Here is a 57,671-nt window from a genome sequence, read left to right on the forward strand (position 1 = left end):
ATTCCGCGCAGCAGGACCAGGCGCAGGCGCCCCTCCAGGACCTTCTTGTCCACGGCCATCAGATCGAGGAGACGCTCGGCGGAGAGTTCGGGCGGGGGGGCGGTCGGCAGACCTGCGCGCGCGATCAGGTCGCGGGTGCGCCGCAGGTCAGCGGGATCGAGCCAGCCCAGGCGCGCCGACAGGTCCGCGGCCATGCACATGCCGACCCCGACCGCCTCGCCGTGGAGCCAGTTGCCGTAGCCGGCGCCGGTTTCGATGGCGTGGCCGAAGGTGTGGCCCAGGTTGAGCAGGGCGCGCTCGCCGGATTCCAGTTCATCCGCGGCCACGACCTCTGACTTGTTCTCGCAGGAGCGGCGGATCGCCTCGGCCAGGGCCGCCGGGTCGCGGGCGCGCAGTGCGTCGAGATGGGTGTCGAGCCAGTCGAAGAAGGCGGGATCGCGGATCAGGCCGTACTTGATGACCTCCGCGAGCCCGGCGCAGAGCTCCCGGTCCGGCAGGGTATTGAGGGTGGCGGTGTCGGCGATCACGGCGCGGGGCTGATGAAAGGCCCCGATCATGTTTTTGCCCAGCGGATGGTTGATCCCGGTCTTGCCGCCGACCGACGAATCCACCTGGGCGAGCAGGGTGGTCGGGACCTGGATGAAGGCGACGCCGCGCTGGTAGCAGGCGGCGGCGAACCCGGCCATGTCCCCGATGACCCCGCCGCCCAAGGCGACGAGGGTGCAGTCGCGGCTGAAGCGGGCGCCGAGCAGGGCCTCGTAGATACGCTCGAGCACCGCCTGGGTCTTGTAGACCTCACCGTCCGGCAGGACCAGCGTCTCGACCCGCAGCCCGTCCAGGGCCCCCGCCACGGCCCCCAGGTACAGCGGGGCCACGGTCTCGTTGGTGACGATCATCACCTGGCGGCCGGCGACATAGGGTCGGTAGCAGGCGGGGTCGGCGAGGAGGCCGGTGCCGATGAAGATCGGGTAGCTGCGCGCGCCGAGCGAGACGTTCAGGGTCGTGGTCATGGACTACGACTCTTCCGACTCGAGCCGACGGCGGATCTCTTTGACCACGGACGCGGTGCCGCGCTTTTCGGTGGAAACCACCAAGTCCGCGACCTGCCGATAGAGCGGGTCGCGCTCCTCCATCAGGTCACGCAGGCTCTGCAGCGGGTCGTCGGTCTGGAGCAGGGGTCGGCCGCGGTCCCGGGAGGTGCGGCTGAACTGCTGCTCCGGGGTGCAGTGCAGGTAGACCACCACGCCGCGGGACGCCAGGTTCTGACGGTTCTCGGCGTCGAGGACTACACCGCCGCCGGTGGCGAGCACGATGCGCTCCTCGGCCACCAAGTCCTCAATGACCTGTCGCTCGCGGGCGCGAAAGCCCGCCTCGCCCTCGAACTCGAAGATGGTGGCGATGTCGACGCCGGTGCGTCGCTGGATTTCGTGGTCGCTGTCTTTAAAGGTAAAAGACAGAGATTCCGCAAGTTGCCGGCCAACGGTACTCTTGCCGGCCCCCATGGGCCCCACGAGGAAAATGTTCTGCGCGCGTATCATCTCTACAGGTATGCCAGATTTTGACCGGATGGGCAAGGCTTATGCGCCAAATTTCGGTCGATGTGGGGTCATTCGGCGGCGCTTTCGGCCGCTCCCGGGTGCCGCGCGTCGAGCCCGTGGGCCTGGCGGTCGGCGTGGTAGGACGAGCGGACCATGGCCCCGCTCGCCACGTTGGAGAATCCCAGTGACTCCCCGGCCAGGCGCAGGGCGTCGAACTGCGCCGGTGTCCAGTAGCGGCGCACCGGCAGGTGGGCGCGGGTCGGTTGCAGGTACTGGCCCAGGGTCAGCATGTCGCAACCGTGGGCGCGCAGCGCGGCCATGACCGCCAGGACCTCCTCGGCCTCCTCCCCGAGCCCGAGCATGAGCCCGGACTTGGTCGGCACCCCCGGGTGACGCGCCTTGAACTGCGCCAGCAGGTCCAGCGATCCATGATAGTCCGCGCCGGGGCGCGCCTGGGCATAGAGCCTGGGCACCGTCTCCAGGTTGTGATTGAAGACATCCGGCACCGCCGCGCCCGCGAACTGGTCCAGGGCGAGTGCCGCCCGGCCGCGGAAGTCCGGCACCAGGATCTCGAGTCGGGTGCGCGGACAGCGTACCCGCACCGCTTCCAGACAGGCGGCGAAGTGCCCGGCGCCGCCGTCGCGCAGGTCGTCGCGGTCCACCGAGGTGATGACCACATAGTTGAGCCCCATGGCGGCGATGGACTGGGCCAGGTGCTCGGGTTCCGTCGGGTCGATGGGTTTTGGTCGACCATGGGCCACGTCGCAGAAGGGGCAGCGGCGGGTGCAGACATCGCCCAGGATCATGAAGGTCGCGGTACCCTCGCTGAAGCACTCCCCAAGATTCGGGCAGTTCGCCTCTTCGCAGACGCTGATTAATTGCGCCTCCCGCAGGAGCCGCTTGATCCGCGCGACCTCCGCCCCGACCGGCGCCTTCGCGCGGATCCAGTCCGGCTTGCGCAACACCGCGGTCATCGGCTCCACCTTGATCGGGATGCGGGCAACCTTATCCGCGCCCCGCTGGTGGGTCTGCGGGGTGGCGCGCGAGGGGGCGGTGAGCGGGGTCGGATCGGTCATGGGGCGAGGTCCGGCTGGTATGACGGCTTACGCGCCCTGATATAGGGCCAAGCGGTGCAGTTTAACACCAGGAACCGGCCCGACCCAGGGTTTCCCTGGGAGAATTCGCGGGTCCTTGACGCGCTGCCGCGAAGCGCAGATCCAGATAAAGTATTTGATTTATATGGCTGATGTTGATGCTTGACGATTCTTTCCCGAATAAACCCTACTCAGAGGCGTGCGAGGAGAACAAGGCACCCATCCTCGCCGTGATCGGACCCCTGTTCAGCAAGGCCCGGCGGGTGTTGGAGATCGGCAGCGGGACCGGGCAGCACGCGGTCTGGTTCGGCACCCACCTGCCGCATCTGGTCTGGCAGACCAGCGATGTCCCGGCCAGCCTGCCCGGCATCCGGCAATGGCTGGCGCAGGCGTGTCTGCCCAATCTGCCGCCGCCGCTGAGCCTGGACGTGGCCGGCGACTGGCCCGTGGGCCCGGTCGATGGCGTCTTCAGCGCCAACACCGCGCATATTTTAGGAAAATCCGACGTCGCCCTGCTGTTTCGCGGGGTGGGCCGGGTCCTGGCCCCCGGGGCGCCCTTCGCCCTCTACGGCCCGTTCCGCTACGACCGGCGCCATACCAGCGAGAGCAACGCCCGTTTCGACGCCTGGCTCAAGGCGCGGCACCCGCGCATGGGGGTCCGCGACCTGGACGACCTGCGGCAACTGGCGGACGCCGCGGGTCTGGACCTGGTCGCCGACCACCCGATGCCGGTCAACAACCGGACGCTCGTGTGGCAGAAACGCGCAGCGTCGGCGCCGTGACGGCATCTTCTTGATTGATGTCGGCATGGACTTCGATGCCGGGTTTATGGCCTGCAGTTCGTCGGTCTGAACACAAGCCTCGGTAACTCTGCTCGCCCCGACGCTGGTCAGTATGGCGGTCTGAGGCGACAATCTCACCGTCCACCCAGTCCCCACGCCACCGAAGGAGGTCTGCATGAAGGTCCCGGTCTGCGTCATCGTCGGTGCCGGACCCGGCAACGGCGCCGCTTTTGCCCGCCAGTTCAGCCGCGCCGGCTACCATGTCGCCCTGCTCGCCCGGGGGCGCGAAACCCTCGACGCCCTGGTGTCGGAGATCGCCGGCACCCGTGCCTACACCTACGACGCCACGGACCCGGCGCACGCGCAGCACGTCTTCGCCGCGATCCGCGAGGACCTGGGCGAGCCCCAGACCCTGATCTATAACGCCTCCACCCGGGAGTTCGGCGATCTGGATGCCACGCGCCCGGACGCCTTCGAGCGCGCCTGGCGGGTCAATGCCTACGGCTGCCTGCTCGCCGCCCAACAGGTAGTGCCGGCCATGCGCGCCGCGGGGCAGGGGAACATCATCGTCATCGGCGCCACCGCCTCGCTGAAGGGCAGCGCGGGCTTCGTCGCCTTCGGCGCGGCCAAAGCCGCCCAGCGCAGCCTGGCCCAATCGCTCGCCCGCCAGTTGGGACCCGAGGGTATCCACGTCTCCTATGTAGTCATCGACGCGATGGTCGACCTGCCCGGCACCCGCGCCCTGATGCCGGCGGCCCCCGACAGTTTCTTTGCAAAACCAGATGACATCGCCGAGTCGGTCTTCTTCCTCGCCCGCCAACCCAAATCCGCCTGGACCTTTGAGCTGGACCTGCGGCCGTTCCGGGAGCCTTGGTAGGCCGGGCCCCGCTGCGGCGCAGCCGCGCTAAAAGGTGCCGCCGTTCCACCCGAACAGGTGCCGGGGCGGGGCGGCAAATTCGATGTAGACCCGCTCGGCGGGGATCTCCAGGGTCTCGGCGAGCAGGTCGCAGAGGGCGCGCGAGTAGTGGGCCGTCTTGAGTTCGGGTAGGCCGATGCTCTTGAATTCCACATAGGCGGCGGGATCCGAGGTGCCGGCGAAGAACAGGTCGCGCCCGTCCTCCAGGATGACCATGACGTAAGACTCCGGCTTGCCGAGCAGTTCCGCGACGGTGCCCGACGCGCGGGCGAACAGGTCGGCGCGGTCCTCGGCCGGGACCTCGACGTTGGTCAGGATGCGCAGTGTGGGCATGTGGGTGGTACCAAGGCGATAGTCGATCAGGCCCCCATGATAAGGGGCGGGCGGGGGCTTGTCGCTGGCGAGACACCGTTCCGCGACCGGGTGGGACAAGCCGCGCCGGTTCTGCTATGGTGACACCAGTACCGTACGCACTGACCACTGTCCAAGAGCCAGGAGACCTTGCCCCAGGCCCAGACCCACAGAGCGAACGGGGAGTGGACCCGGCCGACACCGCGGCGCCGGCCCCGGTTCCCGCCCCCGGATCGTCCCGCCCCCTTACTGCCCCGGTCGCCGGGGTGCCGCCTGCCCGGTGGCGCCTCACCATGATCGGCGTCTTGGGCGGCACCTTCGACCCCGTCCATCTCGGGCACCTGCGCCCGGCCTTGGATTGCCTCCAGTCCCTGGGGCTCGCCGAACTGCGCTTCATCCCGCTCAACGTGGCGGTCCACCGCCCCCAGCCGGAGGCCGCGGCGTCCTGGCGACTGGCCATGCTGGAGGCGGCCATCGCCGGTGAGCCCGGATTTCGGGTGGACGCCCGGGAATTGGAGCGGCCCGGCGGCTCTTTTTCCTATGACACGCTGCAATCCCTGCGGGCCGAGTTGGGTGAGGCCCGGCCCCTCTGCCTGCTGTTGGGCGGCGACGCCTTTCGGGGCTTTGCGGACTGGCACCGGCCGCGCGAAATCCTGGATCTGGCCCATCTGGTGGTGATGCAGCGGCCCGGGGTCTGCGGCCCGCTGGCCCCGGGGCTGGAAGTCCTGTGCGCGGGGCGGACCTGTGAGGACCCGCGCGCGTTGCGGGAGGCGCCGGGCGGACGCATCCTGTTCCAGGCCGTGACCCAGATGGAGATCGCCTCGACCCGGGTGCGCGCCTTGCTGCGGGCCGGGCGCGGCGCCCGCTATCTGGTGCCGGAGGCGGTCCTTGCGCTCATCGCGCAGGCCGGCCTTTATCGATGAACCCTTACACAAACCCTTAGCAGAGGAGACCGCATGCAGCTCGCTAAACTCAGGCAACTGGTGGTGGATACCCTGGACGACATGAAGGCCCGGGATGTTGCGGTAATGGACGTGCGCGGCAAGACCGCCGTCACGGACTATATGATCGTCGCCTCCGGGACCTCGGACCGGCACGTCAAGGCAATCGCCGAGACGGTGGCCTTCCGCTCCAAGGAGGCCGGTGAGGCGCCCTTAGGCACTGAAGGGCTCAACGAGGGCGAATGGGCCCTGGTGGATCTCAACGGGGTCGTGGTCCATGTAATGCTCCCCAAGGTGCGCGACTTCTACAACCTGGAACGTCTGTGGTCGGCCCCCGAACCGGTCGCCCAGTCCGCCGCCGCCAGCGCCTGAGCCCGGCGTCCGCGGCCCCCGGGCTTGCCCGCCGCACCGCGGCGGCGCTCATCACGCCGATCGCGCGGCGGCGGCGCGCCGCGCCGTGACGGGGTTGTCCGAGCCGGCGCGCCGGCCCCTGCTGTGCCTGGTGGCCGCGGTCGCCGACAACGGGGTCATCGGCCGGGGCAATGCCCTGCCCTGGCACCTGCCCGCGGACCTGGCGCACTTCCGGCGCCTGACGCTGGACAAGAGCATCCTCATGGGTCGGCGCACCTGGGAATCGCTGCCGGGCCCGCTGCCGCGCCGCCGCCATCTGGTCCTGACCCGGGACCCGGCCTTCCAGGCCGCCGGTGCGACCCCGGTGGGCTCCCTGGCAGAGGCCATCGCCGCGGCAATGGGGGAGGCGCAATTGATGATCGTCGGCGGCGCCAGTGTCTATGCGCAGGCCCTGCCGCAGGCGGACCGGCTCTATCTCACGCGGGTCCATGCGCGGCCGGCGGGCGACACATGGTTCCCGGCCTGGGCGCCCGCCGCCTGGGAGGAGGTCGCCCGCCGGTCCCATGCGGCCGATGAGCGCAACTCCATCCCAATGACCTTCCTGGAATTGCATCGCATCCCGCTGGTCGGGGCCGCTCACCAGGACGCCGCGATCGATGCCAAGAGCAACGACGGCGTGACTGGGTTGATTTTCGCCGCGGCGTGGCGAGCCTGACGAGCAAAACTGCGTGAATTTCCTATCTGCGTGCCGGCGTTGACCGCTCGGCCGAATCGCCGATCCACAGGAACAGCCCTTGCCCGTTCATCGCCCGTTGCCAGGCCACCTTTAAGAAAAAGCCCATGGCCCTCAAGAAGTCCGCACTCTATTCCTCCCTCTGGCGCTCCTGCGACGAGCTGCGCGGCGGCATGGACGCCAGCCAATACAAGGACTACGTCCTGGTCCTGCTGTTCGTCAAATATGTCTCCGACAAGTACGCCAACGACCCCGATGCGCTGATCGAGGTCCCCTACGGCGGCGGCTTCGCCGACATGGTGATCGCAAAGGGCGACAAGGAGATCGGCGACAAGATCAACAAGATCATCGGGCGCCTCGCGGATGCCAATGACAGCTTGAAGGGCGCGATCAACGTCGCGGACTTCAACGACGAGGACAAGCTCGGCAAGGGCAAAGAGATGGTGGACCGGCTCACCAAGCTGGTGGCCATCTTCGAGGGGCTCGACTTCGGCAGCAACCGCGCCGAGGGCGACGACCTGCTGGGCGACGCCTACGAATACCTGATGCGCCACTTCGCCACCGAGTCCGGCAAGAGCAAGGGCCAGTTCTACACCCCGGCCGAGGTCTCGCGCGTCATGTCGATGGTGATCGACCTGGGCCGCGCCACCAGCGGCGCCCAGACCATCTATGACCCCACCTGTGGCTCCGGCTCGCTGCTGCTCAAGGCCTACGACGAGGCCAGGAACCGCACCGGCCTGGATCTGACCCTCTACGGCCAGGAGATGGACAACGCCACCTCCGCGCTCGCCCGCATGAACATGGTGCTGCACGACGCACCCGAGGCCGAGATCTGGCAGGCCAATTCGCTGTCCAGCCCGCACTTCAAGAACGCCGACGGCGACCTCAAGACCTTCGACTTCGTGGTCGCCAACTTCCCCTTCTCCAACAAGAACTGGACGAGCGGTCTCGACCCCGCCAACGACCCCTACGGGCGCTTCCGCTTCGGTATCCCGCCCGCCAAGAACGGCGACTATGCCTTCCTGCTGCACATCCTGGCGAGCCTCAAGGGAAGCGGCCAGGGCGCCGTCATCCACCCCCACGGCGTGCTCTTCCGCGGCGGTGCGGAGGCCGCCATCCGCCAACGCCTCGTCCGCCAGGGCTATATCAAGGGCATCATCGGCTTGCCGACCAACCTCTTCTACGGCACCTCCATCCCCGCCTGCATCCTGGTGGTGGACAAGGGCGGCGCGGCCGGGCGCCGCGGTATCTTCATGGTCGACGCCAGCCGCGGCTTCATCAAGGACGGCAACAAGAACCGCCTGCGCGCCCAGGACATCCACCGGATCGTCGACACCTTCACCCGCCAGGTCGAGTGCCCAGGCTATTCGCGCATGGCGCCGCTCGCCGAGATCGAGTCCAACGACTTCAACCTGAACCTGCCGCGCTATATCGACGGCAGCGACCCGGAGGACTTGCGCGACATCGAGGCCCATCTCAAGGGCGGCATCCCGAACCGCGACATCGACGGACTGGCTGCGTACTGGCAGGTCTTCCCCGGCGTCCGCCGCGAGTTGTTCGAGGAGACCGACCGCCCCGGCTATAGTCAGCCCAAGGTCGAGGCCGGCCAGGTCAAAGCAGCCATCTTCGGCCACCCCGAGTTCAGCGCCTTCAACGCGCAGGTCACGGCACTCTTCGCCCAGTGGAAGACCGCCAACCTGCCCAGCCTCAACGGCATCCGCATCGGCGACGCACCCAAGCGGCTGATCGACGGGCTTTCGGAAAGCCTGCTGGAGACCTTCCGCGCCGCACCGCTCATTGACCCCTACGACTGCTATCAGCACCTGCTCGACTATTGGGTCGAGACCATGCAGGACGACGCCTGGATGCTGGTCGGCGACGGCTGGCAGGCGCTCGCCGACGGCAAGCCCAACACCGACCTGATCCCGCCCGACCTGATCATCACCCGCTATTTCGCCGCCGATGCCGCCGCCATCGCGCGGCTCGAAGCCGAGCGCGACGCGGTCGGCCGCGAGCTGGAGGAGATGGACGAGGAGCACGGCGGCGAGGATGGACTGTTGGCGGAGGCCAAGAACGACAAGGGCAAGCTCACCCGCGCGAGCGTCAAGGCGCGGCTGGCCGAGATCAGGCCCGACCGCGACGCCGCCCCCGAGCGCCGGATGCTGGCCGCCTATAATGCGCTGATCGAGAAGGAAGCCGCCGCCGGCAAGAAGGTCAAGGAGGCCCAGAAGGCGCTCGACGCCAAGGTGGTCGCCCGTTATCGTCAACTCACGCAGGACGAGATCAAGACCCTGGTGGTCGAAGACAAATGGCTCGCCGCCCTGGCCCTGGCCGTCCAGGGCGAGTTGGACCGCGTCAGCCAGGCCCTGACCTGGCGCATCCGGCAACTGGCCGAGCGTTATGCCGCACCGCTGTCGAGGTTGATCGAAGAGGTGGACACACTCGCTGCCCGGGTGGACGAGCATCTGAAGACGATGGGGTTCGCTTGGACGTGACTAGTTGTCGGTGCCTTATTAAAGTATCCTGAGCTTTTTTTAACAGCGCCGAGCCTTATTAAAGGATTCTGTGCCATGCACCGTGACAGCAACGGGCACTATGCCGCCAGTCTCGCCGGGGGCGAGGCCGTGCGCGCCTTCGTTCCCGCTCCTCTACCCCCGGTGCCGCCGCTCGACCTGAGCGGCAGTCGCCAAGCGGACCTGGAGCGGGCCACCCTGGCATTGGGTCGCCTCGACAGCATCGGCCTGCTGCTGCCCGACCCACACCGTTTCCTATACGCCTATGTACGCAGGGAGGCGGTGCTGTCCTCCCAGATCGAGGGAACCCAGTCATCACTGTCCGATCTGCTGCTCTTTGAACTCGAGGAACAACCCGGGGTCCCCTTCGACGACGTGGTGGAGGTCTCCAACTATGTTGCCGCTTTGGAACACGGCATGGCGCGCCTGCGCGAGGGCCTCCCGCTCTGCAATCGGCTCCTGCGCGAGATGCATGCCCGCCTCATGGCGCGGGGACGGGGCAGTGACCAGGCCCCCGGCGAGTTTCGCCGCACCCAGAACTGGATCGGCGGCACCAGACCAGGTAACGCCCGCTTCGTCCCACCGCCGACCCAAGAGGTGGAGCCCTGTATGGGCGCGCTGGAGGCGTTCATCCACGACGCGTCCGCTGCGCTTCCCGTGATCCTCAAGGCGGCCCTGGCGCATGTCCAGTTCGAGACCATCCACCCCTTTCTCGACGGCAACGGCCGCCTCGGGCGACTGCTGATCGCCATGGTGCTGCATGAGGGCGGGGCACTCACCCAGCCTTTGCTTTATCTTAGCCTCTATTTCAAGCAGCACCGTCAGGTCTATTACGACCTGCTGGACCGCGTGCGGACCGACGGCGACTGGGAGGCCTGGATCGACTTCTTTCTGGAGGGCGTGGAGCAAACCGCCAACAGCGCCGTGCAGACCGCCCGCCGGCTGGTTGATCTGTTCCAGCAGGACACCCGGCGCGTCCAGGCCGGCGGGCGCGGTGCGGCCAATACCCTGCGCGTGCTCGACGCACTGCGGCAGCGGCCACTGTGCAACCTGGCCCACGTCAGCTCAAGCGCCGGGATCAGCTTCCCGACCGCATCCAGGGCCATGCTGGCACTGGTCGAGTTGGGTATCGCCCGCGAACTGACCGGCCAACGGCGCAACCGGGTGTTCGTCTACGATGCCTATCTGGGGATACTCAACGAAGGGGGGGAGGCACTGTGACACGGGACCAAAACCGAACAACCGTCCATGGCTATCGCGCCCTGCTGGACCAGATCTCGCAGACCTACACCCAGGGCCGCGTCCACGCGATGCAGGCCGTCTCTCGTTCCCACGCTCCGCGTGGGAATGCAGCCTTGGCCGCTCCTGCGGCCCGAATCCGTATGCGACGCTGGCGCGTCGCCACTTGCTCCCACGCTGGAGCGTGGGAGCCAGAGAACGGCTACCGCGAACTGCTGGGGCAGCAAGCACGGACCTGCACCCCAATAGGTGCGACGCTGTCGCACCTATTGGGGTGTCCGGCACTGCCGCAGCTGTTGCGGGAGTCGCGGCAATGAGCGCAGAACTGAGTTAGGGGTATAAACAGACTGAGGGTGGACTGATTCCAGATGACAGTTGGCAGGAATTAGCTCTCGGTACCTTTCTGACTTTGCAGCGCGGATTTGATCTTCCGCAGCGCCTGCGAAAACCAGGCAATATTCCAATCATTACATCATCGGGGATTGGTGGGACTCACTCTGAACCGATGGTTACGGTCCCGGGGGTGATCACCGGTCGATATGGAACGATTGGCGATGTCTCCTTTGTCAACGAAGACTTCTGGCCCCTAAATACAACTCTTTACGTCAGAGACTTTCATGGAAATGACCCTGTCTACGCTTCATATTTGCTCAAGACTATTGACTTCAACTCTCATAGTGGCAAAAGCGGGGTTCCCGGCGTCAATCGCAATGATCTCCATCAGCTTTTGGTCAGGCGCCCCCCTCTAAACGAACAACGGCTATTGCCGCCGCGCTCTCGGACGTGGATGCCCTGCTCGCCAAGCTCGATGCGCTCATCGCCAAGAAGCGCGACATCAAACAGGCCGCCATGCAGCAACTCCTTACCGGCCGGACCCGCCTGCCGGGGTTTAGCGAAGCATGGGAGGCAAAGCGGTTGGGTGACATGCTGAAGGTGCGTCACGGCAAGAGCCAGCACGGTGTTGCTGTCGTTGATGGCGCCTACCCAATTCTTGCAAGTGGCGGCGAAATTGGCCGGACTAATATATACCTCTACGATAGGCCGTCGGTCCTGATTGGTCGAAAAGGAACTATCGACAAACCTCAATACCAGGACAAACCTTTCTGGACAGTGGATACACTGTTCTACACTGAGCTATCGAATAGCACAGATCCAAAGTTTATCTACTTCAAGTTCGTGATGATCGACTGGCGTTCCTATAACGAGGCATCTGGCGTGCCGAGCTTGAATGCGTCGACGATCGAGAGCATTGAAATCTTCGCTCCGAGTCACGCCGAACAAACCGCCATCGCCACCATCCTCTCCGACATGGACGCCGAGATCGCCGCACTCGAAGCCCGCCGCGACAAGACCCGCGACCTCAAGCAGGGCATGATGCAGGAACTGCTGACCGGGAGGATTCGCCTCGTCGGCACCGTCATCAACTAACCGACTACCTCCCAGGAGCCTCCCCGATGAGCCTGCTGCGCCGTAATCTCCGTCAGGTCTGGGACCAATTGCGCGCGAAGAAGCTGCAGATGCCGCAGTTCCTGGAGTCGGTACAGATCCGTAAGCTACGCGGGATCGAGAGCCTGCAGATCACCTTCGGATATCCCGTTACCGTCATCGCCGGCCCCAATGGCTGCGGGAAATCGACCGTGCTCTTCGCCTGCGCCTGCGCCTATGACGTATCGGACAGTCGTGATTACACCCCGGCCGTGCTCTTTCCCAACCTCAAGGCCCCGGCGATTTCGGATCATCTCGGCGACGCATCGTTCGAGTATTTTTTGTCGCTGACGGCAGCCGGGTAGGCATGACCTGGCGGCGGGGTAAGTCGTGGACCAAGAATTTCATGGGGCGCAAGGCCGCGCACCAGCCAAAACGGGCGTTATATTTGCGCACCCTAGCCAACCTGACCAGCCCCTCGGAAGTCCGTAGCATCCTGCAGATCGGATCCAAACAATTCGAGCAGTCGGACCTGGATGCCGATCTGATCGCCTTTGCCCACCGCGTCTTGCCTTTCAAGTATCGGGGCCTGAAGCTGTTGCAACTGAAGGGCAAGGATCTGCTGTTCGCGGACCGCGAAGACGCGACCGCGACCTATTCGGAATTTCATATGTCCGCCGGAGAGCGGGCCTTGTTGCGTATCTCCAAGGACATCTCCCGTCTGAAGGACGCGTTTATCCTGATCGATGAGATCGAGGCCGGTCTGCACCCCTACATCCAGCAACAAGTCATGCTCGAGTTGCAGCGGTTGGCCCTGCGCAACAACCTGCAAATCATCGTCACTTCCCACAGCCCGGTAGTGCTGGAGAGCGTCCCGGTCGAGGGCCGCATCTTTTTGGAGCGTACCCCGACGGATGTCACCGTCCAACCGCCATATCGGGATATCTTTCAGCGCGCCTTCTACGGGCAATCGCAAGACAAGCTGTCGATCCTGTGTGAGGACTCCATTGCCGAGGGACTCATTCTCGGCGTGCTGGATACCTTGAACGTCAAGCTGAACCTCAATCCTGACGATGTTGTAGTCGGGCGCGACACGGGCAAGGACCAATTCCCCCAGCACGTCGAAAAGCTCGGCAAGTTCCAGATGCTCGATGCCTTTGTCCTGGTGCTCGACGGCGATGCCCGGCAGATCGAGCCCGCCATCCAGCAAGCCGCCGAGCGATTCAACCAGTCTGCCGCACCCCTGTTTCTACCGGGTATCCAGCCTCCCGAAGAGTGGATCTATGCGGCACTGGAGAAGCAGCCAGCCCTTTATTCATCCCTGCTTGCCGCCCCGAGCCTTGAGCAGCAGTTGAAGAACCCGCCAGCACCATTGCCGATGACGCGGGGGGCTACTCGGTCGAAACCGAGGCCACCAGGCTTATCGAACTGGCGAAGCACCAGAGTGACTACTGAGACGCAGCACCTGCGGATCTCCGGCGTTGAGGTCGAAGTGGTGCGCAAGGACATCAAGAACCTCCACCTGGGCGTCTATCCGCCGCTCGGGCGGGTGCGCGTGGCCGTGCCGCTGGTGCTCGGGGACGAGGCGGTACGGCTCGCGGTGATCGACAAGTTGGGATGGATCAAACGGCAGCGGGCAAAGTTCGCCGAACAGCCCCGGCAGTCCCGACGTGAGATGGTAAGCGGCGAGAGCCATTGGTTCCTGGGCCGGCGCTATCGACTGCGGGTCCGGGAACAAGAGGGGCCGCCCAGGGTGGCGGTGTGCGGGATTGGCGCCATCGATCTCGTCGTGCGCCCCGGCACCGATGCCGCGCAGCGCGAGGCCATCCTGTCGCGCTGGCACCGCGAGCAACTCAAGGGGCTGATCCCGCCGCTGCTCGCAAAGTGGCAAGCGGCGCTGGGGGTGCAGGTGGCCGACTGGGGCATCAAGCGGATGAAGACCCGCTGGGGGAGTTGCAACCCGGCTGCGCGTCGCGTCTGGTTCAATCTGGAGCTGGCCAAGAAGCCGGTCCAGTGCCTGGAGTACATCGTCGCCCATGAGCTGACGCACCTGCTGGAGCGACATCACGACGAACGGTTCACGGCACTGCTGGACGCCCACATGCCGCAATGGCCGCAGTATCGGGACATGCTCAACAGCCTGCCGCTGGCGCATGAGGAATGGGGGTATTGATGCTGACTCCGATCCCGTCGGCGCAGTGGCGGACTTGCCCGGCGGACCTGCCGACGGCAACGAAGAACCCCGCGGACCGGTCACTGGGCTACTGATGATCGACCCGACGAAAGCAATATGCCTCGCACACAGATTGTTCGGTCGCAATTCCGCCCCAGATCAGAAAGGACACGGAACGGTAACCGTCAGAAATTACGTAACCGATTGAAGTATTGGAGCCGATGGGCGGATTCGAACCGCCGACCTACTGATTACGAATCAGTTGCTCTACCAGCTGAGCTACATCGGCGCACCGGACGCGACAGTATAGGGGATGCGGCCCTCTGCCTCAACGGCCGGACCTCAGGCTCGATGCCCCGGCGCCGCCGTCGGATAGCCGCGGGGCATCCAGGGCGTAGGGGGCGGGATCGGTGACGGGGTCGCGGCCGAGCAGGAGGTCGGCGACCAGGCGGGCGGAGGCGGGGCCGGTGACGATGCCGTTCCTGTAGTGTCCGGCGTTGACATAGAGCCCGGCGGTGCCCGGGACCGGGGCGATGTACGGGATGCCGCCCGGCGCGCCGGGGCGCAGCCCCGCCCAGTGGGCCTCGATCGGTGTGTGCGCGAGGTGGGGATAGAGTTCGACGGCGGCGCGCTGAAGCGACTCCCGGCCCTGTGCGGTGGCCTCCTTGACGAAGCCGGTCTGCTCCAGGGTGCTGCCGACCAGGACGCGGCCGTCCCGGCGCGGGATGACGTAGTGCTCCCGCCACAGGGTGGTGTAGTTGATCTGGCCGGGGCGGCCCTTGAACAGGAGCATCTGCCCGCGCACCGGCGCGATGTCCGGCCGCTGACCGAGTGGGTCCAGGAGGCGGGCGGTCCAGGCGCCGGTGCAGACCACGACCTGGTCGGCCTGGATCAGGCCCCGGCTGGTGCGCACACCCGCAACGCGCCCGTCCGCGGCCAGGATCGCGTGGACCTCTTCCTGCTCGCGCAGCGCGATGCGTCCCTCCAGCGCCCGGCGGGCGGCCTTGACGAGGCGTGGGTTGCGCACGTTGCCGACGGCGGGCAACAGCATGGCGGTCGGCGGCCGGACGGCCAGTTCGGGCGCCGCTTCGTGGAGTTGGACGCTGTCGATGAGTTGGACCTCGGTGCCGTGCGTCGCGGCCCAGGCCAGCGCCGGCTCCAACTCCTGCGGGTCCAGGATCAGCAGGCCGTTGGCGGTCAGTTCAGGGTCGATACCGGTCTCTGCGGTCAGGTCGGCGCAGAGTTTGGGATAGAGCCGCTGGCTCCAGCGGGCGAGTGCGGTGACGCTGTCCGGGTAGCGCCAGGGGTAGAGCGGGGAGACGATGCCGCCGCCGGCCCAGGACGACTCGCGGCCGGTCTCGCCCAGCTCGACCAGGGTGACCGCGGCACCGCCCTGGACCAGTTCGCGGGCGGTCAGGAGCCCGATGATGCCGCCGCCGATGACCAGGATGTCGCTCATGGTCGGACCTCTTGCTGTGCAAACCAGTGGGTCGGGCGCCCGCGGGCGGATCTCGGCCGCGACGCAAGGTCGGGGCCGTTGCGCCTGGCGGTGCTAGGCCGCTGCCGCACCGTCGCCCGTCAACTCCCGGGGCAGGGGGAAGACCACCTGCTCGCGGATGCCGGACTGCTCCTGCACGGTCGCGGCGCCCCAGTCCCGCAGCCGGGCGATGACCTGCTCCACCAGGACCTCGGGGGCGGAGGCGCCCGCCGTCAGGCCCACCCGCGGGGCCTGGGCCAACCAGTCGCGCTGGATATCCTCGGGTCCGTCGATGAGATACGCCGTGCAGCCCTGCTTCTGCGCCAGTTCCCGCAACCGGTTGGAGTTGGAACTGTTGGTGGAGCCGACCACCAGCAGCAGGTCGCAGCGCTCGGCCAGTTCGCGCACCGCGTCCTGGCGGTTCTGGGTCGCGTAGCAGATGTCGCTGCGCTTGGGGCCTTGGATGGCGGGGAAGCGTGCGCGCAGGGCCGCGATGATCGCCGCGGCGTCGTCGACCGAGAGGGTGGTCTGGGTCACATAGGCCACGCGTTGCGGGTCCCGGACCCTCAGCGCGGCGCAGTCGTCCGCCGTCTCGACCAGGTGCATCCGGCCCTCCCCGCCCTGGCATTGGCCCAGGGTGCCCTCGACCTCCGGGTGGCCGCGGTGCCCGATCAGGACCACGTCGAGCCCCGCGCCGCAGTGACGGGCGACTTCCAGGTGGACCTTGGTCACCAGCGGGCAGGTGGCGTCGAAGAGCCGGAAGCCGCGCCGCTGCGCCTCGTCGCGGACCTCCTGTGCGACTCCATGGGCGCTGAAGATCAGGGTGGCCCCGGCGGGGACCTGGTCCAGGTCCTCAATGAAGACGGCGCCGCGCTGCTTGAGCCCCTCGACCACGAAGCGATTGTGCACGACCTCATGGCGGACATAGATGGGGGCACCGTAGAGGTCGAGTACACGCTCGACGATCGCGATGGCGCGGTCGACACCGGCACAGAAGCCGCGGGGATTGGCGAGGAGTATGTCCATGGCAGCAAAAGATAGGCTCAAGTGGTGATGGTGGGAAAGGCCGGGGGGGCGGCGTGCGCCCGGGCCGGCGCCGGCCGAATCAGAGGGAGGGTGTTGATCCGCATCCTTACCGAATCGCCGGCCCGTCGCAAGGGGGAGCGGCCCCGGCGCGGCCGTGGGTTCCCGCGGCGCCCGCGGATCGCCTCCCGTTGGTCCGGACCGGATGCCATCGGATCAAGGCGCCGCCGCACCGCAGACGATTGCCCCCGCCGCGGCACCCGCGGCGGAGCGGGCGACGAGCGCCGACCCCCCACTCGGCGGGGCGGCCTTCGCGGTGACGGATGTCAGGTGCCGGGGTAGAGACCGGGCAAGGGTTGGGCGGCAGGACCCTGGGCCGCGCGCTCCTGTGCGAGCAGCAGTGGTTCCAGGGTCTGCCAGACGGCGCTGCCGTCCCAGGTCGCCCCGGTGGGGGCATAGATGGCCCGGTCGATGGCCTGGAGCGGGGCCGCCGCGGCGCTCGCCGCCGGACCCAGGCGGGCGGCGAGGTCGCTCAGGCCGGCGGGGGGCCGGTCCGGCCAGCGGGTGCGCGCCCAGTCGAGCAGGGCGGTGCGGGCGGCGCGGGGGTCAGCGGCGGCGCAGGCCTGGCGGGCTTGGGTGCGGGCGGTGGTGAGTGACTTGCCTGGTTGGGCGCCGGGACCCGGGCGGGACGCCCGGGCTCCTTTGCGGCGGATGGCCCAGGCCAGCGTCAGGAGCCAGGCCAGCGCGAAGCACAGGGCGAGCCAGGGCCAGGGCGACGCGGTGCGTAACGCCTCGATGAAACCGCGGCTTGCGGCGTCATCCTTGATCTGCGTGGCCGCCGCCGCGCCCGCGGGCACACCCTGGTCGGGCGTGGGCGCGACCGTCACCGCGGGCGGGCCGCCGGAGGCCGGGGTGCTCGCGGCGGCAGGGGCCGGTGTCGGCGCCGCGGACCCGCCCGCCGCGGGCGCGACCTCGACGGTGCGCTGGGGGATGACCGCCACGCGCGACTGGTCGGTGGTCGTGTCCCACCAGGTCAGGCGGATCTCGGGCAGGGTGAGGGGCCCGGCGCGGGTCGGGACCAAGGCGACTTTGAGGGTCTTGAGTGCGGTCGGGACGCTGCCCGGGAGGTCTTCCATCTTGGGCGTCTCGGGATAGATCCGGGCGCCCTCGGGGGTGCCGGTGTCGAGCGTCGGCAACTGGGCGGCGGTGGCACCGCGGGCGGTGATGACCAGGGTGCGTGTGACGGGCTCCCCGACCCGGAAGCGGGGCGGGGAGGGCGTCCACTCGTCGGAGAGCTGGACCGACTCGGCGGGCAGCCAAGTGGCGCCGCCGGTGTCGGGCTGGGGCCGGACCTCAAGGGTGCGATCCGGCCCCCGCTCGATCACCCGGCGCGTGGCGCCCGGGTCGAACAGATCCGGAATGCCCGGTCCGCCGAACATGGTGCCGAAGTCCGCGAAGGGGCTGCGGCGCGCTCCCGGGCGGTCCTGCGCCATCAGGGCCTCCAGCCGGGGGCCGCCGATGGTGAGCGGGCCGCTGCGTTGGGGCACCACCAGGTAGCGCCGCTCGATGACGGTGTAACGCTGGCCGTCGATCTCCTCCGAGTCGTTCTGGTCTTCCCCCTGCCGTTGCAGGGTGGCCCCCTCGACCTGCGGCTCGTCCAGGATCGCGCGCCGCGGCTGGTCCCGAAAGAGGACCCGCACCCGATAGGTGAAGGGCTGCTGGACATAGGGCTCGGCGGTCTCGACCAGGGTGTCGACAAAGACCGGCTTGGGCCCGCCGCCCGGGTCCGCCTGATCGGCCGCGAGCACCTCGAGCGCGATCGGCTGGGTCTGCTGACCGCCCAGTGACAGGGCCGGCACCTGCAGCCTGCCGGTGCGCCGCGGGGCCAACTCCAGGGTCCATTCCCGGGTGTTGTTGGAGACCCCGTTGACGAAGCTCAGGCTGGTGCTGCTGCCCTGTTGCAGGATCTCGAAGTCCTTGGCCAGGGAACTGAAGTCCGGTGTCCCGGCGAGGGTGCCGGCGGCGCTCAGGGTCAGGGTCAGGGTCTCGTTGGCACGCACCCGGGTCCGGTCCAGGGTCGCGCCCAGGTCCCCCGCCCAGGCGCAGGGGACGGCGAGCAGGAGCAGGGCCAGCAGCGCGCAGACGGCGCGCGGCGACGGGCGACGGTCAAGACGGTTGGACATAGTGGTCGCGACGGGTTGGATTGAGAGACAGGGTGGTGGCAATCACGCGGCTCACGGCAAGCGCCCCTCGCGGCGCAACTGCTGCAACAGGAAGCGCTGGCGCAGCAGGCCGGCGGGGTCGTCCGGGACCCGGCGCAACTGGGCCTCCATGGCCTGTTGCTGCTCGCGCTGTTGGGGGTTGAGGTCGGCGGCGCCGGCCAGGCGTGCGGCGGCGTTTCCGGTGGGCGGGGCGCCCGTCGGCGGTTGCTGCGCGATGGCGTCGGCCTGACCCTGGTCCTTGCCGGACTCCGGTTTGGCGCCGTCGCGCAGGGTGACCTCGGGCTCTCCCGCCACGGCGCCCTGACCCAGGTCGCCGGGCTTGGGCGGCGGCGTCTCACCGGTGTTCCCGGCGGAGGAACCCTGGGCGGCCTTGGGGTCCGTGCTCGCGGGATCGGCCTGCTGGCCGGCGCTGTCGGGCTTCGCTGCGCCGGGGTCGGGCGGCGCGTCTTGCGGCGCCCCGGTACCTGCCGTCGGCGGTGCCCCCTGGCCGCTGTCCTGCTGCTGTCCTTGCCCCTGCTGGCCGTTGTGCCCATCCTGGCTGGCGTCGGACGGCTGTCCGTCTTTCTGACCCTGTCGGCCCTCTTGTCCCTTCTGACCCTGCTGACCCTTGTCGCCCTTCTGGTCCTTCTGATCCTGGTTCCCTTGGCCCTGGGGCTGGTCCTGCTGCTGTTGGTCACGCAGAGCCTTTACGAGGTCCAGGTTGGCGCGCGCGTCGGCGTGGTCCGGGGCCTGTTGCAGGGTCCGCTCATAGGCGGCGATGGACTCGTCGAACCGCCCCAGGCGGGCCAGGGCATTGGCGCGGTTGTAGTCCGCCTCAGCCCCGCCGACCCCGGTCAGGTCCGCCAGGGCCCCGGCATAGTCGCCGCCGCGATAGCGGGCGGCGGCGCGCCAGGCGGGGTCCTGGAAGCGGGTGGCCGCGGCGGCGGCATCGCCGGCCGCCAGCCGGTGCGCGCCCTGCTGGTCCGGGCGCTGCCAAAGGTCGTCCCAACCCAAGGCCCAACCCGGGTGCGGCGGCAGCACCAGCACCAGGGCCAGGACCGGCAGCAGCCAGCCGCGCCGGAAGGCCAGCGCGGCGATGGGCAGCAGGGCGAGTAATAGCCAGGGACCCTCCTCCCGCCACTGATCGGCCGCCAGGCCCTGTTGTTCGACCAGCACGCCGGGCGCCGTCGCTGCTCCGGCCACGCCCCCAGAGCCAATGAGGGCCAGGGTGTCCCGATCCCCGGGGTCGAGGTCCACATAGCGGCCATTGCCCGCGCGGGCCAGGGACTCCAGTGCGCCACGCTCGAGTCGCGCCATGGGGATGGCGCCGCTGCGATCAGCGGCGAAGCCCCCGCCCGGGTCCGGCACCGGCGCCCCGTCGGCCGTGCCGACCCCGAGCACCGAGACCCGATGACCCTTGGCGGCCAGGGCGCGGGCGGCGGCCTCGACCCGGGCGCCGGCGCCATCGCCCGTGAGCCCGTCGGTGATCAGGATCACCTCGCCGCCCTCCCCCCCGGCCTGCGCCAACAAGGCGCCGGCCTGCTCCAGGGCGCGCTCGGTGCGGCGCGGACCCGGAACCGGGAGCAGGTCCGTCCCCAGGCGCGGGACCTGGGAGGCGATGGTCTGGGCGTCGCCGGTCAGGGGGGAGACGATGAAGGGGTCCGGACCGAAGGCGATCAGCGCGACCTGGCCCTCCCGGGTGGCGGCGAGGAGGTCCAGGACCTCGAAGCGCGCCCGCGCCAGGCGTGAGGGCGCGAGATCGGCGGCGTTCATGCTCGGCGAGAGGTCGAGCAGGATGACGCGCTTGGCCGTGGTGGCAAACACCGGCTGCGGCAGGCGCTCCCACACCGGACCGGCCAGGGCGAGCGTGCCAAGCAGCCAGGCCAGCGCCAGCAGGGCCAGCGGCAGGCGGCGCGGGCGACCCTCCTCACCGACCAGCAGGTGGGGCAGAAGATGGGCGTCCACCAGGCCGCGCCAGGCGTTGGCCGCGTGACGCGCCTTCCAGAGCCCGAACAGGATGAGCAGCAAGGGCGCCAGTGCGAGCAGCCACTGGGGCCGCAGAAAGTGCAGTTCAGCGGCCATAACCTACTCCCAAACCCCGGCCGCCGAGCAGCGGCAGCGCCAGCAGCACACTCAAGACCAGCGCCGCCGCCGCCGGCCAGACGAACAGTGACTCGCGGGGCCGGTAGGTCCGCTCGTCGCGGCGGCTGGGCTCCAGCCGGTCCAGTTCCTCGTAGATGGCCTCCAGTTCCTCGCGCCCGGTGGCGGAGAAGAAGCGCCCGCCGGTGACCTGCGCGATCTGCTTCAGTGACTCGGGGTCATAGTCGCCGCCCTGGCGCAGCAGGCGCATCCCGAGCGCGGTGCGCAGGCCGACCTCGCCGCCGCCGATGGCGATGGTGTAGATACGCACCCCGGCCTCACGGGCCAGTTGCGCCGCCGCCTGGGGCTCCAATTGGCCGGCGTTGCTGGCCCCGTCGGTGAGGAGGATCAGCACCCGGTTGTCGTCCGGCTGCTCGCGCAGGCGCTTGACCGCGAGCCCGATGGCGTCGCCGATGGCGGTCTCGCGCCCGGCCAGCCCGACCACCGAGTCGCGCAGCATGGCGGCCACCGTGTGACCGTCGAAGGTTAGGGGCGTCTGGACATAGGCATTACTGCCGAACAGGATGAGTCCCAGCCGGTCCTGGGTGCGCCGTTCCACGAAGCGGGCGGCCACCGCCTTGACCACCGCCAGGCGTGAGACCATGCGATTGTCCATCTCGTAGTCCGGCTGCTCCATGCTGCCGGAGATGTCCACGGCGAGCATGAGGTCACGCCCCGCGACCGGCAGGTTCACCGGCGCCCCGACCCATTCCGGCCGTGCCGCCGCCGTCACCAGCAACACCCAGGCGAGCACCGCGGCGCCGATCCGCCACGCCGACCGGCGCCCGGCCGCGGCGGCGGCGAGGCCCGGCAGGTCCGCGTAGAAGGGCAGCCGCAGCGCGGCCCCCCCGGCGGGGCTGGCCGCGGGCATGAGATAGGCGAGCAGGGGCAGCGGCAGGGCCGCCAGCACCCAGGGCCAGGCGAGCGTGATCATGGGGCGGTCCCCCGGTTGGCGCGGATCCAGCGCCCGGCCAGCTCGGCCAGGGCCAAGGCGTCCGCTTGCGCGCGCTGCTGAGCCTGATCCGGCAGGCGATCTTGATCATGGTCCAGGCCGCCGCTCAAGCGTTCCGCACCGGAGGTCGAGGCTTTAGCCGGACCAGGAGCGGGCAGACACGAGGTCGACCGGCTGAAGCCGCGACCTCCGGTTGCCCCGGGGGCACGGTAGGGCAACTCGGCCAGCATCCGCCCCGGCCCGTGGGAGAAGGCGTCGCCGCCGCCGGTGGCATCCAGAAAGGCGAGCCAGGAGGCGCCGCTGAGCCCGGCCACGCGCTCCCGCGGGAAGCGGGTCAGGGCCAGGCGCCGCAGCAGGATCGAGACCGCCGCGGCAAAGCCGCCCGGAGCGAGTCCGGTGTCCAGTTGCCCGCGCAGGGCCTCGAGTTCGCCCAAGGCCGTCCGCACCGCGGCGCCCTGCCGCCACCGGCGGCGCCACAGCACCAAGGCCAGCGCGCCGGCACCCAGCGCGAGCCCGGCGACCAGCCACCAGCCGGGGGCCGGCGGCCACCAGGACACCGGGTCCGGCAGGTGCCAGTCGCGCAGGCCAGCCAGTGGGTCGGCCGCGGCCGGGGCAGTGGGCAGGGGGTTAATCGTGTCGGCCATTGCGTTCATTTGCGGACAATAGGCTCTTGGTCCCGGGCGTGCTGCGCGCGCGCAGCCCGCGGGCCAGGGCGGGGCCGACCGGCTCGTCGGTCGCCAGGTGCAACAGGTGGGCACGGTGCAGTCGCGCCAGGTGTTCCAGGGTCTGGGCGCGAACCACGAAACGTTCTTCATAGGCGGTGCGGCTGCGCGCCCCGGTCAGATCCAGGATCCCGCGGCGCCGGCCGTCGGTGACCGGATAGCGCCCGGGCGGGGGCGCCGCCGCCTCCAGGGGGTCGTGGACCATGATCAGGAGCAGTTCACTCCCGGCGGCGAGTTCCGCCAGCCAGCGTCCGGCGTCCGGGCGCACCCCGGCGAAGTCGCTGATGACCGCCACCAGGCCGCCGGGGCGCACCAGCCGGACGAGGTGGGCGGCGGCCTGCGCCACGCAGCCGTGGCCCCGCTCGCCGGCCGCCGTGGGCTCGGTGAGCCGCTCCAAGAGCGGGAGCAGACCCGCGGTGCGGGCGGCCGGCCGCCGCTCCAGGTGGCGCGCCTCATCGAACACGAGCCCGCCCACCCGGTCCGCCCGGTCCACCGCCGCCCAGCCGAGCAGGGCCGCCGCCTGGGCCGCGATCACCGACTTGAAGGCGACGCGGGTGCCGAAGCGCATGGACGCGCCTTGGTCCACCAGGAGCCAGACCGGCCGCTCGCGCTCCTCCCGGAACAGCTTCACATGGGGCGTCCCGGCGCGCGCCGTGACCCGCCAATCCATGTTGCGCGGGTCATCGCCCGGCTGGTAGACCCGGGATTCGTCGAATTCCATGCCGCGCCCGCGAAAGCGCGACAGGTGCCCGCCGGTGCGGGTGGCCAGCACCCGCCCGCGCGGCGCCAGATCGAGCCGCAGGGCCTGGCCGCGCAGCGCAATCAGGTCCCGGAGCCCGGCACGGATGCCGGACTGGGGGGCGGTCGTGGAGGCGGGCACCCTATTCATCGGGAACGCCGCCCGCCAGTGAGACCCCGTAGGATGGGTAGAGCGCAGCGAAACCCATCGTCTGCGCATCGGTCAGGCGTTGCCGCAGCGATCACCGACGACGCGTGCCCAGTCTCTTTATTCGCGTTCATTTGCAGCGGTATTTTCGCTAAGGAATGGTTCACTGATAAGTTAAAAAAGTCCATTAGAGACTGGCTCTTGGCGTCGTTGTCGTTGTCGTTGTCGTTGTCGTAATCGAGATTATCGTAGTGCCCCGGACTTTCTCGCACCCTAAAGTGCATCGCTTCTCCGATTACGATTACGACAACGACAACGACAACGATTGCGTCTAACTTGTTCTTGACTCGTTACTAAGGCACCGGCACCCGCGCCAGCAGCGCGGCGATAAAGTCGTCCGGGTGTCGGCCCTCGGCCTCCGACTCGTAGGAGAGCAGCACCCGATGGCGCAGTACGTCCGGGGCCACGGACTGGATGTCCTCGGGCGAGACATAGTCGCGCCCCGCGAGCCAGGCGCGCGCCCGGGAGCACCGGTCCAGGGCCAGGGTGGCGCGCGGGCTGGCGCCGAAGCGCAGCCAGTCCCGCAACTCCGGCGCATAGTCCTGGGGCCGACGGGTCGCCATCACCAGGTGCACCAGATAGTCCTCCACCCCCGGGGCCATATAGAGCCCGAAGATGGCGCGGCGGGCGGCAAAGATGCTCGTCTGACTCAGGCGCACGGCGGGCGGGGCCGGACCGTCCTGCAGGGCCTCGTCCCGGTTCAGGTGCAGGATGGCCCGTTCGGTCACGGCGTCCGGGTAGTCCACCCGCACATGCATCAGGAAACGGTCGAGTTGGGCCTCCGGCAGCGGGTAGGTCCCCTCCTGTTCGATCGGGTTCTGGGTCGCCATCACCAGGAACAGGCGCGGCAGGGGGTAGGTCTCGCGGCCCACCGTCACCTGCCGCTCCCCCATGGCCTCGAGCAGGGCGGACTGGACCTTGGCCGGGGCCCGGTTCACCTCGTCCGCCAGCAGCAGGTTGTGGAAGATGGGGCCGCGGTCGAAGCGGAAGCTGCCGTCGTTGGGGCGATAGATCTCGGTCCCGGTCAGGTCCGCCGGCAGCAGGTCCGGGGTGAACTGGACGCGGTGGAAGTCGCCCTCCAGGCCCCAGGCCAACTGCTTGATGGCCGTGGTCTTGGCCAGGCCCGGGGCGCCTTCGACCAGCAGGTGCCCGTCCGCCAGCAGGGCGATCAGCAGGCGTTCGATCAGATTGGCCTGACCCAGGATGGCCCGGCCCACATGGTCGCGCAGGGCGGCGAACTCGGCGGCGAGCGCCGCCCCCCCGGGCAGTGCGGCCGCGCCGCTGGGGTCGCTGACGGAAGGGTCGGAGAGGGTCTGATCCAAGGCGTTGATCCCCTGTTGGATGGCAAAGACGATGGGGCGAACATGGGGGTAGATTGTCGGGGATTCACGGGGCCTTGGATAGGCCGATCGGGTTACCGGTTCTTTACGGTTCGGTAAGGGCGCGGCCGGCGGGCCGGTAACAGGTGCCGGGCCGACGCGCGGCGCTCCCGGGGTTACAATCCGGCGATGATCCAGATTACAGCCCAGATCCACATCGACCCCGACGAGCTGACGGAGCAGTTTTGCCGCTCCCCCGGGCCCGGCGGGCAAAACGTCAACAAGGTCGAGACGGCGGTGCAACTGCGTTTCGACGTCGCGCGCTCCCCGTCCCTGCCGGAGGACGTGCGCCAACGCCTGCTGCGACTGGGCGGTCGACGGGTGGACACTGCGGGCGTCCTGACCATCGAGGCGCACCGCTTCCGCACCCGCGAGCGCAACCGCCAGGACGCCCGCGAGCGTCTGGTCGCGCTGATCGCGCGCGCCGCCCACCGGCCCAAGCCGCGGGTCGCGACCAAACCCACCCGCGCCTCCAAGGAGCGGCGGCTGGAGACCAAGAAGGCGACCGCGGCGACCAAGCGGCTGCGAGGGCGGCAGTCGGGGGATGAGTAAGCGTACGCACGCTCATGGGTCAATCGTCCAGATAGACCGCCCCGGTGTCGAACGCCTCCTCGGGCGTGCCTTCAAAGGTGCCATTGTCGAAGAAGCTCGGTTCGTATTTTTCATGGCTGTAGGTGTAAAAGGCCATGGACCAGCGGTCTTCTTTGCCGAAATAGCGTAGACGGACCAAATGGATGGGAAAATTTCGCTGCCGCTCGATGTATTCTTCACGGGACACCCCGAGCGGGGACGGATCGAAGTCCGGCGCGACGAAGGGTTCCTTGTAGGCATCGATGTAGCACAACTGACCGCGGAAGCGCACATCGATACGAGTGTACTTTCCGGCGTAGTGCTTATGCGCGTGCGCCAGAATACGATCGCGCGTCCGCTCACGGACGGCCTCCGGAATCTTGACCCCGCCGGAATGCGGATCATAAACCCAAGTTCTCTTGTTCATCGTTTACCTTGAACCTTGTCTGCGGACGGTGACTGGTCGGATTATTCGATTACGACAAACGACAACGACAACGACAACGACAACGACAGTGTACCCGGGATCTCGGTCACCACATCAGTTCTGATTGCACCCGGTGGCTTGAACGTTTTTTCCCTGTCATGGGTCTATGTTACCTTTGCGCACCCAATCAGCCGACGCCTCGGCAGCCCCCAACCGCCCCTTCCAGACGAGACCCCGATGACACGGTATCTGTTGACCCTGCTCGCCCTCACGCTCGCCGCCCTGTGTCTGGCAGCACCCCCGCCGACCCTGGCGGCCGATGCGGGCGCCCGGCCGCATCGTCCACGCATCGGCTTGGTGCTCAGCGGCGGCGGCGCCCGCGGGGCGGCCCATATCGGGGTGCTCAAGGTCCTGGAGGAGATGCGTATCCCGATTGATGTGGTGGTGGGGACCAGCATGGGCTCGCTGGTGGGCGGGGGCTATGCGGCCGGGCTCTCGCCGCGGGAACTGGAGCAGCGGGTTACCCAGGTGGATTGGAACGTCCTCTTCAACGATGACCCGCCGCGCCGGGAGTGGCCCGCCCGGCGCAAGCAGTTGTCGTCCAATCCGACCTTCGACTTCAGCATCGGGGTCCGCAAGGGCCAGTTCAAGCTGCCCGCGGGGGCCATCGCCGGTCAGAAGGTGCAGTTGTTCTTCAACGATTTGGTCAAGGGCGCGGAGCGGGTCCAGGACTTTGACGACCTGCCGATCCCCTTCCGGGCCGTGGCGACCGACCTGGAGGACGGGCAGATGAAGGTCTTCGAGCGGGGGCCACTGCCGGTGGCCATGCGCGCCAGCATGTCGGTGCCGACGCTGTTTGCGCCCATGCAGTGGGACAACCACCTCTATGTGGATGGGGGTCTGGTCCGTAACCTGCCGATCGATGTGGCCCGCGGTCTGGGGGTGGACGTCATCATCGCGGTCAATCTGGGGTCCGGATATCTGCCGCGCGACCAACTCGGCAATATCGTGGGCGTCACCGGCCAAATGATCGCGATCCTGACCGAGCAGAATGTCAAGGTCTCGCTCGAGCAGATCGATCGGGCGCGCGACGTGCTGATCGAACCGGACCTGGGCAACATCACCGCCAGCGACTTCAACCGCGCCAAGGAGGCCATCGGGACCGGCGTGAAGGCGGCCGAGAAAAAGGAGTCGCAACTCGCCCGCTACAGCGTCAGCGAGGCGGACTATGACGCCTGGAAGCGCACGCGTTTCGGCCCCGGCCAGCCGGTCAGACAGGTTTCAGAGGTGCAGATCGCGGGCCTGGAGACGGTGAACCCGGAGGTCTTCGATCGCCTGGTCGCGGACCAGCGGGACCGTCCGCTCGACCGTACCCGCCTGGTGGCCGACATTCAGAAGCTCTACGGCCGCGCCGACTTCGAGCGGATCAGCTATCACTTCAAGCCCGGCCCGGACGGCCGCGACCAACTCATGATCGATGCGGTGGAGAAGGCCTGGGGCCCGGGTTATCTGAGTTTCGGGGTCGGCCTCCTGACCGACAACAAGGGCGACAGCCGCTTCGGCCTGCGCGCCACCTACAATCGAACCTGGGCCGATCGGCTGGGTGCCGCCTGGGCCACTGAGGTCAAGCTCGGTAACGCCCCAAGCCTCTACAGCGAGTTCTTCCAGCCCTTGGATCTGGACCGGTCGGCCTTCGTCGCCCCCTACCTGGGGCTGCGCATGACGCCGGAAAGCGTCTTCCTGGGTGAACAACGGGTCGCGCGCTACGACATGACCCGCGGGCGGATCGGTGCGGACCTGGGTACGACCCTGGACGGGACCGAGGTGCGGGTCGGTCTCTATTACGGCCAGACGCAGGTCGCGCTCGATACCGGCTCGCCCCAACTCCCGGTCGGCCGGGTGGTCGACACCGGCCTGCGCGCCAGTCTCTACTACGACACCCGCGACAGCGCCGGTCTGCCGCGCTCAGGCACCCTGCTGTCGCTGGACCTGCTGAACCCGCTCCAGGCACTGGGGGCGGACGTGCAATACTCGCGCACGCTCTTCACCAGCGAGGCCGCCTACAGCGTCGGGAAGAACACCGTCGCCCTCAGGATGAAGGGCGGGAGCAGTTTCGGCGCCAATATGCCCTACTACGACCAGTTCGCCCTGGGCGGCTTCCTCAACCTCTCCGGCTACGCCTATGAGCAGTTCCGCGGCAATGACATGGGCTTCGGGGCCCTGATCTATTACCGCCAGATCGCCTCGCTGTCGCCGCCGCTGGGGCGCGGTCTCTACCTGGGCGCCTCACTGGAGGCCGGATGGCTCTCGGACGGGGACTTCGGCGATCAGGCCATCGGCCATGTGACCATCAGCCGGGAGGCGACCCGCTACGGCGGGAGCCTGTTCTTCGGCTCGGACACCTGGATCGGTCTGGCCTATCTGGCGCTGGGCTTGACCAGTACGGGCGAGAGCACGATCTATGTCATGATCGGGCGGCCCTAGGGGGCAGTTTCCGAATAGGTTAGACACGTTTCTTGAAGGGAATGCTTGTCGCACCGTTGTCGTTGTCGTTGTCGTAGTCGTAGTCGAAATCCGAGAAGCGATGCAATGTGCCGTGCGAGGGCATCCGGGGCGCTACGATAGCCTCGATTACGACAACGACAACGACAACGACAACGACAACGACAACGAGTCAGTGCCCCATTCAGATTTCGACCTGGGTGCCGAGTTCGACCACGCGATTGCTCGGGATCTGGAAGAACTCGGTCGCGCTGTGGGCATTCTTGGACATCTGCTTGAACAGCCGCTCGCGCCACAGGGCCATGCCCGGCTGCAGGCTGGGGATGATGATCTCGCGACTGACGAAGAACGAGGTGGTCATCAGGTCCAACTCCAGCCCCAGGGCCGCGCATTGCTGGATGGCCGCCGGGATGTTCGGTTGCTCCATGAATCCGTATTGGATGATCAGTCGGTGGAAGCCCTTGCCGAGGTCGGTCAACGCCAGTCGGTCGGCCGCGTCCACCACCGGGATTTCCGCCGTGACCACCGTCACCAGCACCACGCGTGCATGCAGCACCCGATTGTGTGCCAGGTTGTGCAGCAGGGCGGCCGGTACACCCTCGCGGTTACTCGTCAAGAACACGGCGGTGGTCGGCGGGCGGGGGATATCGCTGCCGATCGAACCGAGAAAGGCCTTGAGCGGCACCGAGAGCTCGGCCATCTTGCGGAACAGCAATTGGCGCCCCCGCTTCCAGGTCGTCAGCACGGTAAAGGACACCAGCCCGATAGCCAGCGGAAACCAGCCGCCCTGCGGAATCTTGATCGCATTGGCGCTGAAGAAGGCCAGATCCACCATCAGAAAGCCGCCTGCCACCAGCGCCACGACCAGCCAGTGCCAGCGCCACAGCAGCACCATCACGAAGGCGATCAGGATGGTGTCGATCATCATGGTGCCGGTGACGGCGATGCCGTAGGCGGCGGCCAGGCTGCTGGACGACTGGAAGCCCAGGACCAGGGCCATGACCGCCAGATAGAGGGTCCAGTTGGTGAAGGGGACATAGATCTGACCCATCGCCGAGCCCGAGGTCTGGACAATGAGCATGCGCGGCAGATAGCCCAGTTGCACCGCCTGCCGGGCCACCGAGAAGGCCCCCGAGATCACCGCCTGCGAGGGTGCGGCCTCCGAATAATGTGCCTAACCGTAGCACTCAGCCCCAAACTGGTCGATCTTCTGCCAGAACTGTGCCCATCGTCCGGTGGTCTGCGTCAGTGCGCGTAGGCTGAGCACAATCTTGGCCCCTTTGTTCTTCCAGCGCATCCCGGAGGCACATAGCCGTTGCTTGACCAAGGTCTTGCAGGCGGCCTCGGTGACGCCCGATCCGATCGGCAGTCCCGCGGCGACGAAGCCCGGGTAGTCCATTTGATGGCGATGGTTGGTGAAGTAGGTCCAAGCGCTGAGAACGTCGTCGCGCAGCGTCTGCGAGAGGGTGTGCCGCTGCGACAGGCGCGCGGCCTCGCCGATGAGCAGGTCAAGGGCGGCGGGGTCGTGCTTGAGCGTCGTGCAGTGCGCGCTCTGCCACTGCGCGCGCGGGCCCTCGGCGTGGCGCTGCGGATGGGTCGCTTGGGCGATTTTGCCCACGTATTCCGTTGCATGGAAAAAATCGATCAACTGGCGGTCGGTGTGTTGCTCGAGGAACCGCCAGTTGCTTGCCGCCCCGTCGGCGATGCCCAGGTACAGTGCCTCGGGGAGGTGCCGCTTGACGCGTTGGATCTCGCGCTCCATGCGTTGCCGGAACTCCTGCTTGCCGTACTCGGGTGCCGCAGCGAGGTAGATGGTGTGCTGGCGCTCGCCCTCGCCGTCGTAAAGCGAGAGGGTTCCGACCATGGCTTCGCGCCAGCCCGCACTGTCGGCCATGGGGATCATGGCGCCGTCGAGGCTGACCACGACGGTCGCGATGGGCGTCTCAAGCGCCGGCATCGCGTACTCCCAGTCCTCCTCTTTGGCCGTGGCGATGGTGCCTACCCACTCCGCAACATTTTGAATATACGAGGTAGCGATCGTCCGACCGTGGTTCTGCTCAAGGTCAGTCTGCACCGCGCGCACGTTGAGCTGCGCATACTTGTGGCTGAGTTGACTGGCGAATCGGGGGGTCGCCCCGCGCACGATCCGCGCCTGGTGCTCGAGCGGACAGTAGATCCGCCCGCCGCGCGAGCTTTGGTAGACATAACGCTCGACCTCGACCGGCCCGTAAGGCGTCTGGTACTCCTTCGGATCGCGCCCGCGCGCGGTCAGCTTGATCGCGCCGACACGGATCGCACTGCCGTCGGTGTCGAAACGCTGCAGCGCCTCCTCGGTGGCGCAGCGCCCCACCGCGTTGGTGGCCTCCTGGATGGCTCCTTCCATGTCCAGCAGGCTACCGCTGAGCCGCACCGTTACCTCGACCGTCACCTCGTCACCCGAGATCCTGACTACCTTCGCCACGACTGCACCTTCTCGTCTAGTCACAGAAGGTTACGAAATACTCCTCAAAGGCACATCATGTCAAGGCCGCACCCGCCTGCGAGGCAATCACGGTGGCCAGGGTGGCGAGTACCACCAGCGGGATCAGGGCCCAGGTGGGTGCCAGCAGATAAAACGGATTCTGCACCGCCGCGGGGTCGGCGAGCAGCAGCGCGCCCTGGCCGAAATAATTGATGACCAGCGCCGGCAGGATCAGCCCGAACCAGGCGAGCCGAATCGGGAACTTGCCGAAGTGCCCCATGTCGGTATAAAGCGCCTCACCGCCGGTGACGGCCAACACGACGGCCCCCAGCGCCAGGAAGCTCAGCCAGGGATGGGCGGCGAGGAACTGTGCCGCATAAACCGGATTGAGGGCCGCCATCACCTCCGGCCGCTGCGCGATGCTCAAGACCCCAAGGACCGCCAGCACCCCGAACCAGGTGCACATGACCGGCCCGAACAGCATCCCCACCAACCCGGTGCCGCGTTTTTGGATGGCGAAGAGCGCGGTCAGTACCGCGATCGTGATGGGCAGGACAAAGCCCGCGAAGCGCGGCGTGACCACCTCCAGACCCTCCACCGCGCTCAGCACCGAAATGGCCGGCGTGATCATGCTGTCGCCATAGAACAGGGCGGCGGCGAAGACGCCCAGCAAGGCCACCAGATGGGACAGCCGCGAGTTGTTCGTCATCCCCGTGACCAGGGCGAGCAGCGCGAGACTCCCGCCCTCGCCGCGATTGTCGGCCCGCATGATGATGATGACGTATTTCAGCGACACCAGGATCATGATGGTCCAGAAGATCAGCGACAGCACCCCGAGCACGGCGGCATCGGTGACCGGGATGGGATGATGGCCGGCAAAGGTCTCCTTCAGCGCATAGAGCGGGCTGGTACCGATATCGCCGAAGACGACACCGATGGCACCGATCACCAGGCCGCCGAGTTTCCGCGGTGAGTCAGTCGTAGACACTTTGCTCTCCTTCCGGTGAAACAAAAAAGGGTAATTTGCCGCAAACAGGCGTCTCTGTCATGCCCTTTCAGGGCGGACGCACGACGGGCCCGCCCCCCCGGCGCGGCCCTGGGCTTTTCTGTCTGATTCCACTCGGTTTGTGTGTTCACACGTCGGTGTCATCGAAAATACCTGGGTTCTCGGAACCCGCCGCGGCGCCAGAACCGGCGGTGCCCCCAAGCGGTCAGGGTGAAGGTCCAGCGTTGCCCGTCATCGAGCACCAGCGAGCGCACGCGCCCGGCGGTCAATTCGGCGCCGAGCCGCCCCGCCAGCGCCTCCAGGTCCGAGAGTGCCGCGCGCCAGGCGCCGCAGTCCCCCGTGAGTGCCGGCCACCAGAGGGCATCCCAGAAGATCAGCACCTCCCCGGGCGGCGACCCCGCTCCAGACGCGGCCCAGGCGAGCGGCGTCCGGGACCCCTCACCCGTCCCCAGGGAGCGCCCGCCCGCCGCCCGCGCCAGGCCCAGCGCCAAGGGATGGTCGGCGATCGTCAGCCCTGGGCCGCCGGACACCCGGGGCAGGACCCCGCCGCCCCAGGTCCAGACCCCGCTCACCGTTGGGCGGCCCAGGCGCTCGCGTTCCTGGTTGACCGGATGCTGGTAGAAGAGCATCTGCGCCTCGTTCTGCCACCGGTTCCAGGCGCGGGCGTCCGGACCCGCGGGCAGGAGGCCATCCAGGGCGCGCCCGGCCACGGCGTGCAGGGGCCGGGTGCGTAGCCGCGGGGCCGCATTCACCCGCAGATACCAGGCCCCCGGGCGCGGCACCGCCAGGCGCAGGCCGTCGTCGATGAAATGGGCATTGAACGCCGCCGTCAGGGCCGCGGCCTCCGCGGGCAGGACCGCGAGCGTCGGGCCGGCGAAGAGCAGCAGCCGGTCCCGGTCCGGGTGCAGTTGGACCGGATCGGCGTGGAACCAGCAGCCGTCCCCGGCGAGATCGGGCGCCTGCGTCAGCAGGCACAGCGGCGCGGATGGCAGGTCCAGTTCCGGCGACGACGGCACGCTGAAGGCGCCCGCCAGGGTTTCCAGGGGGTCGCGGGACGCCGTCTCCCGGCAGTCGGCGCGGGACAACAGCCGGTCCAGGCCCGGGGTCGGCGCGTTGAGCCCCGCCACACAGTCGGCGGGACCGAAGAGCCCGGGGCAGATGAGTCGCAGACTGGTCTTGGTCGCGGGCACCGGCATGGCCGTCAGAGGGTGAAGTGTGCAAGTGTCTCACGTCCGTGGACCCTAAGGAAAAGTCCAACCCGTGTTGAATCCGTCGCGGCAGCCCAGCGACCAGGCCGGCAACTTCTCACCTCTGGTGCGGCGCTTGCGGCGGCTCTTGCGCTTGTCCAGCGGATGGATACGGAGTGAATTCGCCCCAATCTCGGCGAGCGGGGCGGCAAACGCCCCTTGTGGGGCACCGCCGCCCGCCCGGTTGCGCCAAGCCCTGGTTCTGGGCATCCTGCACCCTGACAGGAAGGCGGGCACCGGGTGTCCGCGATGGAGTCTCCACCAGGGGCTCCCTGACTGTCGACTTGCATCCTTCATCCTGACGAGCGATCCCGCCGAGAGACCCATGCCCTCCGATCGCAAGGCCATCGACGCCGCCGGCGCTGTGAATGCCTTCCTGACCCAGGTGGCGGCAACCCCCCGCGTGGGGCCGCCGGGCGCCGGTGGGCGGCTGATCTTCGCCATGGACGCCACCGCGAGTCGGGAGCCGACCTGGGACCAGGCGGCACGCATCCAGTCGGCCATGTTTGCCGATACCCGCGCCCTGGGCGGCCTGGAGGTGCAACTGTGCTTCTATCGGGGCTTCCAGGAGTTCGAGTCGTCGGACTGGCTGGGGGATTCGCAGACGCTCCTGCAGCGCATGAATCGGGTCTTCTGCGCGGCGGGTCTGACCCAGATCGGGCGGGTGCTGGAGCACGCCCTTGCCGAGGCCGGCCGCGGGCGGGTCAATGCCCTGGTCTTCGTCGGCGACTGCATGGAGGAGAATCGGGAGCGTCTGGCGGACCTGGCCGGGCGGCTCGGGCTGCTGCACCTGCCGGCCTTCGTCTTTCAGGAGGGGCATGACCCGACGGCGGAGCGCAGCTTCCGGGAGATCGCGCGCCTGAGCGGCGGTGCCTGGTGCCCCTTCGACGCCAACAGCCCTGACCTGCTGCGCGACCTGCTGGCGGCGGTGGCGGTCTATGCGGCCGGCGGCCACGCGGCCCTGACCCGCTACGGGCAGGCGCGGGGCGGGGCGGTGCTCGCGTTGACCCATCAGGTCACGCATCCGGGTCGGGGGGGCTGAGGGTACGATGCTGCGTCTGTTGCTGGTCCCGCTGTTCGTCCTCGGGGTCCTGTGGCTGGTGCGCTGGTTCCGGCGCACACCGCCGGCCCGGGTCGCCGACACCCTGCGCAAGGTCGCGATGTGGACGGTGATCGGCGTCCTGGTGCTGGCCGCGGCCACCGGTCGGCTGAGCCCGGTCTTTGCCTTCATCGCTGCCCTGATCCCGGCCGCCATCCGCGTGCTCACCTTGCTGCAGGCGGTCCCGGTCCTGCAACGCCTGCTGCGCTCGCTCGGCATCCCGCTGCCCGGCGGTCTGTTCGGCGGCGGACCGGCGGCGGGCGCGGCCGGCGGGGGCGGCGGCGGCGGGGCCCCGGGGGGCTCGTCCATCCGCACCCGCTTCCTGGAGATGCGCCTGGACCACGCCACCGGGGCCATGGACGGGCGCGTGCTGGAGGGTCCCTTTGCGCAGCGCGCCTTACGTGACCTGCGCCTGGATGAACTGCTGCGGATGCTGGAGCTGTATCGGGAGGCCGATGCCCAGTCGGCCGCGGTCCTGGAGGCCTATCTGGACCGGGAGCGGGGGACGGACTGGCGCGCGCGCGATCCGGGGCCGGGTGCCGCGCGCGTCGGCAGCGGCGGCGGCCCCATGAACGAGGCGGAGGCCCTGGCGATCCTGGGCCTGGAGCCGGGCGCCGACGCCTTGGCGGTGCGCGACGCCCATCGACGGCTCATGCAGCGGCTGCACCCGGACCGGGGCGGCTCCGGCTATCTGGCGGCCAAGATCAACGAGGCCAAGCAGGTGCTGCTCAAGGGGCTGGGCTGAGGCCGCGAAAAAGCAGATGTCCTCAAGAGGGCGCAAGAAAATGGACAGGATTAACAGGATTTCGCAGGATTAACAGGATTGCCGATGAGCTGAGACGGCGATTGATCATCCTGTTAATCCTGTCCAATTACCAACCGATGGGTACGGTCTTTCAGTGTGACTCGTTGGTCCGAGCCATCGTGTGACGCGTTGATCGAAACGCCAAGATCGCCCAGGCTGGTATTCAAAGACACGACGGCAGCCCCTGGGCGAGGCTCGGGTAGCGCAGTTCCAGCCCCAGTTCCTCGCGCAGTTTGCGATTACTCAGCCGACGCGACTCGGCGAGATAGGACAGCATCGCCGCCGAGACCTGGCCCTGCGCCTCGGCCAGCGGGATCAGGGGCGGGCGCGGGAGGCCGGCGGCGTCCGCGATGGCGAGGAAATAGTCGGTCATGGTGCTGGGACTGTCGTCGCAGGCGTTGTAGATGGCCCCGGGTCGGCCGCGCTCCATGGCGAGTGCGCAGGCGCTCACCAGGTCGTCCACATGGATGCGGTTGCTGTAGGGCGACTCCTGCGCCCGCACCATGGGGACCCCCTGACGCAGACGCTCCAGGGGCAGGCGTCCCGGACCATAGATGCCGGCGACCCGCAGGACCACCAGCTCGCCCCCGGTCGCCGCGGCCCAGCGCTGCAAGGTCTGCTCCGCATCCCAGCGGCGGTGCGAGCGGTCCGCGCCGGGGCGGGCGGGCCAGGACTCGTCCACCCAGGCCCCCCGGCAGTCGCCGTAGACCCCGGTGGTGCTGACATAGACCACCCGGCGCGGCTGGCCGGCGCGGGTGAAGGCGTCCACCAGCCGCCGGGTGTGGGGGTCCTCGCGGCCCTGGCCCGGCGGTGGCGCCAGGTGGAAGACCCGGGCCCCGGCCAGGGGCAGGCCGCTCAGGTCGTCCGCCGCCAGGTCCAGGCGCCGGGCGGCGATCCCCGCCGCGGCGAGCCGCTCCGCCCCCGCCTGGGTCTGCACCAGCCCCAGGACCGGCTCCCCGCGGTCCAGGTATTGGCGTGCCAGTCGCGTGCCCACATATCCACAACCGATGATGACGATTTCATTCACCCTAAAGCTCCGGGGCAACCTGCCGCGATGACGATACCGGGACCCCAAGCAACGCGCTTCACGGCCCGTACCGAACCCGCCGGGCACTGCTTCGACGTGGCGCCCGGGGAAACCTTGCTGGCCGCCGCCCTGCGCCAGACGGTCGGCCTGCCCTACGGTTGCCGCAACGGCACCTGCGGCTCCTGCGCCGCGCGACTGCTCGCGGGCCAAGTGACCTACCCGAGTGGCAAGACCGAGGGCCTGGCGGGTAAGCCGGCGGGCTCCTGCCTCACCTGCCAGGCGGTCCCACTCTCCGACATCGTACTCCAGGTCGCCGAGGTCAAGGGGATCGCCCGGCTCGAGGTCCGCATCCTGCCCTGTCGGGTCGCGCGCAAAGAGCCGCTCTGCCACGACGTGGTGCGCCTGCTCCTCAAGCTCCCGGACGGGCAGCGCCTCCAGTTCCTCGCCGGGCAATACCTGGAATTCATCCTGCGCGACGGGCGCCGCCGCGCCTTCTCCATCGCCAACGCCCCCCATGACGACGCCTTCATCGAACTGCATGTGCGCCGCGTCCCCCAGGGCCGGTTCACCGGCTGGATCTTCGAGGAGCTGCAGGAGAAGTCCATCCTGCGCATCCAGGCGCCGCTCGGCACCTTCACCCTGCGCGAGGAGTCCGACCGGCCGCTGCTCCTGATCGGCGGCGGCACCGGCTTCGCGCCGCTCAAGGGGATGATCGAGCACGCCTTTCATGTCGGCATCGAGCGCCCCATGCACCTCTACCGGGGGGTGCGCTCGCGGCCTGACCTGTACCTGCCCGAGCTGCCCCGCGACTGGGTGCGGGCGCACGCCAACCTGCGCTACACCCCGGTCCTGTCGCAACCGGACCCGGACTGGAGCGGGCGCACCGGCCTGGTCCACGCGGCGGTCGCGGCCGACTATCCGGATCTGAGCGGCTTCGACGTCTACTTGAGCGGCCCGCCGCCGATGGTCGAGGCCGGGCGGCGCGCCTTCGCCGCCGCCGGCCTGCCGCCCGAGCACCTGTTTTCCGACGCCTTCGAGTATGGCGCCGATGCCCCCGACAAACCGCTCGACTGAGGCCCCGGCGCCCGCCCTGGCCTGGGCACACCAGACACCCACCGCCGCCGCGGCCCTTGCCTGCGACACCCCTAAGCGGTCAAACTCCCAGGCCCGGCCGGGGTTTGCCCCGACCAAGACCATGAGGATCGCCCCGATGCGTCCAGTCCCAACCGGCATCGCCCTCGTCGTGCTCGCCCTACTCAGCGCCCTGCTGGGCGCCGGCTGTTCATCGACGACCCAACTCACCTCCACCTGGCGTGACCCGGGGGCCGCCCCCAGGCCCTATCGCAACCTGCTGGTATTCGGTATCGCCGCCAACGGCAACGTCCGGCGTGCCTATGAGAACAACTTCGTCGTCGCGCTGCGGGCACGTGGGGTCAAGGCGCGGGCCGGCCATGACCTGCTGCCCGAGGGCGGTCTGGGCGAGGTCAACGCGGTCAAGCGGGTGGTCGGCCAGTCCGGGGCGGACGGGATCATCGTCACCCACCTGGTGGGCGCAACCGCCCAGACCGTCGTTGTCTCGCCCCGCAGCTATGTCGACCCGAACCTCTACGGCAGCCTCTATCCCTATTATCAACGCGTCTTCGGCTATGTCACGGAGCCCGGCTACTACGCCACCTACCCGGTGCTCCAGTTGGAGACCAATCTCTATGACGCCGCCCGCCAAAAGCTGGTCTGGTCCACCCGCTCCGAGACCATGGACCCCGGCTCGGAGACGACCACCATCAAGGACGTCATCGCCGCCGTCACCCAGGGCTTAGCTGCCGCCGGCTATCTCCCCAATTAGCCCAGGGGCACCCGGGAGCGCCGGGCACCAGCCCGTCGCGTAACGATGCCCCCACGCCTGGCGCCCGCAACCGCCCGGGCTCGCCGACCTGGTCGCCGTGCAGTTGTATCTGAATCCTGCCAGACTGGTGAGAACACCGAGACGATGGACGCACCCCGCCCGCCGATGCAGCTCGAACAACTCCAGACCAATGCGGCCATCCGCGGCATCCTCCCCGAGGCCCTGGTGACGGTCGTCAGCGTCGCGTGGTTCGGCTCCGAGGCGCTGGAACTGACCTACAAGACCCCGGCCGGCAAGGTCGCCAACGAGCTGCTCTACCGCCACGACGAGCCCCGCCTGGAACTGGTCGAGCAGGGCCGTCCCTGGAGCTTCGATGGCGACGGCGCGCTCTTCCGGTTGGTGTCGGAGGCGCACCGCATTCGGCTGGCCCACCTGTTCGACCCGGTGCTGGCGGTGCATACCTCCATGGTCGACCCGCTGCCGCACCAGATCACCGCCGTCTACGAGGCCATGCTGCCGCGCCAGCCGCTACGCTTTCTGCTGGCCGACGACCCGGGCGCCGGCAAGACCATCATGGCGGGCCTGCTCATCAAGGAACTGATCGCCCGCGGTGACCTGCAACGCTGCCTGATCGTCTGCCCCGGCAGCCTGGCCGAGCAGTGGCAGGACGAGTTGTATCGCCGCTTCCACCTACCCTTCGAGATTCTCACCAACGACAAGCTGGAGGCGGCGCGCACCGGCAACTGGTTCCTGGAGACCAACCTCGCCATCGCCCGCCTCGACAAGCTCTCGCGCAATGAGGAGGTGCAGCAGAAGCTTGAGATCCCTGATTGTCGATGGGACCTGGTGGTCTGCGATGAGGCCCACAAGTTGTCCGCTACGGTGTTCGGCGGCGAGGTCAAATACACCAAGCGCTACAAGCTCGGCCAGCTCCTCTCGACCCTGACCCGGCACTTTCTCCTGATGTCGGCCACGCCGCACAACGGCAAGGAAGCGGACTTCCAGCTCTTCATGGCGCTCCTCGACGGCGACCGCTTCGAGGGCCGCTTCCGCGACGGTGTACATACCGCCGATTGCTCCGACCTGATGCGCCGCATGGTCAAGGAAAGCCTGCTCAAGTTCGACGGCACGCCGCTGTTCCCTAAGCGCATCGCCTACACCGTGCCCTATAAGCTCTCGGACGCCGAGGCCGCGCTTTACCAGAGCGTCACCGGGTACGTCCGCGAGGAGTTCAACCGCGCCGAGGCCCTGGAGAACGACAAACGCGCCGGCACCGTCGGCTTTGCCCTGACCATCCTGCAACGGCGCCTCGCCTCCTCGCCCGAGGCCATCTACCAGTCCCTGCGCCGACGCCGCGAACGGCTGGAAAGCCGTCTGCGCGAGCTTGTGCTTGGGAGCGCGGGCGTCCCGCCCGCGTCTGGGGAACTGGATGCCGAGGACCTCGAAGACCTCGAAGACGCCCCCGACAACGAGGTCGAGGCCGCCGAGGAGGCGATCCTCGACCAGGCCACCGCGGCGCGTTCGATGACGGAACTGCGCATTGAAATCGACACCCTCCGCCGACTCGAAGCCCAGGCCCTGGCGGTGCGCCGCACCGCCAACGACACTAAATGGTGCGAGCTGGCGAGTCTGCTTGGCGAGGTCTTCACCCCGGCCGCGTTGGGCGAGCGCATCGAAGAACCCAAGGCACCTTACGGAGCGGGACCTATTGCGCCGCCCACGCCGTCGCCGCACCAGAAGCTGGTCATCTTCACCGAACACCGCGACACGCTGAACTACCTGGAGGGCCGCATCACCACCTTGCTCGGGCGCAAGGAGGCCGTCGTCATCATCCACGGCGGCATCGGTCGGGAAGCCCGACTGAAGGTGCAGGAGTCCTTCAAGCACGACCCCGAAATCCAGGTCCTGCTGGCCACCGACGCCGCGGGCGAGGGCATCAACCTCCAGCGCGCCCATCTGATGGTCAACTACGACCTGCCCTGGAACCCCAACCGGCTGGAGCAGCGCTTCGGGCGCATCCACCGCATCGGCCAGACCGAGGTCTGCCACCTGTGGAATCTGGTGGCGGACGACACCCGCGAGGGCGATGTCTACCGCAAGCTCTTGGAGAAGCTCGAACAGGCGCGCCAGGCCCTGGGCGGCCAGGTCTTCGACGTGCTCGGCAAACTCCAGTTCCAGGGCAAGTCACTGCGCGAACTGCTGATCGAGGCGATCCGCCACGGCGAGCGGCCCGAGGTCAAAGCCTTCCTCACTACGGTGCTCGACACGACGCTCGATCGGGGCCATCTGCAAGAGTTGATCGATGAGCGCGTCCTCGCCCATGACGCCATGGACGCGAGCGGGGTCCGGCGTATCCGCGAAGACATGGAGCGCGCCGACGCCCGCCGCCTGCAACCGCACTACATCGAGTCCTTTTTCCACGAGGCGTTCAAACGGCTCGGCGGCACCGCCAAGCAGCGTGAGCCCCGCCGCTACGAGATCAGCCATGTCCCCGCCCCGGTGTGCAACCGCGACCGGCTCATCGGCGTCGGCGAGCCCGTGCTGCCGCGCTACGAGCGCATCGCCTTCGACAAGACTCTCGTGGCACCCCAGGGTCAGCCGCTCGCCGCCTTCGTCTGCCCCGGCCACCCGCTGCTCGATGCCGTCATCGACCTTACCCTGGAGCGCAACCGCGACTTGTTGAAGCGCGGTACCGTCCTGGTGGACGAGCGCGATCCTGGCCTGCAACCGCGGGTACTGTTCTATCTGGAGCACGCCATCCAGGATGCCGGACTGACCCGCGCGGGCGAGCGCCGGGTCGTCTCCAAGCGGATGCTCTATGTGGAGCGGGATGCCGACGGCACCACCCGCCACGTCCATTACGCGCCCTATCTCGACTACCGACCCCTGGCAGCGGATGAGCCTGGCGTCGATGCGATCCTCGACCGGCCGGAGTGCCGGTGGATTCAAGGGAGCGCGGGCGTCCCGCCCGCGAGGCCAACCATCGAGCAACAGGCCCAGGGCTATGCCATCGCCCGCGTCGTACCCGAGCACCTCACCGAGGTGCAGGGGAACAAGCTGGACCTCATCGCCAAGACCGAGGCGGCGGTCAAGGATCGCCTCACCAAAGAGATCACCTACTGGGACCACCGCGCCGAAGAGCTGAAGCTTCAAGAGTCCGCCGGCAAGCCCAACGCCCGGCTCAACTCCGGGGAGGCGCGTAAGCGTGCCGACCTCCTGCAAGGGCGGCTGCAAAAGCGGCTGGAAGACCTCAAGCTCGAAGCCCAGCTCTCGCCGTTGCCGCCGGTGGTCCTGGGCGGGCTGCTGGTCGTGCCGATCGGGCTGATCCGCGTCATGACCGGGTTGGTCGCGGGCGGGACGCCCGCGCTCCCAGACACCCAGGCGAGCGCCGCCCGAGCCCGCGCCGTCGTGATGGACATCGAACGCCGTCTCGGCTTCGACCCCACCGACCGGGAATTCGACAAGCTCGGCTACGACATCGAGAGTCGCGTCCCCGGCACCGGCAAGCTGCGCTTCATCGAGGTCAAGGGTCGCGTCTCGGGTGCGGCGACCATCACCGTGACGCGCAACGAGATTCTCTACTCGCTCAACAAGCCGGACGACTTCATCCTTGCCATCGTGGAATTTCTGGGCGAGGACGCACACAAGGTCCACTACCTGCGTCAGCCGTTCCAGCGGGAGCCGGATTTTGGCGTGACCAGCGTAAACTACGGGTTTGGCGAGCTGCTCGCGCGGGCGCAACCGCCGGCCTGACTTGCGCAAGAACCCCCGTGCGCAGACCCATATCACCAGTGACCGGATCGACGCCGATATGCCAACACCCTTGCGTTTGCAGGGCACAATGCTGACAACTTTGCGCTTGCAGGGCTTCAAGAACTTCCGCGATGCCACTCTCGCGCTAGGGCCACTGACCCTGTTGGTCGGCACCAACGCGGCCGGCAAGAGCAATGTGCGCGATGCCTTTCGGTTTCTCCACGGCATCGGGCGAGGCTACACCTTGGCCGAGATTATTGGCGAGAAATGGGGCGAGGGCGGGGTCTTGCAGTGGCGCGGCATTCGCGGTGGGACCCGTGAGGTGGCCTTCGAGGGGCGCACCGATTTTTCGCTTTATGTTGAATTCCTCGCTTTGTACCCGAAAGAGATACTCGATGAAAGGCTGCCACCGGATGGCTCGATCGGCGGTGGCGGTGCCTATTTCATCAACGTCGAAGTTGGCGATAACGGAAAGCCCGCAAAGGTAACCCGCGAACGGCTGACCTTTCGCTCTCTTACCGTCTTTGACTCGCATCCGCCCGACGATCCGATATTGACGGTGCCCCCTGATCCAGATCACCTGCCGGTTCGGTTGATGATGGGGGCGAGTCAGCGCGGATCCTATGGACAGAAGCTCAATTGCTTGAGTTTGAGACCCGCTCTCGCACAGGTTGCGGAGAATGCCAAAGCCAGGGATGTAAGACTGTATGCGAAGATGGTCCTCGACGGGCTGCAATCCATGCGCTTTCTCGACCTGGACCCAGAGGCACTACGCCGCCCCTCACTACCGGGCCAGACTGTCCTGGGTGATAAGGGTGAGAACCTCTCATCCGTCTTGCAGGCCATCTGCACTAAGCCTGATCTGAAGGCGGCCCTTGCTTCCTGGATCGCCGAACTGACGCCGATGGACGCCACTGACTTCGATTTCCCAGCCGATCAACAAGGCCGCATCCTGGTCAATTTAGTCGAGAAGAGCGGCGGGCACATCTCCGCCTACAGTGCCTCCGACGGCACCTTGCGCTTCTTGGCCATGATCGCTGCCCTACTCGGGCCGGAGTCCTCACGCTTCTACTTCTTCGAGGAGTTGGATAACGGAATCCATCCGGCGCGGCTTCACCTCCTCCTGGGGCTGATCGAGCGTCAAGCCGAGCGCGGCACGGTGCAGATGGTCGCCACCACCCATTCGCCAGAATTGCTTGCGCTGCTCGATCGCAAGTCCCTGGAAAACGCCTCGCTCGTCTATCGCCTGCCCGGCAGCAATGAAGGGCGAATCGTTCGCATACTGGACATTCCAGGTGCGGCCGATCTCATCGCGCAGCAGGACCTTGCAAAGCTCCACTCTACCGGTTGGTTGGAAGATGCCGTCTATTTCTCCGCCGCGCCGGGCGAGGCGGCCCAATGAATGTGCTGATCATCCCCGAAGACTTTCGCAAGGATCAGTACATGCTCAAGCCAATCGTCGTGGCCATGCTCACCTATCTCGACCGACCCAGGAGCAAGGTCACGGTGCTGACTGAACCTCTGCTCGGCGGCATTGATCAGGCACTCAATCACGACCAGATAAGGAAGATCATCGAGCGCTACCGAGGCATGGTCGACCTATTCCTGCTCTGCGTCGATCGGGACGGCAATGTCGACCGACGCAAGCGGCTCGATAACATCGAAGAAGCGATGAAGAGTCACCTGCCTTCCGGCAAGGTGCTCCTTGCCGAGCATGCCTGGCAAGAGATCGAGGTCTGGGTGCTCGCCGGGCTGGACTTGCCGCCCGCCTGGTCCTGGCAGGCAATTCGTGCCGAGCGCGATCCCAAGGAGAGGTACTTCCAGCCTATTGCCGAGCAACGCCGACTACTTGCCGAGCCGGGCGAGGGCCGCAAGAGCCTTGGCCTGGAAGCCGCACAACGGTATGGCCAGCGCATACGACAGAAGTGCCCGGAAGACATCCAGGCACTCGAATCACGGATCGGTCAGATCATCGGAAGCAAATGACATACAAGAAGAAGCTCATCGAGGTCGCCCTGCCGCTGGAGGCGATCAACAAGGCCTCCGCGCGGGAGAAGTCCATCCGCCATGGGCACCCATCCACGCTGCACCTATGGTGGGCGCGCCGGCCGCTGGCGGCGGCGCGGGCGGTGATCTTTGCGCAGATGGTGGACGATCCGTCGGCGCATCCGGACCTCTTCAAGACCGCGAAGGCGCAAGAGCGGGAGCGGCAGCGGCTGTTCCGCATCATCGAGGACCTGGTGCTGTGGGAGAACACCACCAATGAGACGGTGTTGCAGCGGGCGCGTGACGAGATTTGGCAGAGTTGGCGCTATACCTGCGCCGAGAATGCCGACCATCCGCGGGCGAACGAGCTGTTTGACCGCTACCGGCTTCCGGCCTTTCATGATCCATTCGCCGGGGGCGGGTCGCTGCCGCTGGAGGCGCAGCGGTTGGGGTTGGAGAGCTATGCGAGCGACCTGAACCCGGTGGCGGTGTTGATCAATAAGGCGATGATCGAAATACCGCCGCGCTTTGCAGGCAACCGACCAGTGAATCCGAGGTCCCGTGCCGATGCAGCGAGCGGGGGCAGTTGGAAGGGCGCGACTGGACTCGCCGAGGACGTGCGCTATTATGGAAAGTGGATGCGGGATGAGGCGGAGAAGCGTATTGGGCACCTCTATCCAAAGATCGAGGTTACTGCCGAGATGGTCGAGGGCGGGGATAATCCGCGGCCGGACCTGAAGAAATATGTTGGGCAGAAGCTTACGGTCATCGCGTGGTTATGGGCACGGACTGTGAAGAGTCCTAATCCTGCCTTTGCCGATGTCGATGTGCCGCTAGCGTCCAGTTTCATGCTCGCCACCAAGACCGACAAGGAAGCTTATATTGAGCCTGTTATCGGAGGTTGCAGCTACCGCTTCATGGTCAAAGTTGGTAAGCCGAAGGACATAGAAGCGGCGAAGAAAGGGACTAAACTGACACGAGCAAACTTCGGCTGCCTGATGTCTGGCTCCCCCGTTTCTGGCGACTATATCAAAGCAGAGGGTAAGGCGGGCCGCATGGGCGCGCGGCTGATGGCAATTATTGTTGAAGGTGACCCAGGGAAAGTCTATCTCAGCCCAACCCCAGAACATGAGGCATTAGCGCTGAACGCAAGACCAACGTGGCGACCAGCAGGAGACATTGCAACCCGGATGACCGGCGGGAACTGCACGCCCTATGGACTCACTTCTTGGGGCGACCTTTTTACATCTCGCCAACTCATTGCGCTGACGACATTCTCTGATATCGTTCAAGAAGTGCGGGAGAGGGTAAAGCATGACGCTGACCTGTCCAGCTTCACTGCCGATAGCAGTGCCCTGAATATAGGCGACACTGGCGCTGCGGCTTACTCCGACGCGGTGGGTTTGTTTTTGGGGTTCAGCACAAGTCGAATGGCGGATCGTCATTCTTCACTCTGTCGCTGGGACCCGAATCCCAGCGGATACTCACCAAAGATTGCAAATACTTTCGGGCGCCAAGCATTGCCGATGGTTTGGGACTATGTCGAAGGTAATCCTTTCAGTCCGTCTTCCGGCAACTTGTTCGATGCGGTCGGCTGGATCGTCAAGGTTATCGAGACAGCACTGTCGGCAGCAGCCTTTGGTGAAGCCTATCAGCTTGACGCAAGATATCAAGACACCAGTGGATCAAGAGTGGTTTCTACCGACCCGCCCTATTACGACAACATCGGTTACGCAGACCTATCCGATTTTTTCTACGTCTGGCTGCGTCGCTCGTTGAAACCCATCTTCCCCGATCTTTTCGCCACCCTTGCTGTCCCTAAGGCGGAAGAACTGGTCGCCACTCCTTACCGACACGGCAGCAAGGCGAAGGCCGAAACCTTCTTTCTCGACGGTATGACGCAGGCGATGCGCCGGCTAGCCGAACAGGCCCATCCAGCCTTCCCGGTCACCATCTACTACGCTTTCAAGCAGGCAGAGAGCGACGGAGCAGACGGCACTACGAATACCGGTTGGGATACCTTCCTTGCCGCGGTCATTGAGGCCGGCTTTGCCATCACCGGTACCTGGCCGATGCGCACTGAATTGGGCAATCGGATGATCGGCTCCGGCACCAATGCCTTGGCGTCCAGCATCGTTCTCGTCTGCCGCCAGCGCCCCGCCGACGCCCCCACCGCCACCCGCCGCGAATTCGTCACCGCACTCAAGGCCGAGTTGCCGGCCGCACTGACGCACTTGCAGAAGGGCAACATAGCCCCGGTCGACTTGGCCCAGGCCGCCATCGGCCCCGGCATGGCGGTCTACACCCGCTATGCCAAGGTGCTCGACGCCGAGGGCAACCCAATCCCGGTCCGCGCCGCGCTGGCCCTGATCAACCAGACCCTGGACGAGGCCCTGGCCGAGCAGGAGGGCGACTTCGATGCCGACAGCCGCTGGGCGCTCACCTGGTTCGAGCAGACCGGCTTTGCCGAGGGCGACTATGGCGTCGCGGAGCAACTCTCCAAGTCCAAGAACACCGCCGTGGCCGGGCTGGTCGAGGCGGGTATCCTGGTCTCCAAGGCCGGCAAGGTGCGCCTGCTGAAACCCGTCGAGCTACCCACCGACTGGGACCCGACCACCGACAAGCGCCTGACCGTCTGGGAGATGGTCCACCAACTGATCCGTGTGCTGGAGTCCGGCGGCGAGGGCGCCGCGGCAGTCCTGGTCGCCAAGCTCGGAAGCAAAGCCGAGACCGCCCGCGAGCTGTGCTACCGCCTCTATACCCTGTGCGAGCGCAAGAAGCGCGCGACCGAGGCCATGGCTTACAACGGCCTGGTGCAGAGCTGGCCCGAGATCACCCGGCTGGCGCAGGCAACGCCGCGCGCCGCTACTCCGGGCACCGGCGACCTGTTCGATGATGACGGGGGTCGATGATGAGTCTGATCGATGATGCTCTGGCCTGCCTCAAGCCGGCGGTACCGGCCGGCACCCGGCTGATTGTGTTCGGCTCGCAGGCGCGCGGTGATGCACGGGCAGACAGCGACCTCGACTTGCTGGTGGTGGAACCGGAGGTGCCCGACCGCTTCGCGGAGATGGCGCGCCTTGCCACCCTGCTGGGTCGACGCCTGATCCCCGCCGATGTGGTGGTGATGAGCGCGGACACCTTTGAACGCCAGAAATCGGTGGTCAATACCTTGGCCTGGCGTGCGGCACAGGAAGGGCAGGCGTATGACCTGGCTGCTTGAGCATGCGCTGGCGCTGCTGGCCCGTGCGCGCGACGACCGTTATGTCGTATGCCACCTATCTCGTTCCTACGCTCTGCGTCACTGCCATTACGTTATGGGAAGAGGATTGCTCACGCCAAGGCGCCAAGCTCGCCAAGGTTTTTTCCTCACTGGGCAGGTGATACGGATTGCACCCTCACCCCTTTGTCTTCCTTGGCGAGCTTGGCGCCTTGGCGTGGGTATTCCTTCTCTTCTTTGCGTCTTTGTGCCTTTGTGAGAGAATTCTTAACTCGTCCTCACGCTCCGCGTGGGAATGCAGTCCCGGCCGCTCCTGCGGCCCGTCCCGTGCGGAGGATGACATGAACCCTCTATCTGTCACGCCCTTTCAGGGCTCGACTTGATTGGATTGCCAACCCAGGGCGTTGCCTTGGGCTGGTATGTATGACCCCGTTGGGGTCTTCCGGCACCCTCATTGCGAAAGGCAGGGACCAATAGCATGGCCATCACCAACCACGAACGCGTCGGCAAGTCGCTGGAACTGCTGAAGGCCGGACTCGGTCCCTTCGTCGAGCGCGAATTGAAGGCGCGGTACGGCGACGGTTGGACCGGCGAGACGAAGGAGATCCTGTCCGATACCCGCCTGGGCACCGGCAAGGAGGAGTCGCTTCATGATGTCGCCGCCCTGCTGGTGATCATGGACCGCAAATGGGGCGAGGTCTTCCGCCAGATCCTCGGTAAGACCGAGCGCAGCCTGGTCAACGAGATCCTCAGTGTGCGCAACCGCTGGGCGCACCAGGAACCCTTCTCCAGTGACGACGCCTACCGCGCCCTGGATTCCGCCGAGCGCCTGCTGTCCGCCGTCTCGGCCCCCGAGGCAGACGAAGTGGGTAAGATGAAGATGGAACTGCTGCGTCAGCGCTTCGACGAGCAGGCGCGCGGGGAGAAGCGCAAGTCGGTCAGCCAGGCCATCGAGAGCGGTGTGACGGGCAGCCTCAAACCCTGGCGCGAGGTAGTGATGCCCCACGAGGACGTGGCCAGCGGCCGGTACCAGCAGGCCGAGTTCGCGGCCGACCTGTGGCAGGTCCATCTGGGCGAGGGCACGGCCGAGTACCGCGACCCGGTCGAGTTCTTCCGCCGCACCTATCTCACCGAGAGCCTCAAGGGGATGCTGGAGGGCGCCCTGCGGCGCCTCTCGATTGGTGGCGGTGACCCGGTCATCCAGTTGCAGACCAACTTCGGCGGCGGCAAGACGCACTCGATGCTGGCGCTCTACCACCTGTTCTGCGGCATCGCGCCGACCGAATTGGCCGGCATCGACGCGGTGATGGCAGCGGCCGGGGCAAGTACGGTTCCGACCGCCCGCCGGGTGGTCTTAGTGGGCAACAAGATTTCGCCCGGCAACCCGAGCGTCAAGCCCGACGGCACCGTGATTCGCACCCTCTGGGGGGAACTGGCCTGGCAACTGGGCGGCAAGCCGGCCTTCGCCCGCGTGCAGGCTGACGACGCGCAGGCCACCAGCCCCGGCGATGTGCTGCGCGAGTTGTTCAACGAGTACGGCCCCTGCCTGATCCTGATCGACGAGTGGGTGGCCTACGCGCGCCAACTCCACGATCAGAGCGACCTGCCGGCGGGCGGCTTCGAGACCCAATTCACCTTCGCCCAGGTGCTGACCGAATCGGCCAAGCTGGCCAAGAATTGCCTGCTGGTCATCAGCCTGCCGGCCTCGGATACCTCGGGCCGGTCGCACGCGGACGACGTGGAGGTGGGCGGCACCCGCGGGCGCGAGGCCCTGGACCGGTTGCGCAACGTGGTGGGGCGGGTGGAGTCCTCCTGGCGGCCGGCGAGTGCGGAGGAGGGCTTCGAGATCGTCCGGCGCCGTCTGTTCCAGCCGCTGTCAGACCCGGCCCAGTTCAAGGATCGCGACGTGGTGGCGCGGGCCTTCGCCGAGTTCTACCGGACCCAGCAGGCGGAGTTTCCGCCCGAGTGCCGCGAGTCGGACTATGAGGGGCGCATCAAGGCGGCCTATCCGATCCACCCGGAGGTCTTCGACCGGCTCTATACCGACTGGTCGACCCTGGTGAAGTTCCAGCGGACGCGCGGCGTGCTGCGGCTGATGGCGGCGGTGATCCATAGCCTGTGGGAGAAGGGCGACCGCAATCCGCTGATCCTGCCTGCCAATGTCTCGATCGATGATCCGCGCGTGCAGTCTGAGTTGACGCGCTATCTCTCGGACAACTGGGTGCCGGTGATCGAGAAGGACGTGGACGGGCCGAATTCCTTGCCGCTCAAACTCGACAGCGAGTTGCCCAACCTGGGCAAGCTCTCGGCCTGTCGGCGGGTGGCGCGCACCATCTACCTGGGCTCGGCGCCGACCACGGCCGCCGCGCACAAAGGGATCGAGGACCGGCGGGTGAAGCTCGGCTGCGTTATGCCCGGCGAATCCCCGGCCGTGTTCGGCGATGCCCTGCGCCGCATGGCTGCCGCCGCGACCTATCTCTATCAGGACGGGCCGCACTACTGGTACTCGACCCAGCCGACCGTCACCAAGCTGGCCGAGGATCGCGCCGAGCAGTTGAAGCGTGAGCCCGACAAGGTCGCTCACGAGTTGGAACAGCGCCTGCGCAAGGATCTGGCGCGCATGGGCGACTTCCCCCGCATCCACCCGCTGCCGCAGAGCGGCGCCGACGTGCCGGACGACCTGGACGCGCGCCTGGTGGTGCTGGGCAGCGGGCACCCCTACAGCAAGGAGACCAACAGCCCGGCCGAGCTGGCGGCAAAGGCGATCCTGGAGAGCCGTGGCAACACGCCCCGCCTCTACCGCAACACCCTGCTCTTCCTGGCAGCGGACAAGACCCGCTTGCAGGACCTCGACGAGGCCGCGCGCAAATATCTGGCTTGGGTGTCGATCCTGACCGAGCAGAAGGACCTGAACCTGTCGCCCTTCCAAGTCACCCAGGCCGAGACCCAGCGCACCGCCGCCGACGGCACCGTGACGGCGCGGCTGCCGGAGACCTACCTGTGGCTCCTGGTACCGGGGCAGGCCACGCCCCAGTCCCCCATCACCTGGGAGGCCCTGCGCCTCTCCGGGACCGACGCCCTGGCGATGCGCGCCAGTAAGAAGCTGCGCTCGGATGAACTCTACCTGACCAGCTTCGCCGCGACGCGGCTCAAGATGGAACTGGACCGCGTGCCGCTGTGGCGCGGCGATCATGTTGCGGTCAGACAACTGGTCGAGGACTTCGCGCGCTATCTCTACCTGCCGCGCCTCAGGGACCCGAGCGTCCTGCTCCATGCGATCGGCGATGGGCTGAACCTGCTGACCTGGTTGCAGGACAGCTTCGGCTTCGCCGATGCCTTCGACGAGGCCGCCGGCCGTTACCAGGGCCTGCGCGCCGGGCAGCTGGTGACGCTGGTCGACTCCCAGGCGCCGGGGTTGGTGGTAAAGGCGGACGTTGCGAGTCGGCAACTGGATGCGGAGCAGGTGGTCAAACCGCCCGTTGCGGGACCTGAGACCTTGCCGGGGGATGACGATGACAGGCCCCCGATTCCGCCAGTGACGCCCCCGATCGGCGATCCTCCTCGCCCGGCAGCGGCCAAGCCCAAACGCTTCCACGGCACGGCCGTGCTCGATGCGACCCGCGTGGGCCGCGATGCGAGTCGCATCGCCGAGGAGGTCATCGCGCACCTCACCGGCCTGGTCGGGGCCACGGTGACGGTGACCATCGAGGTGGCGGCCGAGATACCGGCCGGCGCCTCCGATCATGTGGTGCGCACGGTGACCGAGAACTGCCGGACGCTGAAGTTCACGAGTCAGGGGTTCGAGAAGGAGTAGTACCGGGCAACCGACGCTCGGGGCCGGGCCTTGGTCTGCAAGCAGGCGGTGGCCGGGGTCAAGTGCGGATGGTTGCGTCCCGAGGCCGCCCCTGGAACCCGATCGACACGTTTTGTCTGCCGCGAAGCGACTACATACACTTGAAATACATTGCTTCTTTTCTTGCCAACCTCAAGAGCCCCTGGTATCACTGGTACCAGGGCCGCAGACTCGTCGCGCTGGCCGGCATGGGGCTGGGCCTGGGCGTCACCGGGCTCTTCGTCACGCTCACCGCCGGTTTCGGCCTCTTCCCTTTAGTGCTCATGCTGGCACTCGACCATGTCCTCATCGTCTTGATCGCCCTGTATGTCCTGGTCCGGTTCTCGCTACCCGGCTATCTGCCGCTCGCGTTTGTCGATTGGTTCCTGGTCAAACAGGTCTTGCTGATCGCGCTCCCGGGGATACTGATCACCAGGGCCTGCACCCTCGGGGTCGCCACGCTGGCGGGACGGGGCCGCGTCCAGGTGGTTAGTCTCAAGAAGAGTATTTTGCCGCAAATGAACGCAAATGAACGCAAATAAATCTGCTGGTTAGCATCGTCGCGGGCGTCACCCGGGCGGTGAACGCGCAGTAAAGGCCAAATTGTGGATTATTCGCGTTAATTGGCGTTCATTTGCGGCTAAACTGCTGTTTCTTGGTTAATCGGGCCACAGCCCCCTAATGGCGGCGATCCCCTGGGCGCCGTGGCGGATGGCGTCGGACAGGTCGGTGGGAGCGAGACCGCCCAGGGCGTAGACCGGCAGCGGGATCGGGTCGATGAGGGCGGCGAAGCGCGGCCAGCCTAGCGGGTGGGCCTCGGGGTGGGTGGCGGTGGGCTTGACCGGGGAGAGCAGCGCATAGTCGAGCCCCAGGGCGGCGGCCCGGGTGAGGTCGGTGGCGTCATGGCAGGAGGCGCCGACCAGTTCATCCGGCGCGCCGGGGCGCTCGCTCAGGCTGGCCAGGCGCCGGGCGCTCAGGTGCAGGCCGTGGCGGGGGCAGCCGACGATGCCCGCGGGGTCGCGGTTGAGCAGGAGGCGGGCGCCGTTGGCGGTGCAGAGCGCATAGGCGCGCGCGGCCAGGTCGCGGTAGGCGGCGTCGTCGATCTCGTGGGCCCGCAGTTGTACCAGCCGGACGCCGCCGCGGATCGCCTGCTCAAGCCGTGCCAGCAGCGTTGCGGGGTCCCGCGGGTCGGGGCCGGTGATGAGCAGCAGTTGGGGCAGGCGCAGGGCCGTGATGATGGGGCGGTCGGCGGCCGGGAAGCGGGTCGGGTCCATGGCGTCCGGGTGCAGCCAGGCCAGCGGCTGTCCCTCCCGCCCTTGGGGGACGCCGGCGTGGGCGCCGATGCGATGTACATCCAGCAGGATGTGGCGGTCGCCGTAGTCGTGGTGGACGCGGATCAGGGGGCGGCTGGTGTAGACCCGGATGCCGAGTTCCTCATCCAGTTCGCGGGCCAGGCCCTGTTCGGGGGTCTCGCCGGGCTCCAGTTTGCCACCCGGGAACTCCCAGAGTCCGCCCTGGTGGGCCTGGTCGGGGCGGCGGGTGACCAGGACCCGGCCCTGGTCGTCCTGGAGGGCGCCGGCCATGACGTGGATCTGCTTCCTGGGCATCGGCACTGCGTGGTCCCGTAAGGAACAGTCCATTAGGAGATGCTGTTCGCGTCGTTGTCGTTGTCGTTGTCGTTGTCGTTGTCGTAATCGAGGTTATCGTAGCGCCGCGGATTCCCTCGCACGCCAAGTTGCAGCGATTCTCCGATTACGATTACGACAACGACAACGACAACGATCGAGTCTGTGCTTATGTTGTTCTTGGCTCGTTACTAAGACCGGTACTCCGCATTGATCCGCACATAGTCATAGGACAGGTCGCAGGTGAGGACCTCGGCGGCGGACTCGCCGCGGCCCAGGGCGACGCGGATCAGGATCTCGGGCGCGCGCATGACGGCGGCGCCGGCGGCCTCGGTGTAGGTGGGTGCGCGCCCGCCGCCATCGACGATGAGTACGTCACCGAGCCAGACCCGAACCCCGGCGATGGCCAAATCTGCGATGCCGGCGCGCCCGACGGCGGCGAGGATGCGGCCCCAGTTGGGGTCGGAGGCGAAGAGCGCGGTTTTCACCAGCGGGGAGTGGGCGATGGTGTAGGCGACCTGGCGCGCCTCGGCGTGGCTCGCGGCGCCCTCGACGCGGACCGTCACCAGCTTGGTGGCGCCCTCGGCGTCGCGCACGATGGCGGTGGCAAGCTCGATGCAGACGGCGTCCAGGGCGGCCTGGAAGGCCGCATAGTCGGGGCTCACGGCGGCGGCGATGGGGTCGTTGCCCAGGGTGCCGGTAGCGGCCAGAACACAGGCGTCGTTGGTGGAGGTGTCGCCGTCCACGGTGATGGCGTTGAAGGAGCGCTCCACCGCGGCGTGCAGACAGGCGGTGAGGAAACCGGGCGCCACGGCCGCATCGGTGGCCAGGAAACCGAGCATGGTCGCCATGTCGGGGCAGATCATGCCGGCGCCTTTGGCCATGCCGGTGAGGGTGGCGGTGCGCCCGTCGCACGCGAACTGGCGGGAGACGAGCTTGGGCACCCGGTCCGTGGTCATGATGGCGCGGGCGGCCTCCGGCCAGTGGGTCGCGTCGAGTTGGCCCAGGAGCCGGGGCAGGGCGGCGGCGATGCGCTCTACCGGCAGGTGCTCGCCGATGACGCCGGTGGAGAAGGGCAGGACGCTCCCGGCCGGGTCGCCGGTCAACTCGGCGACCGCCTGGCAGCTCGCGGCGGCGTCCAGCAGGCCGCGGGCGCCGGTGCCGGCGTTGGCGTTGCCGGCATTGATCAGCCACCAGCGCGCGGCGCCCGCGCCTAAGTGGGTGCGGGCCAGGGTGACCGGGGCGGCGCAGAAGGCGTTACGGGTAAAGACAGCCGCGCAGTCGGTGCCCGCGGCCAGTTCCACGAGCACCAGGTCGTTGCGGTCGCGGTAGCGGATGCCGGCCGCGCCCACGGCCAGGCGTATGCCGGCGACCGGCAGGAAGTGCAGTTCGGGCTGTTCGGTCATGGGTAAACCTCAGGCGGCCCGGCCATGGCATTGCTTGTACTTCTTGCCGGAGCCGCAGGGGCAGGGCTCGTTGCGGCCGACCTTGCGGGCGTCCCGCACGAAGGGCTGGTGGGCCTCGGCCCCGGGCGCCTCCCCGTCCGCGGGGGCGCCCTCATCGTCGGCGGCGCCGAAGCCCTGGAATTCCTCGTGCCTGAACTCGAACTCCCGGGCCGGCGGCGCCAGCTCCGGCAGGCGCTCGACGGCCTGCACCTGGCGCTTGCACAGGGTGCCGACGACGTCGTGCTTGATGTCGTCGAGCATGGCCGAGAACATCTCGAAGGCCTCGCGCTTGTACTCCTGCTTGGGGTTCTTCTGGGCGTAGCCGCGCAGGTGGATGCCCTGGCGCAGGTAGTCCATGGCCGCCAGGTGGTCCTTCCAGTGGGTGTCCAGGAAGTGGAGCATGACCGCCTTCTCGATCTGGCGCAGGCGCGCCGCGCCCTCCTGCGCCTCCTGCTCCGCGTAGCTCGCGGTCAGGGTGTCGGCGATGCGTCGGCGCAGGGTCTCCTCGTGCAGGTCGTGGTCGGCGTCCAGCCAGTGGCGGACCGGCCAGTCGCCGCCGAAGGTCTCCGTCAGCGCGGTCTCCAGGCCGGGCAGGTCCCACTGCTCCTCCAGGCTCTGGGGCGGGATGCAGACGTTGAGGGTGCGCTCAAGGGTGTCGGCGCGCATGGCGGTGACGGTCTCGGAGATGTCCCCCGTGTCCATCAGCTCGCGGCGCTGGCCGTAGATGACCTTGCGTTGGTCGTTGGCGACGTCGTCATATTCCAGGAGTTGCTTGCGGATGTCGAAGTTGCGCCCCTCGACCTTGCGCTGGGCGTTCTCGATCGCCTTGGTGACCCAGGGGTGCTCGATCGCCTCCCCCGGCTGCATCCCGAGGCGTTGCATCATCGAGGCCACCCGCTCGGAGGCGAAGATGCGCATCAGGTTGTCTTCCAGCGACAGATAGAAGCGGCTGGAACCCGGGTCGCCCTGGCGCCCGGAGCGACCGCGCAACTGGTTGTCGATGCGCCGCGACTCGTGGCGTTCGGTGCCGACCACATGGAGCCCGCCGGCGGCGACCACGGCCGCGTGACGCGCCGTCCAGGCGGCGCGGATGGCCTGCGCGTCGGCGTCCGGACCGGCCTGTTCCAGTTCCGCCTCCAGGTTGCCGCCGAGCACGATGTCGGTGCCGCGGCCGGCCATATTGGTGGCGATGGTGACGGCGCCGGGGCGGCCCGCCTGGGCGACGATGCCCGCCTCGCGCTCGTGCTGCTTGGCGTTGAGCACCTCGTGAGGGACCTGGCCCTCGATCAGGAGCTTGGAGACCAACTCCGAGGTCTCGATGGAGGCGGTGCCGACCAGCACCGGTTGGCCGCGGGTGACACAGTCGCGGATGTCCTCGACGACCGCCTTGTATTTCTCCTCCTGGGTCAGGTACACGAGATCCCCGTTGTCCTTGCGGATCATCGGCTGATTGGTGGGGATCACCACCACCTCCAGCCCGTAGATCTGCTGGAACTCGTAGGCCTCGGTGTCCGCCGTGCCGGTCATGCCCGCGAGCTTGGGGTAGAGCCGGAACAGATTCTGGAAGGTGATGGAGGCGAGCGTCTGGTTCTCCTGCTGGATCGGCACCCGCTCCTTGGCCTCCACCGCCTGGTGCAGGCCCTCGGACCAGCGCCGGCCGGGCATGGTGCGGCCGGTGAACTCATCCACGATGATGATCTGGCCGTCGCGCACGATGTACTCGACGTTCTTCTGGAACAGGGCGTGGGCGCGCAGGGCCGCGTAGACGTGGTGCATCAGGGCGATGTTGGTGGCGTCGTAGAGGCTCTCGCCCGGCGCCAGCAGGCCCATCTCGGTCAGCATCTCCTCGACGTGCTCGTGGCCCTCCTCGCTCAGGAAGGTCTGGCGGGACTTCTCGTCGACCGAGTAGTCACCGGGACCGAAGTCGGGCTTGCCCTCCTCGTTGGTCATCGGGGACTGGCGGGTGAGGCGCGGGATGATGGCGTCGATCTGCCGGTACAGGTCGGTATCGCCCTCGGAGGGGCCGGAGATGATCAGCGGCGTGCGCGCCTCGTCGATCAGGATCGAGTCGACCTCGTCGACGATGGCGTAGAAGGGCGGGCGCTGGCTGCGCTGCCCCGGCTCGAAGGCCATGTTGTCGCGCAGATAGTCGAAGCCGAACTCGTTGTTGGTGCCGTAGGTGATGTCCGCGGCATAGGTCTCGCGGCGGCTGACCGGGCGCAGGTGGCGGTAGCCCTGCCCCTCGGCCGCCGGCTCGTAAGAGGGATCGAACAGATAGGAGGCGGCGTCCGGACCCATCATACCGGAGGAGTTGATCACCCCGACCGACAGACCGAGCGCGTGGTAGATGCGGCCCATCCAGCAGGCGTCGCGCCGGGCGAGATAGTCGTTGACCGTCACCACATGGACCCCCTTGGCGGGCAGCCCATTGAGATAACCGGCCAGGGTGGCGACCAGGGTCTTGCCCTCGCCGGTGCGCATCTCCGCGATCTTGCCCTGGTGCAGGACCATGCCGCCGACCATCTGGACATCGAAGTGACGCATCCCGAGCACCCGCCGCCCGGTCTCGCGCACGACCGCGAAGGCCTCGGGCAGCAGCGCGTCGAGGTCCTCCCCGCCCGCGAGCCGCTTGCGGAACTCCTGGGTCTTGGCGGCGAGTGCCGCATCTGAAAGGGCCTGGAGGTCCGGCTCCAGGACATTGATCCGGCTAACGGACTTGAGGAGCTTCCTGACCAGCCGCTCGTTGCGGCTGCCGAAGATCTTCTTGAGCAGATTGCTGACCATCGTTGGGAGGAAGGGCCTTGTGGGATAATCGCCGGGATCTTACCGGATTCCCGTCCTGACCGCAGGTCCTACGCTGGACGACACTGCCATCAGGTCAAGCGCCGCACCACCTCCTGGAGTCCAAGGCTTCAGCCTTGGAGGGGCGCCAAGGCTGAAGCCTTGGACTCCGGGTACACACCTGTCAGCTTTCTTTACACCACGGGTCCCTGCGTACACTTGTTGCTGGAACCGCCCGCAGCACCCGCTGCCCCGCAAGCCTTGCCGTTGCTGGGTCCCCTGACTATTTCCAGGCTCCCGGCGTGGGTCTGGCACATTTCTCGCTTAGATCGCTGCCGAGTGAACCCAGGCGCCCAGGCCCGGTGTTCGCGGATGCGGGGGCAGCGGGCCCGGGGATGCCGACCGGCCAGGGCACCAAGGCCCATCGGTCCCCGGCCGGAGTGTCCCGAAGTGCCCGAAGGGACAGCTTCCAGCCCCCGGCCTGATCAAATCTACGGGAAATACATCAAATGTCGCAACACTCACAAGCCCGACCACGGCACCTGTCCGGTGCCTTCAGCACCCTTTGTTCAGCCGTGCCCCGCGCGGCCCTGCGCCGACTCTGGCCGCTGTGTCTCGTCGGCGCCTCGCTTGCGCTATTGCCCTTGCCAGGCAACGCGGCCATCATCAGCGCCTACAATGACCCTAACCTGTTCGGGACGCTCGACCAACAGGAGGTGGGCTTCATCGGCGACTCGGCCTGCGCACCCACCTCGGTCGTCAATTCTTTTGTTTATCTGGAGCGGCGGTATCCGGCAATCTTCGGCCGGAGTCTGGTGCCGGACACGGACACTGACAGCCAGTACGATCCGGAGGAATTGAAGGCGGTCGCCTTGACCCTGGCCGGTCCGAATTACATGGCTACGACCGAGCAGAGCGGAACGCAGGACGGCTACATGGCCTTTGGTAAGGAGAAGTACATGGAGGAAAAGGCACCGGACAAGACCCTCTACCGCGCCGTCGCCGAGGGGTCCTGGGACGGGCCCTCGGGGTCGCAGCCCGACTGGTACCAGGCGAGTACCGTGCCCACCATCGAGTTTCTATACGAGGTATTGTCGGGCGCTTTCGATGTGGAGGTGGGGGTGACCTGGACCACCCCCGGCGAGAC

At 67.4% G+C, this 57,671-nt stretch carries 45 protein-coding genes, 1 tRNA gene and 2 pseudogenes (2 of these 48 cut by a window edge); 26 read left to right on the top strand and 22 right to left on the bottom strand.

Features of this window, described 5'->3' with window-relative positions:
• The 3 genes from aroB to lipA all read right to left on the bottom strand — a co-directional run.
• Window positions 1–1,010, bottom strand: the 5' portion of a protein-coding gene (gene aroB / locus THSYN_RS03245; RefSeq protein WP_100917878.1) for a 3-dehydroquinate synthase. 64 nt of this gene lie to the left of the window's left edge; 1,010 of the gene's 1,074 nt are visible here — the first part of the coding sequence; its start codon is at window positions 1,008–1,010; the stop codon falls past the left edge of the window.
• 3 nt (window positions 1,011–1,013) lie between these two features.
• Window positions 1,014–1,538: a shikimate kinase AroK gene (aroK, locus tag THSYN_RS35615; RefSeq protein ID WP_100917879.1), complete on the bottom strand. Its 525-nt coding sequence runs from the start codon at window positions 1,536–1,538 to the stop codon at window positions 1,014–1,016.
• Between the two features lie 68 nt (window positions 1,539–1,606).
• Window positions 1,607–2,614 (bottom strand): lipoyl synthase, encoded by a 1,008-nt coding sequence (lipA, locus tag THSYN_RS03255; protein ID WP_100917880.1) that lies wholly within the window; start codon window positions 2,612–2,614, stop codon window positions 1,607–1,609.
• Between the two features lie 176 nt (window positions 2,615–2,790).
• Between lipA and THSYN_RS03260 the strand changes: the two genes are divergently transcribed.
• Together THSYN_RS03260 and THSYN_RS03265 are read left to right on the top strand one after the other, a co-directional pair.
• A complete protein-coding gene (locus THSYN_RS03260) occupies window positions 2,791–3,414 on the top strand; it encodes a DUF938 domain-containing protein (protein WP_100922276.1) in 624 nt (207 codons plus the stop codon).
• 175 nt (window positions 3,415–3,589) lie between these two features.
• The gene (locus THSYN_RS03265; RefSeq protein WP_100917881.1) at window positions 3,590–4,291 is read left to right on the top strand and encodes an SDR family NAD(P)-dependent oxidoreductase; all 702 of its coding nucleotides are present in this window, start codon (window positions 3,590–3,592) and stop codon (window positions 4,289–4,291) included.
• A 27-nt stretch (window positions 4,292–4,318) separates the two neighbouring features.
• On the opposite strand, the gene THSYN_RS03270 is transcribed toward THSYN_RS03265, so the two are convergent.
• Entirely contained in the window at window positions 4,319–4,663 is a 345-nt protein-coding gene (locus THSYN_RS03270; protein WP_100922277.1) for a phenylpyruvate tautomerase MIF-related protein, read from the bottom strand.
• A 311-nt stretch (window positions 4,664–4,974) separates the two neighbouring features.
• Here THSYN_RS03270 and nadD point away from each other — a divergent pair, with 311 nt between their 5' ends.
• From nadD to THSYN_RS37160, 10 genes and pseudogenes are all read left to right on the top strand, one after another.
• On the top strand, window positions 4,975–5,604 hold the full coding sequence (nadD, locus tag THSYN_RS03275) for a nicotinate-nucleotide adenylyltransferase (RefSeq protein WP_100917882.1): 630 nt from the start codon (window positions 4,975–4,977) through the stop codon (window positions 5,602–5,604).
• A 33-nt stretch (window positions 5,605–5,637) separates the two neighbouring features.
• Window positions 5,638–5,994 (top strand): ribosome silencing factor, encoded by a 357-nt coding sequence (gene rsfS, locus THSYN_RS03280; protein ID WP_100917883.1) that lies wholly within the window; start codon window positions 5,638–5,640, stop codon window positions 5,992–5,994.
• An 85-nt stretch (window positions 5,995–6,079) separates the two neighbouring features.
• Complete coding sequence (locus THSYN_RS03285) at window positions 6,080–6,688, top strand: dihydrofolate reductase (protein ID WP_335582488.1); 609 nt, start codon at window positions 6,080–6,082, stop codon at window positions 6,686–6,688.
• A 125-nt stretch (window positions 6,689–6,813) separates the two neighbouring features.
• Window positions 6,814–9,201 (top strand): HsdM family class I SAM-dependent methyltransferase, encoded by a 2,388-nt coding sequence (locus THSYN_RS03290; RefSeq protein ID WP_100917885.1) that lies wholly within the window; start codon window positions 6,814–6,816, stop codon window positions 9,199–9,201.
• Window positions 9,202–9,276: 75 nt separating this feature from the next.
• Window positions 9,277–10,440 carry a Fic family protein gene (locus tag THSYN_RS03295; protein ID WP_100917886.1) on the top strand — a complete coding sequence of 388 codons (1,164 nt, stop codon included), beginning with the start codon at window positions 9,277–9,279 and terminating at the stop codon, window positions 10,438–10,440.
• A 427-nt stretch (window positions 10,441–10,867) separates the two neighbouring features.
• Window positions 10,868–11,158, top strand: a pseudogene (locus tag THSYN_RS37150) (restriction endonuclease subunit S); the annotation flags it as partial.
• Window positions 11,159–11,241: 83 nt separating this feature from the next.
• A complete protein-coding gene (locus THSYN_RS03305; RefSeq protein WP_216644668.1) occupies window positions 11,242–11,886 on the top strand; it encodes a restriction endonuclease subunit S in 645 nt (214 codons plus the stop codon).
• A 26-nt stretch (window positions 11,887–11,912) separates the two neighbouring features.
• Window positions 11,913–12,248, top strand: a complete 336-nt coding sequence (locus tag THSYN_RS03310) for an AAA family ATPase (RefSeq protein ID WP_100917889.1) — start codon at window positions 11,913–11,915, stop codon at window positions 12,246–12,248.
• A gap of 41 nt (window positions 12,249–12,289) precedes the next feature.
• Window positions 12,290–12,691 (top strand): annotated as a pseudogene (locus tag THSYN_RS37570) (hypothetical protein); the annotation flags it as partial.
• A gap of 636 nt (window positions 12,692–13,327) precedes the next feature.
• Window positions 13,328–14,056 carry a M48 family metallopeptidase gene (locus tag THSYN_RS37160; RefSeq protein WP_236848910.1) on the top strand — a complete coding sequence of 243 codons (729 nt, stop codon included), beginning with the start codon at window positions 13,328–13,330 and terminating at the stop codon, window positions 14,054–14,056.
• 213 nt (window positions 14,057–14,269) lie between these two features.
• Here the strand turns inward: THSYN_RS37160 and THSYN_RS03320 are convergent.
• The 9 genes from THSYN_RS03320 to THSYN_RS03360 all read right to left on the bottom strand — a co-directional run bounded on the left by THSYN_RS03320 (window position 14,270) and on the right by THSYN_RS03360 (window position 24,838).
• Window positions 14,270–14,345: transfer RNA gene (locus THSYN_RS03320), tRNA-Thr, on the bottom strand.
• Window positions 14,346–14,384: 39 nt separating this feature from the next.
• Window positions 14,385–15,515, bottom strand: coding sequence for a glycine oxidase ThiO (thiO, locus tag THSYN_RS03325; RefSeq protein ID WP_100917891.1), 1,131 nt, complete (start codon window positions 15,513–15,515; stop codon window positions 14,385–14,387).
• Between the two features lie 93 nt (window positions 15,516–15,608).
• The gene (ispH, locus tag THSYN_RS03330; RefSeq protein WP_100917892.1) at window positions 15,609–16,559 is read right to left on the bottom strand and encodes a 4-hydroxy-3-methylbut-2-enyl diphosphate reductase; all 951 of its coding nucleotides are present in this window, start codon (window positions 16,557–16,559) and stop codon (window positions 15,609–15,611) included.
• A gap of 323 nt (window positions 16,560–16,882) precedes the next feature.
• Window positions 16,883–18,739 (bottom strand): BatD family protein, encoded by a 1,857-nt coding sequence (locus THSYN_RS03335; protein WP_100917893.1) that lies wholly within the window; start codon window positions 18,737–18,739, stop codon window positions 16,883–16,885.
• A gap of 51 nt (window positions 18,740–18,790) precedes the next feature.
• Window positions 18,791–20,839 (bottom strand): VWA domain-containing protein, encoded by a 2,049-nt coding sequence (locus THSYN_RS03340; RefSeq protein WP_100917894.1) that lies wholly within the window; start codon window positions 20,837–20,839, stop codon window positions 18,791–18,793.
• Complete coding sequence (locus THSYN_RS03345; protein WP_100917895.1) at window positions 20,829–21,830, bottom strand: vWA domain-containing protein; 1,002 nt, start codon at window positions 21,828–21,830, stop codon at window positions 20,829–20,831. Before THSYN_RS03345 ends, THSYN_RS03340 begins: the two co-directional genes overlap by 11 nt.
• Complete coding sequence (locus THSYN_RS03350) at window positions 21,827–22,492, bottom strand: DUF4381 domain-containing protein (protein WP_100917896.1); 666 nt, start codon at window positions 22,490–22,492, stop codon at window positions 21,827–21,829. The genes THSYN_RS03345 and THSYN_RS03350 overlap by 4 nt, the downstream gene beginning before the upstream one ends.
• Window positions 22,476–23,459 (bottom strand): DUF58 domain-containing protein, encoded by a 984-nt coding sequence (locus THSYN_RS03355; protein ID WP_100917897.1) that lies wholly within the window; start codon window positions 23,457–23,459, stop codon window positions 22,476–22,478. Before THSYN_RS03355 ends, THSYN_RS03350 begins: the two co-directional genes overlap by 17 nt.
• Window positions 23,460–23,809: 350 nt before the next feature.
• Window positions 23,810–24,838 (bottom strand): AAA family ATPase, encoded by a 1,029-nt coding sequence (locus tag THSYN_RS03360; RefSeq protein ID WP_472297472.1) that lies wholly within the window; start codon window positions 24,836–24,838, stop codon window positions 23,810–23,812.
• 186 nt (window positions 24,839–25,024) lie between these two features.
• Here THSYN_RS03360 and arfB point away from each other — a divergent pair, with 186 nt between their 5' ends.
• On the top strand, window positions 25,025–25,447 hold the full coding sequence (gene arfB, locus THSYN_RS03365; RefSeq protein WP_100917898.1) for an alternative ribosome rescue aminoacyl-tRNA hydrolase ArfB: 423 nt from the start codon (window positions 25,025–25,027) through the stop codon (window positions 25,445–25,447).
• A 19-nt stretch (window positions 25,448–25,466) separates the two neighbouring features.
• Here arfB and THSYN_RS03370 read toward each other — a convergent pair whose 3' ends face one another.
• Window positions 25,467–25,892, bottom strand: a complete 426-nt coding sequence (locus THSYN_RS03370) for a hypothetical protein (RefSeq protein ID WP_100917899.1) — start codon at window positions 25,890–25,892, stop codon at window positions 25,467–25,469.
• Between the two features lie 237 nt (window positions 25,893–26,129).
• On the opposite strand from THSYN_RS03370, the gene THSYN_RS03375 reads away from it, so the two are divergent.
• Window positions 26,130–28,376 (top strand): patatin-like phospholipase family protein, encoded by a 2,247-nt coding sequence (locus tag THSYN_RS03375; protein ID WP_100917900.1) that lies wholly within the window; start codon window positions 26,130–26,132, stop codon window positions 28,374–28,376.
• Between the two features lie 202 nt (window positions 28,377–28,578).
• On the opposite strand, the gene THSYN_RS03380 is transcribed toward THSYN_RS03375, so the two are convergent.
• From THSYN_RS03380 to THSYN_RS03395, 4 genes are all read right to left on the bottom strand, one after another.
• The gene (locus THSYN_RS03380; RefSeq protein WP_100917901.1) at window positions 28,579–29,535 is read right to left on the bottom strand and encodes a KUP/HAK/KT family potassium transporter; all 957 of its coding nucleotides are present in this window, start codon (window positions 29,533–29,535) and stop codon (window positions 28,579–28,581) included.
• Window positions 29,536–29,568: 33 nt separating this feature from the next.
• Window positions 29,569–30,855, bottom strand: coding sequence for an ISKra4 family transposase (locus THSYN_RS03385; RefSeq protein ID WP_100917720.1), 1,287 nt, complete (start codon window positions 30,853–30,855; stop codon window positions 29,569–29,571).
• Between the two features lie 55 nt (window positions 30,856–30,910).
• Window positions 30,911–31,843 (bottom strand): KUP/HAK/KT family potassium transporter, encoded by a 933-nt coding sequence (locus THSYN_RS03390; RefSeq protein ID WP_100917902.1) that lies wholly within the window; start codon window positions 31,841–31,843, stop codon window positions 30,911–30,913.
• Between the two features lie 158 nt (window positions 31,844–32,001).
• Window positions 32,002–33,051: a phosphoglycerate mutase gene (locus tag THSYN_RS03395; RefSeq protein ID WP_157817430.1), complete on the bottom strand. Its 1,050-nt coding sequence runs from the start codon at window positions 33,049–33,051 to the stop codon at window positions 32,002–32,004.
• Between the two features lie 382 nt (window positions 33,052–33,433).
• On the opposite strand from THSYN_RS03395, the gene THSYN_RS03400 reads away from it, so the two are divergent.
• The gene (locus THSYN_RS03400; RefSeq protein ID WP_100917904.1) at window positions 33,434–34,150 is read left to right on the top strand and encodes a vWA domain-containing protein; all 717 of its coding nucleotides are present in this window, start codon (window positions 33,434–33,436) and stop codon (window positions 34,148–34,150) included.
• 7 nt (window positions 34,151–34,157) lie between these two features.
• Window positions 34,158–34,952 (top strand): J domain-containing protein, encoded by a 795-nt coding sequence (locus tag THSYN_RS03405; protein ID WP_172965226.1) that lies wholly within the window; start codon window positions 34,158–34,160, stop codon window positions 34,950–34,952.
• A 223-nt stretch (window positions 34,953–35,175) separates the two neighbouring features.
• Here THSYN_RS03405 and THSYN_RS03410 read toward each other — a convergent pair whose 3' ends face one another.
• Window positions 35,176–36,039 (bottom strand): SDR family oxidoreductase, encoded by an 864-nt coding sequence (locus THSYN_RS03410; protein ID WP_100917905.1) that lies wholly within the window; start codon window positions 36,037–36,039, stop codon window positions 35,176–35,178.
• 27 nt (window positions 36,040–36,066) lie between these two features.
• Here THSYN_RS03410 and THSYN_RS03415 point away from each other — a divergent pair, with 27 nt between their 5' ends.
• The 9 genes from THSYN_RS03415 to THSYN_RS03455 all read left to right on the top strand — a co-directional run bounded on the left by THSYN_RS03415 (window position 36,067) and on the right by THSYN_RS03455 (window position 51,215).
• Window positions 36,067–37,113 carry a CDP-6-deoxy-delta-3,4-glucoseen reductase gene (locus THSYN_RS03415; protein ID WP_100917906.1) on the top strand — a complete coding sequence of 349 codons (1,047 nt, stop codon included), beginning with the start codon at window positions 36,067–36,069 and terminating at the stop codon, window positions 37,111–37,113.
• Window positions 37,088–37,882, top strand: a complete 795-nt coding sequence (locus THSYN_RS03420) for a DUF4136 domain-containing protein (protein ID WP_236848783.1) — start codon at window positions 37,088–37,090, stop codon at window positions 37,880–37,882. The genes THSYN_RS03415 and THSYN_RS03420 overlap by 26 nt, the downstream gene beginning before the upstream one ends.
• 144 nt (window positions 37,883–38,026) lie before the next feature.
• The gene (locus THSYN_RS03425) at window positions 38,027–41,635 is read left to right on the top strand and encodes a helicase-related protein (protein WP_236848784.1); all 3,609 of its coding nucleotides are present in this window, start codon (window positions 38,027–38,029) and stop codon (window positions 41,633–41,635) included.
• Between the two features lies 1 nt (window position 41,636).
• The gene (locus THSYN_RS03430) at window positions 41,637–43,037 is read left to right on the top strand and encodes an AAA family ATPase (RefSeq protein ID WP_216644669.1); all 1,401 of its coding nucleotides are present in this window, start codon (window positions 41,637–41,639) and stop codon (window positions 43,035–43,037) included.
• The gene (locus THSYN_RS03435) at window positions 43,034–43,621 is read left to right on the top strand and encodes a hypothetical protein (protein WP_100917908.1); all 588 of its coding nucleotides are present in this window, start codon (window positions 43,034–43,036) and stop codon (window positions 43,619–43,621) included. Before THSYN_RS03430 ends, THSYN_RS03435 begins: the two co-directional genes overlap by 4 nt.
• Window positions 43,618–46,533 (top strand): DUF1156 domain-containing protein, encoded by a 2,916-nt coding sequence (locus tag THSYN_RS03440; RefSeq protein ID WP_100917909.1) that lies wholly within the window; start codon window positions 43,618–43,620, stop codon window positions 46,531–46,533. Before THSYN_RS03435 ends, THSYN_RS03440 begins: the two co-directional genes overlap by 4 nt.
• Entirely contained in the window at window positions 46,530–46,844 is a 315-nt protein-coding gene (locus tag THSYN_RS03445) for a nucleotidyltransferase domain-containing protein (protein WP_236848785.1), read from the top strand. Before THSYN_RS03440 ends, THSYN_RS03445 begins: the two co-directional genes overlap by 4 nt.
• A gap of 475 nt (window positions 46,845–47,319) precedes the next feature.
• Complete coding sequence (locus THSYN_RS03450) at window positions 47,320–50,655, top strand: Swt1 family HEPN domain-containing protein (protein WP_100917910.1); 3,336 nt, start codon at window positions 47,320–47,322, stop codon at window positions 50,653–50,655.
• A 140-nt stretch (window positions 50,656–50,795) separates the two neighbouring features.
• On the top strand, window positions 50,796–51,215 hold the full coding sequence (locus THSYN_RS03455) for a hypothetical protein (RefSeq protein ID WP_100917911.1): 420 nt from the start codon (window positions 50,796–50,798) through the stop codon (window positions 51,213–51,215).
• A gap of 117 nt (window positions 51,216–51,332) precedes the next feature.
• Here the strand turns inward: THSYN_RS03455 and THSYN_RS03460 are convergent, their stop codons facing one another.
• The 3 genes from THSYN_RS03460 to secA all read right to left on the bottom strand — a co-directional run bounded on the left by THSYN_RS03460 (window position 51,333) and on the right by secA (window position 56,527).
• A complete protein-coding gene (locus THSYN_RS03460; protein ID WP_100917912.1) occupies window positions 51,333–52,280 on the bottom strand; it encodes a Nudix family hydrolase in 948 nt (315 codons plus the stop codon).
• Between the two features lie 209 nt (window positions 52,281–52,489).
• Complete coding sequence (gene argJ / locus THSYN_RS03465; protein WP_100917913.1) at window positions 52,490–53,704, bottom strand: bifunctional glutamate N-acetyltransferase/amino-acid acetyltransferase ArgJ; 1,215 nt, start codon at window positions 53,702–53,704, stop codon at window positions 52,490–52,492.
• A gap of 9 nt (window positions 53,705–53,713) precedes the next feature.
• Window positions 53,714–56,527 (bottom strand): preprotein translocase subunit SecA, encoded by a 2,814-nt coding sequence (secA, locus tag THSYN_RS03470; protein ID WP_100917914.1) that lies wholly within the window; start codon window positions 56,525–56,527, stop codon window positions 53,714–53,716.
• A gap of 506 nt (window positions 56,528–57,033) precedes the next feature.
• Between secA and THSYN_RS03475 the strand changes: the two genes are divergently transcribed.
• On the top strand, window positions 57,034–57,671 hold the 5' portion of the coding sequence (locus tag THSYN_RS03475) for a hypothetical protein (protein ID WP_100917915.1). The gene runs 157 nt beyond the window's last position; the window shows 638 of its 795 coding nt (coding positions 1–638); it begins with the start codon at window positions 57,034–57,036; the stop codon falls past the right edge of the window.

It is taken from the genome of Candidatus Thiodictyon syntrophicum (assembly GCF_002813775.1).
GTDB lineage: Bacteria > Pseudomonadota > Gammaproteobacteria > Chromatiales > Chromatiaceae > Thiodictyon > Thiodictyon syntrophicum.

What these genes read in the sequence shown, in the direction of transcription:
- aroK (WP_100917879.1), bottom strand. Translation starts at nt 1,538, where the DNA reads ATGATACGCGCGCAGAACATTTTCCTCGTGGGGCCCATGGGGGCCGGC.
- lipA (WP_100917880.1), bottom strand. Translation starts at nt 2,614, where the DNA reads ATGACCGATCCGACCCCGCTCACCGCCCCCTCGCGCGCCACCCCGCAG.
- THSYN_RS03260 (WP_100922276.1), top strand. Translation starts at nt 2,791, where the DNA reads ATGCTTGACGATTCTTTCCCGAATAAACCCTACTCAGAGGCGTGCGAG.
- THSYN_RS03265 (WP_100917881.1), top strand. Translation starts at nt 3,590, where the DNA reads ATGAAGGTCCCGGTCTGCGTCATCGTCGGTGCCGGACCCGGCAACGGC.
- THSYN_RS03270 (WP_100922277.1), bottom strand. Translation starts at nt 4,663, where the DNA reads ATGCCCACACTGCGCATCCTGACCAACGTCGAGGTCCCGGCCGAGGAC.
- nadD (WP_100917882.1), top strand. Translation starts at nt 4,975, where the DNA reads ATGATCGGCGTCTTGGGCGGCACCTTCGACCCCGTCCATCTCGGGCAC.
- rsfS (WP_100917883.1), top strand. Translation starts at nt 5,638, where the DNA reads ATGCAGCTCGCTAAACTCAGGCAACTGGTGGTGGATACCCTGGACGAC.
- THSYN_RS03290 (WP_100917885.1), top strand. Translation starts at nt 6,814, where the DNA reads ATGGCCCTCAAGAAGTCCGCACTCTATTCCTCCCTCTGGCGCTCCTGC.
- THSYN_RS03295 (WP_100917886.1), top strand. Translation starts at nt 9,277, where the DNA reads ATGCACCGTGACAGCAACGGGCACTATGCCGCCAGTCTCGCCGGGGGC.
- THSYN_RS03310 (WP_100917889.1), top strand. Translation starts at nt 11,913, where the DNA reads ATGAGCCTGCTGCGCCGTAATCTCCGTCAGGTCTGGGACCAATTGCGC.
- thiO (WP_100917891.1), bottom strand. Translation starts at nt 15,515, where the DNA reads ATGAGCGACATCCTGGTCATCGGCGGCGGCATCATCGGGCTCCTGACC.
- ispH (WP_100917892.1), bottom strand. Translation starts at nt 16,559, where the DNA reads ATGGACATACTCCTCGCCAATCCCCGCGGCTTCTGTGCCGGTGTCGAC.
- THSYN_RS03335 (WP_100917893.1), bottom strand. Translation starts at nt 18,739, where the DNA reads ATGTCCAACCGTCTTGACCGTCGCCCGTCGCCGCGCGCCGTCTGCGCG.
- THSYN_RS03340 (WP_100917894.1), bottom strand. Translation starts at nt 20,839, where the DNA reads ATGGCCGCTGAACTGCACTTTCTGCGGCCCCAGTGGCTGCTCGCACTG.
- THSYN_RS03345 (WP_100917895.1), bottom strand. Translation starts at nt 21,830, where the DNA reads ATGATCACGCTCGCCTGGCCCTGGGTGCTGGCGGCCCTGCCGCTGCCC.
- THSYN_RS03350 (WP_100917896.1), bottom strand. Translation starts at nt 22,492, where the DNA reads ATGGCCGACACGATTAACCCCCTGCCCACTGCCCCGGCCGCGGCCGAC.
- THSYN_RS03355 (WP_100917897.1), bottom strand. Translation starts at nt 23,459, where the DNA reads ATGAATAGGGTGCCCGCCTCCACGACCGCCCCCCAGTCCGGCATCCGT.
- arfB (WP_100917898.1), top strand. Translation starts at nt 25,025, where the DNA reads ATGATCCAGATTACAGCCCAGATCCACATCGACCCCGACGAGCTGACG.
- THSYN_RS03370 (WP_100917899.1), bottom strand. Translation starts at nt 25,892, where the DNA reads ATGAACAAGAGAACTTGGGTTTATGATCCGCATTCCGGCGGGGTCAAG.
- THSYN_RS03375 (WP_100917900.1), top strand. Translation starts at nt 26,130, where the DNA reads ATGACACGGTATCTGTTGACCCTGCTCGCCCTCACGCTCGCCGCCCTG.
- THSYN_RS03400 (WP_100917904.1), top strand. Translation starts at nt 33,434, where the DNA reads ATGCCCTCCGATCGCAAGGCCATCGACGCCGCCGGCGCTGTGAATGCC.
- THSYN_RS03405 (WP_172965226.1), top strand. Translation starts at nt 34,158, where the DNA reads ATGCTGCGTCTGTTGCTGGTCCCGCTGTTCGTCCTCGGGGTCCTGTGG.
- THSYN_RS03415 (WP_100917906.1), top strand. Translation starts at nt 36,067, where the DNA reads ATGACGATACCGGGACCCCAAGCAACGCGCTTCACGGCCCGTACCGAA.
- THSYN_RS03420 (WP_236848783.1), top strand. Translation starts at nt 37,088, where the DNA reads ATGCCCCCGACAAACCGCTCGACTGAGGCCCCGGCGCCCGCCCTGGCC.
- THSYN_RS03425 (WP_236848784.1), top strand. Translation starts at nt 38,027, where the DNA reads ATGGACGCACCCCGCCCGCCGATGCAGCTCGAACAACTCCAGACCAAT.
- THSYN_RS03435 (WP_100917908.1), top strand. Translation starts at nt 43,034, where the DNA reads ATGAATGTGCTGATCATCCCCGAAGACTTTCGCAAGGATCAGTACATG.
- THSYN_RS03440 (WP_100917909.1), top strand. Translation starts at nt 43,618, where the DNA reads ATGACATACAAGAAGAAGCTCATCGAGGTCGCCCTGCCGCTGGAGGCG.
- THSYN_RS03445 (WP_236848785.1), top strand. Translation starts at nt 46,530, where the DNA reads ATGATGAGTCTGATCGATGATGCTCTGGCCTGCCTCAAGCCGGCGGTA.
- THSYN_RS03450 (WP_100917910.1), top strand. Translation starts at nt 47,320, where the DNA reads ATGGCCATCACCAACCACGAACGCGTCGGCAAGTCGCTGGAACTGCTG.
- THSYN_RS03460 (WP_100917912.1), bottom strand. Translation starts at nt 52,280, where the DNA reads ATGCCCAGGAAGCAGATCCACGTCATGGCCGGCGCCCTCCAGGACGAC.
- argJ (WP_100917913.1), bottom strand. Translation starts at nt 53,704, where the DNA reads ATGACCGAACAGCCCGAACTGCACTTCCTGCCGGTCGCCGGCATACGC.
- secA (WP_100917914.1), bottom strand. Translation starts at nt 56,527, where the DNA reads ATGGTCAGCAATCTGCTCAAGAAGATCTTCGGCAGCCGCAACGAGCGG.